This is a genomic window from Saccharothrix sp. S26 (genome assembly GCF_021390395.1).
Classification (GTDB): Bacteria; Actinomycetota; Actinomycetes; order Mycobacteriales; family Pseudonocardiaceae; genus Actinosynnema.
In genome coordinates this window covers 1-55,902 of the sequence record NZ_JAJUWT010000036.1, presented here as the reverse complement: position 1 = coordinate 55,902, position 55,902 = coordinate 1, and the positions used below count along the sequence as shown (strand labels likewise).

The following is a 55,902-nucleotide window of genomic DNA, read 5'->3' as shown; positions in this document are numbered from 1 at the left end:
CTGAACGCCGACCACCTCAAGGGCGCCCGCGACATCCACTGCTGACCCGCGCGCGTCGAACGCCCAGGTCCCGTCCTGGACGGTTCGACACGCGGGTCAGACCTCGCCGAAGCCGCATTCCACCAGGGCGGTGAACAGGGCGTCGGCGATGCCCGGCGCGGCGGCGAAGGTGGCGTCCGCGCCCAGTTCCGGAGCTTCACCCGGAAGGTGGACCACGGCACCCGCCTCACTCGCCAGCAACGCGCCCGCCGCCCAGTCCCACCGACCCAGCGTGTGCTCGGCGTAGGCGTCCAGGCGACCCGCCGCCACGGCGCACAGGTCCAGCGACGCCGCACCGGCCCGCCGCATGTCCCGCACCCTGGTCGCCAGGCCCGCCCACGCGTCCGCCTGCCGCTGCCGCCGCTCGGGCCGGTAGGCGAAGCCGTAACCCAACAGGGACAGGTCCAACCGGGTGGCGTTGGAGACCGCGAGCCGCCGGCCGTCCAGCCACGCCCCGCCGCCCCGCGCCGCCGTCCACACCCGGCCGCTGACCGGCTCCACCACGGCACCCGCCACCGACGCCCCGTCGACCTGCGCGGCCACGGACACGGCGTAGTGGGGGATGCCGTACAGGTAGTTCACGGTGCCGTCGATCGGGTCGACGACCCAGGTCAGTCCCTCCAGGGCGGCGCTGCCGCCCTCCTCCTCCCCGATCACGGGCTCACCGGGCCGCAGCTCGGCCAGCCTGCGCCGGACCAGCTGCTCGGACGCGCGGTCGGCCGCGGTCACCACGTCGGTGGCGCTGCTCTTGGTGTCGACGTCGGTCACGGCGGCTTCGCGCATGGTCACGGCCAGCTCGCCGGCCTCACGGGCCACGAGCACGGCCACGTCGACCAATGAGCTCGGATCGAAACGCAACTGTTCCTCCTGCGTCACTCTCACGGGACTATCGACAGACCGCAGGCTAATGTCTGCGGCCACGGTTACTGAATCGAGTAGGAAGGGCCACGGGGATGGGCATGACCCGCGGGTTCGGCGTGGACATCGGCGGTTCCGGCATCAAGGGCGGGCTCGTGGACCTCGAAGCGGGGGCGCTGGACGGTGAGCGCCTGCGCATCACCACGCCCCAGCCGTCGACCCCGGACGCGGTCGCCGACGTGGTCGCCGAGATCGTCGAGAAGTTCAACTGGGACGGTCCCGTCGGCGTCACCCTGCCGTGCGTGGTGAAGCACGGCGTCGCGCACTCCGCGGCCAACGTCGACAAGGCGTGGATCGGCACGGACGCCGCCGCGCTGTTCGCGCAGCGCCTCGGCAGGCCGACCGACCAGGTCGTGGTGCTCAACGACGCCGACGCCGCCGGCATCGCCGAGATGCGGTTCGGTTCCGGTGTCGACCGGGACGGCCTGGTGGTCCTGCTGACGTTCGGCACCGGCATCGGCAGCGCCCTGTTCCTGGACGGCAAGCTCGTCCCGAACACCGAGTTCGGTCACCTGGAGGTCGACGGCCACGACGCGGAGAAGCGCGCGGCGGCCTCGGTGAAGGAGGACAAGGGCCTGACCTGGGCGGAGTGGACGCCCCGCGTGTCCCGGTACATCAACGTGCTGGAGAACCTGATCTGGCCCGACCTGGTCATCGCGGGCGGCGGGGTCAGCAAGAAGGCGGAGAAGTGGCTGCCGCTGCTGGAGGTGCGCACCGAGGTGGTGGCCGCCGCGCTGAAGAACGACGCGGGCATCGTGGGCGCGGCCGTGGCCGCCGCGCAAGGTCTGCGGCACTGATTTCCGCCGCGTTCCACCTGCGAGAACGCGTGCCGGACCACCTCGGATGACGCCGGGGCGCAACGGCACGCGATTCTCGTCGTTACAATGGAACGGTGCCCCGCTGACGAACGATCCGGCGGGGGATCCCCCGTACTCAGGCGACCGAGGTTCGCGCCCTTCGGTCGACCTTGATCGACAGTCGCGAAAGGGCGTACGTGGCAGCCGCGAAGACGACTCAGGCAGCTAAGGCTGACGCCGAGGAGACGCCCAAGGCCACCTCGGCGAGGAAGGCCCCGGCGAAGAAGCCGGCGGCGAAGACCGCCGCGGCGGGGAAGACGGCCACGCGGGCGCCGCGCAAGACGGCGGCCAAGGCCGCCGCTGCCGCGCCTGGCAAGGTGAAGAAGGACGGCGAGGAACCCGACGACCTCGAGGGTGCTCCGGACGCCGAAGACCTGGTCGACGACGTCGAGCTGATCGACGAGCCGGTCGAGGAGGAGCCCGCCGAGGAGGAGGCCAAGCCCGGCGAGGGCGACTTCGTCTGGGACGAGGAGGAGTCGGAGGCCCTGCGGCAGGCCCGCAAGGACGCCGAGCTCACCGCCTCGGCCGACTCGGTCCGCGCCTACCTCAAGCAGATCGGCAAGGTCGCCCTGCTCAACGCGGAGGAGGAGGTCGAGCTCGCCAAGCGCATCGAGGCCGGCCTCTACGCCGCCGAGCGGGTGCGCCGCGCCGAGGACGAGCAGGAGAAGCTGACCCCGCAGATGCGCCGCGACCTGCGGTGGATCGTGCGGGACGGCGAGCGGGCCAAGAACCACCTGCTGGAGGCCAACCTCCGCCTGGTGGTGTCGCTGGCCAAGCGCTACACCGGTCGTGGCATGGCGTTCCTGGACCTGATCCAGGAGGGCAACCTCGGCCTGATCCGCGCGGTGGAGAAGTTCGACTACACCAAGGGCTACAAGTTCTCCACGTACGCGACGTGGTGGATCCGCCAGGCGATCACCCGCGCGATGGCCGACCAGGCCCGCACCATCCGCATCCCGGTGCACATGGTCGAGGTCATCAACAAGCTGGGTCGCATCCAGCGCGAACTGCTCCAGGACCTGGGCCGCGAGCCCACCCCGGAGGAGTTGGCCAAGGAAATGGACATCACCCCGGAGAAGGTGCTGGAGATCCAGCAGTACGCCCGGGAGCCCATCTCGCTGGACCAGACGATCGGTGACGAGGGCGACAGCCAGCTCGGTGACTTCATCGAGGACTCCGAGGCCGTGGTGGCGGTGGACGCGGTGTCGTTCACGCTGTTGCAGGACCAGCTCCAGTCGGTGCTGGCGACGTTGTCCGAGCGCGAGGCGGGCGTGGTGCGGCTGCGGTTCGGCCTCACCGACGGCCAGCCGCGCACGCTGGACGAGATCGGCCAGGTCTACGGAGTGACGCGGGAGCGGATCCGGCAGATCGAGTCGAAGACGATGTCGAAGCTCCGGCACCCCTCGCGGTCGCAGGTGCTGCGCGACTACCTGGACTGACGCCAGGACCGGCAGGTTCACCCAGGGCCCCTCGACCGCACGGTCGAGGGGCCCTGGGCTTTACCCGGACCATTCACTCGAACGGACGCTGCCGTCGGTCACGCTGCGTGGTGTCCTGGTAGTGGCGCGGCCGCCGGGGGGGCGGCGAGGGGCGCGCCGTCACAGGGGGAAGTCCGATGACCGAACGTCGCACTGAAGCACGCCTTTCGCGCCTGGCCTCGGCCGACGCGTTGGACCGGCTGCCGTGGCCGGAGCACGTCAACAACGGCGAGGAGGGCGACTACCCGTACGTCGCCAACTTCAGCAAGGGTCTGCCCCACGACGAGGTCGGCGAGGTGCGCCCGGAGGCGTACAACACGCTGCTGCGGGCGCTGGCCACCGGCCGGCCCGAGGACTTCGAGCGCATCCCGGTCGGACCGGGCGTGAAGCTGACCAACCCGCAGGCCGGCCTCGCGTTCGACCTGGAGGGCCCGGACCCGCAGGCGCTGGCGGTGCCGCCGGTGCCGCGGATCGACAGCGCGCGGCACTCCGCCGAGGCCGTCGAGCTGTACTGGATGGCCCTGACCAGGGACGTCCCGTTCGCCGAGTACGACGGGCACCCGTTGATCGCGCAGGCCGCGGCCGAGCTGTCGCGGCTGAGCGACTACCGCGCGCCGAAAGTCGACGGCCGCGTCACGCCGGCCACGATCTTCCGCGGTGGCACGCGGGGTGACCTGAGGGGGCCGTTCCTGTCGCAGTTCCTGCTGCGCGACATCCAGTACGGCACGCTGCGCATCCCGCAGCTGCACGACCGCGTGCGGCCCAACCGCGACTACCTGACCCGCTTCGACGCGTGGCGGGCGGTGCAGGAGGGCGCGAGCACCCCGCCGATCGAGCGGGACCACGTGGTGCGCCGGTACCTGCACAACGCGCGGGCCCTGACCAACTACGTGCACTTCGACGCGTTGTACGAGGCGTACCTCAACGCGGCGCTGATCCTGCTGGACCTGGGGGCGCCGGTCGACCCGGGCAACCCGTACCGGCACTCGGCCAACCAGGTGGGTTTCGGCACCTACGGCGCGCCGCACCTGCTGTCGCTGGTGACCGAGGTGGCGACGCGGGCGCTGAAGGCGATGTGGTTCCAGAAGTGGTTCGTGCACCGGCGGATGCGGCCGGAGGCGTTCGGCGGCCGGGTCCACGCGCACCTGTCCGGGCTGCGGGACTACGCCATGATCGACCGCGAGGTGCTGGACTCCGAGGCGGTCAAGCTCAGCCACGACAAGCACGGCTCGTACCTGCTGCCGCAGGCGTTCCCGGAGGGCTCGCCGGCGCACCCGTCGTACGGCTCGGGTCACGCCACCGTCGCCGGGGCCTGCGTCACGGTGCTGAAGGCGTGGTTCGACGAGTCGTGGGTGCTGCCCTCCCCGGTCGCGCCGGACGCCACCGGCACGGCCCTGGTGCCCTACACCGGCGGTGACGCGCTGACCGTGGGCGGCGAGCTGGACAAGGTGGCGGCGAACGTGGCGACCGGTCGGAACATGGCGGGCGTGCACTGGCGGTCGGACTTCACCGAGTCCGTGCTCCTGGGCGAGGCGGTCGGGATCGGGGTGCTGCGCGACCACGTGCGGGTCAACCACGAGGCCGCGTCGTTCGGCCTGACGCGGTTCGACGGGCGGCGGATCACCATCTGAACGGGCGGTCGAACGGCTCGTGAACCGGACGGATCATGTCCGGATCGTGGAACGAGGGGCCGTGTTCGCTCTGGGCTGACCAAAGTGTTACCCGTCACACCGGCGCCGGTCCAAGACCCACCTTCTGGAGCATCGGAGGTGCGTCGAACGCCGTATTCGCAGGTCGGAAATGCCTTGTCACGACAGCGGAACGTGAGCGCGGGCGGATCGAACCGGTGGAAGTGGCAGGTTCCGGGCGCCCGCGCGCCGGGTAAATGACGAGTGACGCGGGTCGCCACGGTCCGGGGAACACTGACTTACGCCCGCGCGTCTGCAAGAGTGGAAGCAGCGAACACGGCGCACCCGCCAGATGCGAAGTGGTCGCAGCTAGGTGTGAGGGCACCGATCCCCGGTGCCGGGACGGAGGGAGATTTCCATGACTACGACGCTCACCCGCCCCGCGTTGACCGCTGCCGACCGCTGCGACCGCTGCGGGGCTGCTGCCCAGGTTCGCGCCGTGCTCCCCTCCGGGGGCGAGTTGCTGTTCTGCGGGCACCACGCCCGTGAGCACAGCACCAAGCTGCGCGAGCTCGCTGCCGAGTTGCAGCAGGGCTGAACACCACGAGTCCCGGCAAAGGACTCGTAGCACCCTAGCCGTCCGGGGCGGGGATCCGAGAGGATCCCCGCCCCCCTCATTTTTCTCCGGCGGCCCGGGGCGTGCGGTCACGTCGGGAGCCCCGCCGCGAGCGGGTGTCGGACCTCAGACCTCGCCGAGCACGGGCTCGAAGGCGAGCTCGGCCGCGCCGATGAGCTTGGCGTCACGGCCGAGCGGCGACGAGACGATCTTGGTGCCGCCGACGGCGCGCGACACCAGTGACCGCTGCTGCACGGTGCGTCGCAGTTGGTCGACCAGCGTTTCGGGCAGCGCGGTGAACAAGTCGCCCAGCACCACCAGTTCCGGCCCCAGCATGTTGACCACGGTGATCAGGCCCATGGCCAGCCACTCGGTGAACTCGCCCAGCCGGTGGGCGACGCTGTCCGGCGACCCGGCCAGCGACCGCAGCTCGGCCACCACCGTGCCGCGCGGCGAGTCCTCGGGCAGCGCCAGGGCGCGGCACAGCGCCGCCTCGCCCACCTCGGTCTCCCAGCAGCCCTGGCAGCCGCAGTAGCAGCGGCGGCCGCCGGGCCGCACCACCATGTGCCCCAGCTCGCCGACGTAGCCGCCGGTGCCGCGCAGCGGTTGGCCGCTGGAGATCACGCCGCCGCCGATGCCGACGTCGGCGGAGATGTAGACCATGTCCGACGAACCGCGGGCCGCGCCGCGCACGTGCTCGGCCAAGGCGCCCAGCTCGGCGTCGTTGCCGACCTGGACGGGGAGCTTGAGCACCGACGACAGCCGTTCGCCCAGCGCCACGTCGGTCCAGTGCAGGTTCGGCGCCTCGTGCACGAGGCCGTCGGCGCGGCGGACCACGCCCGGCACGGAGACGCCCACGCCGACCGCCTGCACGTCGAGCTCGTCGGCCAGCAGCTTGGCCGAGTCGGCGATGTGCGTGATCACCTCGCCGGGGTCGCGGGACCGGTGGTGCAGGTTCCACGAGTCCCGGCCGAGGATGTCGCCGCCGAGGCCGACCATGGCCATCGCCACCTGCTCGACGCGGATGTCGATGGCCATCACCACGGCCGCGTGCGGTTGCGGCAGCACCAGCAGGGACGGGCGGCCGGCGCCGGAGCGCTGCGCCGGCACCCGTTCGGCCACCACGCCGGACTCGGCGAGGCCGTCCACCAGGGCTTTGATCGTGCTGCGGTTGAGGCCCAGCTCAGCCGCCAGCGACGCCCTGGTGGAAGGCCCGTCCACGTGCAGTCGGCGCAGCAGCGCCGTTCTGTTGTGCCTCCGCACCTCGTCGGGTCGGGCTCCCGCGGTAGGTGTGCTCACGTCAGCGGGCGGCGGACGCCGCCCGGCGGCGGGACAGCGCGTCGACGCTCGCGGCCAGCAGCAGCACCAGGCCGGTCACGATGAACACGACGGCGGCGGGCTGGTCGAGCAGGCCCATGCCGTTTTGGATGATCGCCAGCACCGCGCCACCGATCACGGCGTCACGCAGCTTGCCCTTGCCGCCGAACAGCGAGGTGCCGCCGATCACGGCCGCACCGACCGCCATCAGCAGCGTGTTGCCGCCACCGGCGTTCGGGTCGACCGAGCCGACCTTCGACGAGTAGACGATCGCGCCGACGGCCGCCAGGGACGAGGCGATCACGAACACGCTCATCCGGATCTGCGCCACGTTGATGCCGGCGCGGCGGGCGGCTTCCTTGTTGCCGCCGACGGCGTAGACGTGCCGGCCGTAGCTGGTGCGTTCGAGCACGAACGTGCCGATGACCAGCAGCACGAGCACGATCGGCACCACGAACGGCACGCCGGTGATCACCACGAGGTCGCTCTTCGAGCGGTTGAGGGTCAGGGCGTAGGTGGCCACCGCGCTGAGCACCAGCACCACGCCGACCTTGACCAGCACGATCGGGGTGGGCGAGGCGACCAGGCCGCGGCGCAGCCTGCTGAAGTGGCGGCCGAGCACGACCGCCGCGTAGCCGCCGGCGGCGACGACGAACAGCGCCCACGAGCCCGCGGTGTTCAGGTTCCCGTTGGCCACGTTGAAGATGACGTCGTCGCGCAGGCCGAGCGTGCCGCCCTCGCCGATGAACTGGAGGATGACGCCGCCCCAGGCCAGGAACAGGGCCAGGGTCACGACGAACGACGGGATGCCGACGCGGGCGACGAGGTAGCCGGTGATGCAGCCGATCGCGGTGCCGACGCAGACGGCCAGCAGCATCTCGACCCACGGGTTGGCGGGCACGCCGATCAGGGAGATGACCAGCGCCACCGCCGACAGCGCGGTGCCCGCCCAGATCCGCATGAGCGCGGCCAGCACGGCGGCCAGCGCCAGCAGGGCGCAGAAGAGGTAGAAGACGGTGTCGCCCATGCCGCCGAGCAGGTTGCCGCCGTTGATCAGGTGCAGCGCCATCACCGACGCGGTGACGCCGGACGCCGTGCCCGCCGACAGGTCGATCTCGCCCAGGAGCAGGACGAACACCAGGCCCATCGCGATGATCACGACGCTCGCGCCCTGCGCGAGCAGGTTGGCGATGTTGCCCAGCGTCAGGAACGTGTCGGCCAGCGAGCTGAACACGATGAGCAGCACGACGACGCCGAGCAGCGCGGGCAGGGAGCCCAGTTCGCCGCCGCGCAGTCGGGCCACGTAGTCGCGCACCGCCTCGCCGGTCGACTGGGAGGTGGTGTCGATGCCGAAGTCGGAGATCGCGCCCTGGGGCGAGTCCTTGGGCGACGTCTCGCTCGTGGTGTTGGTCATGCTGCGTTCCTCGTCGTGGGGGCTTGGCCGTGCCGGTACCGGAAGGGCAGGCAGCGATCCAGGGCGGGCATCAGATGGTGGCGGTCTCGGGACGGGCGATGCCCAGGTCACCGGACCGGCCCGCGGTGATCAGCTCGACCACCTGGCCGTGGGTGACGTCCTTGGTGTTGACCTCGGCCGCCATCCGGCCCAGGTACAGGCAGGCGATGCGGTCCGCGACCTCGAACACGTCGTTCATGTTGTGGCTGATCAGCACGACGCCCAGGCCCTGCTCGGCGAGCCGGCGCACGAGGTCGAGCACCTGGCGGGTCTGCGCGACGCCCAGCGCCGCGGTCGGCTCGTCCAGCAACACGACCTTGCTGTTCCACAGCACTGCCTTGGCGATCGCCACGGTCTGCCGCTGGCCGCCGGACAGCGACGCGACCTGCGTGCGCACCGACTTGACCGTGCGCACCGACAGCGAGGTCAGCGTCTTGCGGGCGGCCTGCTCCATGTCCGCCTCGTCGAGCATGCCGAACTTCCCGCGTTCCCGGCCCAGGAACATGTTCTGCACGATGTCGAGGTTGTCGCACAGCGCCAGATCCTGGTACACGACCTCGATGCCCAGGTGCGCGGCGTCGCGCGGCCCGTGGATGTGCACCTCCTGCCCGTCGAACAGGACCTGGCCGGAGTCGGTGGGGTGGATGCCCGCGATGCACTTGACCAACGTCGACTTGCCCGCGCCGTTGTCGCCGACGAGGGCGGTGACCTGGCCGGGGTGCACCTCGAAGTCGATGTCGTGCAGGACGTGCACCGGACCGAAACTCTTGTTGATGCCGCGCAGCTCGAGGATCGGCTCGCTCACTGGATTTCCTCCGTCTAACCCGTCTTGAGGGTCTAACCCGTTCGGGTGGTCGGCCCACACAGCGGTGGGCGCGCCGGAACGGGGTGCGTCTCCCACACCCCGCCCCGGCGCGAGCCTTGACTTACTTGATGCCGAGCTCGGTGCAGACGGTGGCGAGGTCGCCGCCGCAGATCTCCGTCGCCTTGACGAAGCCCGCGTCGACCACGGTCTTGACCTTGTCCTTGGTGATCAGCTGCGCGGGCAGCAGGACCGACTTGACGTCGCGGTTGCCCGTGGTGTCCTTGGTGACGCCGGTGGCCAGCTTGTCGGCGGCGGCGGTGTCGTTCTTCGCCAGCGCGGCGGCCAGCTTGGCGGTGGCCTCGGCCTGCTCGTTGATCGGCTTGAACACGGTCATGAACTGGTCGCCGCGCAGGATGGCCTGCAGGCCCTCCGGGGTGGCGTCCTGGCCGGTGACGGGCACCTTGCCGTTGAGGCCGTACTTCTTCAGCACCGTGATGACCGCACCCGCGAGGCCGTCGTTCGCGGCGACGACGCCGTCGACCTTCTGGCCGTTGCCGGTGAGGATCTGCTCGAAGGTGGTGCCGCCCTTCTGGTTGTCCCAGTTGTCGATGGGCTGCGAGCGCACCAGCTTCAGGTCACCCGAGTCGTACTTGGGCTTCAGCACGTTCTGCTGGCCGTTGTAGAACAGGGTGGCGTTGTTGTCCGTCGGCGCGCCCTCGATCTCGATGATCTCGGCGGGCTTCTTGCCGGGCGCGAGCGCCTCCAGGCCCTGGACCAGGCCCTGGCCCTGGAGCTCGCCGACCTTCACGTTGTCGAACGAGACGTAGTACTTCGAGCTGCCGCCCAGGTTGAGCCGGTCGTAGTCGATGACCGGGATGCCCTGCGCCTCGGCCTTCTTCGCGACCGTGGCGCCGATCTCGCTGTTGGGCGTGGCGATGATCAGCACCTTGACGCCGGCGTTGATCATGCCGTCGGCGAGCGTGGAGAACTTCTGCACGTCACCCTGGGCGTTCTGGATGTCGGCCTGGAGGCCCTCGGCTTCCAGCGCCTTCTTCAGCAGGGGCTTGTCGAAGCCCTCCCAGCGCGCGGAGCTGGCGGTCTCGGGGAGGATGACGCCGACCTTCGCGCCGCCCGAGCCGCTGTTCGTGTTGGTGTCCGAGGTGGTGCTGCCACCCGTGGACGTGTTGGCGCCACATGCCGTCATGGCCACGGCGAGGCCGGTGCCAAGGGCGATGAGAGCGAGGCTCTTGCTGCGCATCCGCCATCCCTTTCACGCAGGAGCGTAAATGTTGTGGCGCACAACGTATGCCGGGACAGGCGGTGACCGGAAGCACACTTGACCGGTAAAGTAGGCACGATGCGCTAACGGGCAGGTAACCGAACGGACATCTGACTACTCCCAATGCAGTAGCCGGTCACCTCAGGTCACAACAAACGGTTTCGCCGGGGTCACCACGAGCGCAGCGTGGCGATCCGCTCCTCGAGCTGTTCGATGCTGGCCATCGCGGTCGGCGGGCCCCCGCAGTACTCACGCAGCTGGTTGTGGATCTTGCCGTGCGGCTTCTTCGTGCGGTGGTGGTGCATGGCCACCAGGGTGTTGAGCTCCTTGCGCAGCTGGGCCAGCCGCTCCTGCACGCTCGCCGTGCGCACCGGCGCGGGCGGCGGCGGCGCGGCGACCTGGCGCTTGCTGGCCTCGACCAGCTGCTTCTCCTGCCGCTGCCGCAGCAGCGCGCGCACCTGGTCGGGCTCCAGCAGGCCGGGCAGGCCCAGGTACTCCTGCTCCTCGTCGCTGCCCGCGAACGCGGCCGTGCCGAACGAGGAACCGTCGTAGATCACCTGGTCCAGCTCGGCGGAGGCGCCCAGCGCGGTGAACGCCTTCTCCTCCTCGCCCGGCTCGTCCTTGACCTGGTTGGCCTGCGACAGCAGCTCGTCGTCCCAGCCGTCCTTCTCCCGGTGCGGCTTGCCCAGCACGTGGTCGCGCTGCTGCTCCAGCTCGCTGGCCAGCCCCAGCAGCACGGGCACGCTGGGCAGGAACACGCTGGCCGTCTCGCCCTTGGCGCGGGCGCGCACGAACCGGCCCACGGCCTGGGCGAAGAACAGCGGCGTCGAGGCGCTGGTCGCGTACACGCCGACGGCCAGCCGCGGCACGTCGACGCCCTCGGACACCATCCGCACCGCGATCAGCCAGCGGTCGGTCGAGGCGGAGAACTCGGCGATCCGGCCGGAAGCCTTCGGGTCGTCGGAGAGCACCAGGGTCGCGTCGTGGCCCGTGGTGCGCTTGAGGATCTCGGCGTAGGCCCTGGCCACGGTCTGGTCGGTGGCGATCACCAGGCCGCCCGCGTCCGGCATCCCGCCCTCGCGCAGCTGGGTCAGGCGCATGTCGGCGGCCTTGAGCACCGACGGCATCCACTCGCCGGTCGGGTCCAGCGCCACCCGCCACGCCCGCGCGGTCTGCTCCTGGGTCAGCGGCTCGCCGAGCCGGGCGGAGAACTCCTCCCCCGCGCTCGTGCGCCACTGCGCCTCGCCCGAGTAGGCCAGGAAGATCACCGGGCGGACGACGCCGTCGCGCAACGCGTCGGAGTAGCCGTAGGAGTGGTCCGCGCGGCTGCGCTGCACGCCGTCCGGGCCCGGCTCGTAGCTGACGAACGGGATCGGCGAGTCGTCCGAGCGGAACGGCGTGCCGGTCAGGCACAGCCGGCGCACGGCGGGCGTGAACGCCTCCCGGATCGCGTCACCCCACGACTTGGCGTCGCCGCCGTGGTGGATCTCGTCGAGCAGCACGAGCGTCTTGCGGTTCTCCGTGCGCACCCGGTGCAGCATCGGGTGGGCGGCGACCTGGGCGTACGTGAGCGCCACGCCGTGGTAGTCGCGGGAGGTCATGGCGTTGGTGTTGCGGAAGTTCGAGTCGATCGCGATGCCCGCCTCGGCCGCCGCCTTCGCCCACTGGTGCTTGAGGTGCTCGGTGGGCGTGACGATCGTGACGGCCTCGATCGTGCGATCGGCCAGCAGCTCGGCCGCCACGCGCAGGCCGAACGTCGTCTTGCCTGCGCCGGGCGTGGCGACGGCCAGGAAGTCCTTGGGCTTGGCGGCCAGGTACTTCGTCAGCGCGCGGCGCTGCCAGGCGCGGAGGGGGCGGGTCGTGGCGACTTGCGGTTGCGACAACCTCGAACCCTTTCTGCGCTGATCAGCGGTGGTGCCGCCGCGGTCGTGCGGTGGTGGACACGCAAATGCCCTCGGTGCGGGTGACCGTCGAGGGCATCGACAGCCTACCCGCTGCGGCCGGGGCCCACGGTCTCCGATGCCGCGAAATCACCCGCCATGCACCATGCTTGATGTTGCGATGGGTTCGCCGAGGGACGACACAGCACGCAGCGCGGGTCGCAAAGGGCCCCTGCGTCTGTTGGCGCGCACGCTGTCGAAGGCGTGGGACGGCAGCATCTTCTCCGAGGCGGCCGAGGCGGCGTTCTGGCAGGTCCTGTCGTTCCCCCCGCTGCTGCTGGGGTTGCTGGGCAGCCTCGGGTACCTGGGCGACTGGTTCGGGCCGGAGGTCGTGAGCGCGGTCAAGGACCGGATCATCTCCACCTGCCGGACGATCTTCAGCCAGGACGTGGTCAACGGGGTGATCGTGCCCACCGTCGACCAGATCCTCACCACCGGCAAGGGCGAGATCGTCTCGGTCGGCTTCCTGATCTCGCTGTGGGCCGGGTCGTCGGCGATGTCGTCGTTCGTGGACGCGATCACCGCCGCGCACGACCAGTACGGCGTGCGCAACGAGGTGTGGCAGCGGATCTTCGCGCTTCTGCTGTACATGGCGAGCCTGGTGCTGCTGATCATCGGCCTGCCGGTGGTGGCGCTGGGCCCCGATCTGCTGCCGCGGGTGTTCCCGGACTCGTGGGAGCCGACGATCGAGTCGTGGCTGAGCGGGTTCTACTACCCGGGCATGGCGGTGCTGCTGGTGCTGGCGCTGGCCACGCTGTACAAGCTGTCGCTGCCGAACAAGCTGCCGTGGCACCGGCTCGTGCCGGGGGCCGTGCTCGCGATGGCGGTGTTCCTGCTGTCGTCCATCGGGCTGCGGCTCTACATCCAGTGGATCACCACCACCGGGTACACCTACGGCGCGTTGGCGACGCCGATCGCGTTCCTGCTGTTCGCCTACCTGATCGGGTTGGCGATCACGTTGGGCGCGTACTTCAACAGCGCGTTGCAGGAGATGTGGCCGGCGCGGATGACCCGGCGGCAGCGGCGGCGCTGGCAGCGGCTGGAGATCGAGCGGGCCGCCGAGCGGATCAGGTCCGACGAGGGCAGGCAGGTCTCACCCGGCCCGGACCCCGGGCCGCCCGGCGAGCGCCCGCACACCGCGCCGTCACCCGCGGACACCAACCGCACCGTGCCGCTGCCGGTGGAACGCCGAGGGGCGCGGGAGACACCGGTGAGCGGGCACGGCTTGGGCCCCGGCGGGTCGACGCCGGGGCCGTCCTAGCGGGTGCTACTCGCCGCCCTTGGGCAGGCCGTCGTAGATCTTCTTGCACTCCGGGCAGACGGGCGAGCCGGGCTTGGGCGACTTCGTCACCGGGAACACCTCGCCGCACAGCGCCACGACGTGCGTGCCCATCACCGCGCTCTCCGCGATCTTGGCCTTGCGCACGTAGTGGAACATCTTCGGGGTGTCGTCCCCGGTGTGGTCCGTGCCTTCCGGCCGGGTCTCCACCTCGGGCAGAGTCTGCGTGCTCACGCGGACAGCGTACCTGGGATGATGGCCCCTCGTGAGCAAGCCGAGCGTCACCGAAGAGGTCCGATCCGCCCTGGCCGAGAACCGGCCGGTGGTCGCGTTGGAGAGCACGATCCTGTCCCACGGGCTGCCGCCCGGCCGCAACCGCGAGGTCGCCGAACGGCTCGAAGGCGTGGTGCGCGCCGCGGGCGCGGTGCCCGCCACGATCGCCGTGCTCGGCGGTGTGCCCAAGGTCGGGTTGACCCCCGCCGAGCTCGACTACGTCTGCGACCCGGCCAACGACCTGGTCAAGCTGTCGCGGCGCGACCTGGGCGCGGCCTACGCGCTCGGGCGCGACGGCGCGACGACGGTCGCGAGCACGGCCGCGCTGGCGCACGCGGCGGGTATCGGGGTGTTCGCCACCGGTGGGCTGGGCGGCGTGCACCGGGGCGCGCGCGAGACGTGGGACGTGTCCGCCGACCTCGACGTGCTGGCCACGACGCCGGTGCTGGTGGTGTGCTCGGGCGTGAAGTCGATCCTGGACATGGGGGCGACGCTGGAGCTGCTGGAGACCCGCTCGGTGCCCGTGATCGGGTTCGGCACGGACCGCTTCCCCGCGTTCTACCGGCGCGAGTCGGAGTTCGGCGTGCCGTGGCGGGTGGACTCGGCCCGGGACGCGGCCGCGGTCGTGGCGGCGCACCGGGGCGTGCCCGGTTCGGCGGGCGTGCTGCTGGCCAACCCGATCCCGGTCGAGTTCGAGATGGACGCCGACCTGCACGAACGGCTGCTCGCGGAGGGCTTGGAGCTGCTGCGCGAGCGCAACGTGCAGGGCAAGGAGGTGACGCCGGTGCTGCTGGAGCACTTCCACACCGCCAGCGGCGGGGTGAGCCTGGACGCCAACGAGGCGCTGGTCGTGTCGAACGCCTCCCTGGCCGCCGCGGTGGCCGTGGAACTCGCGTCGTGACCTCGATCGTGGTCGTCGGCGACGCCGGGCTGGACGTGGTGGCCCGGCACGCGGGCCCGATCGTGCACGGCGGCGACTCGCGGGCGTCGGTGACCATCGAGCCGGGTGGCGCGGGCGCGAACACGGCGGTGTGGCTGGCCGCGTGCGGCGCGTCGCCGGTGCTGGTGGCGCGGGTCGGCGCGGACTCGGCGGGACGGCAGGTGCACGCCGAGCTGACCTCGGCCGGGGTGCGGTGCGCGTTCGCCGTGGACACCGAGGCGGCGACGTGCTGCGTGGTCGTGCTGGTGGACGAGACCGGGCAGCGCAGCATGCTGCCCGACCGGGGCGCGAACGCCCGCTTCTCCCCCGGCGACCTGGACCAGGGGTTGCTGCGCGACGCCTCGCACCTGCACCTGTCGGGTTACGTGCTGCTGGACGCGTCGTCGCGGCCGGCCGGGTTGGCGGTGCTGCGCGCGGCCCGCGAGGCCGGGTTGACCACGTCGGTCGACCCTCAGTCCTCGGCGTTGATCTACGACGGGTTCCTGGACGACATCCGGGGCGTCGACCTGCTGCTGCCCAACACCGAGGAGCTGATCGCGCTCACCGGGTCCGCCGCTCCCGCGTCGGCCTCGGCGCTGCTGGACGTGGTGGGCGCGGTGGCGTTGACGTCCGGGGCGGACGGTGCGAGCTGGGTCGACGCCGAGGGCGTGGTGTCGGTGCCCGCGGAGGACGTCGAGTGCGTGGACTCGACGGGCGCCGGTGACGCGTTCGACGCCGGGCTGCTGGCGGCGTGGCTGTCCGGGGCGTCCCGGCGCGACGCGCTGCTCGGCGGCGTGCGCGCGGCGGCGCGGGCGGTGTCCGCGGTCGGCGCGCAGCCGTCGGCGGCTCAGCCCTCGATGACGTGATGCGGGCGTGACTCGATCGCCCGGTGCTCCTTGACGAAGCGGCTGGCCTTCTCCGCCTTGCGGGGAGGCCGGTCGTTCGCGACCAGCACGGCCATCCACGGCAGCGGGACCGACAGCACGAGGAAGGCCAGGGCCAGCCACCAGGTCTGGTAGAAGACCATCGCCAGGACGAGGCACGGGATGCGCGCCCCCATCATGATCGCGTACTTGCGTTTGCGCGCGGCGTGCTGCTCCTCGTAGGAGGGCGCCGCCTCGGTGATGAGCACCGGTGTGCCGTCGCGCTCGGGACTGACCATGCCTCCATCGTCCCACCACGCGGCCGTGACGGATACCGGCGGACTGTGTTTTTGCTTGCTGTGTTCCGGGCGTCACCGCGACCGGCCGCGCGGGCGTGCCGGTGACCTTAGGATCCCGATGTGGTCGCCCTTGATCGCCTCGTGGACGTGCTGGGGAGCCTCGGCACGCACCTGAGCTGCGCGCCCAGGGGGCGGGGCGTGGAGCTGCGCGGGGTGGCGCTGCACGACCCGGCGGAGCAGACGCCGGCCGCGGCGGACGACGTGCTGCTCGGGTTGGGCGTGCCCTCGCCCGCGGCGGCGGCCAGGTTGGTCGCGACGACGTCGGCGGCGGCGGTCGTGCTGCACGGCTCGCCGCCCTTGGACGAACGGGTGCTCGCGGCGGCGAAGAAGTCCGGCGCGGCCGTGCTGCTGGTGGACCCGTCGGTGCCGTGGGGGCAGTTGGCGAACGTCGCGCAGACCCTCGTGCTCGGCGGGCAGGGCTCCGGTGACCTGTTCGCGGTGGCGGACGCGATCGCGGCGGTGGTCGGCGGGCCCGTGACGATCGAGGACCAGCAGTCCCGCGTGCTGGCGTACTCGTACCGGCAGCAGGGGGTCGACCCGGTGCGGGTGCAGACGATCCTGGGCCGGCGGGTGCCCGAGGAGGCGTGGCAGGCGCTGGACGCCTACGGCGTGTTCACGCACCTGGCGCGGTCGGACGAGCCGCTGTTCGTGCCGAAGCTGACCGACCAGCTCGGCGGGCGGCTGGTGGCGGCCGTGCGGGCGGGGCGCGAGCTGCTGGGCTCGGTGTGGGTCGAGGTGGACGACCCGGTGGACGCGCTGCGCGCCGGTGCGCTGGTGGACGGGGCGCGGACGGCGGCGCTGCACCTGCTGCGGGCGCGGGCGTCGGCGGACCTGGAGCGGCAGGCCGAGGCGGACCTCGTGATCGAGGCGCTGGAGTCCGGGTCGCCCGCGAACCTGGCGCGGCTGGGGCTGCCGCCGACCGACCTGCGGGTGATCGCCGTGCAGGCGCACGCCGGCGAGGGCGAGCACGGGGCGGCGTTGCTCGCGTTCTCCCGGGCGACGGCGGGTTTCGGCTGGTCGCGGCCTGGCCGGTCGGCGTTGTTCGGCAACGTGCTCTACACCGTGCTGCCGTGCGGGGACGACCCGTCGGTGGCGGTGGAGTGGGTGCGTTCGCTGGGCCGTGAGCTGCCCGCGGAGGCGGTCGTGCAGGCCGGGATCGGTGGTCGGGCGGACGCCGGGTCGCTGCCCGCGTCCCGGGGTGAGGCCGACGAGTGCCTGGCGCTGTCGGAGGGCGAGCCCGTGGTGTACGACCAGGCGTGGGCGCGGGTGCTGTTGCGGCGGTTGGCGGCCGTGGCGGAGGCCGGCCGGTTGCCGTCACGGGGGCCGGTGGCGGACCTGGTGCGGCACGACGCCGAGCACGGCACGCAGTACGCGCTGACGTTGCGGGCGTGGTTGGCGGCCCAGGGGGATTCGCGCGAGGCGGCACGGGCGCTGTCGGTGCACCCGAACACGCTGCGGTACCGGATGCAGCGGATGGCGGTGGTGACGTCGTTGCCGTTGGACGACCCGGAGCAGCGGCTGGCGATGGCCATCGCCCTGGCGATCACGCCCTGAGCGGTGAACTCGGGGGTCCTGAACGTAGGACTCACCCAACCCGAACGTAGGACTCGCGCGAGAGTCCTACGTTCACGTCGCGTGTGTCCTACGTTCGGAACACCCGAGTTGAACGTTCAGGTGGGCTGCGCGGGCGCGGGGAGACCGGGCGCGAGACGATGGCGCGGTGCTCCCTGATCTTTCTGCCGACCTGACCGCACGGCTGCGCGAGGCGTTCCGGGCCGCCGACTACGACGCGGACGGGGTGGTCGAGGCGCTCGGGCCGCAGGCGCACGCCGCCCTCGGCCGCGGCGAGCCCGAGGCCGCCCGCCGGGCCACCCGGGACGCGGGCGCGCTCGGCACGCTGGTCCGCCTGTTCCTGCTCGGCGACACCGAGCCGGAGGCCGCCGTGCGCGCGGCCCTGCCGGACGTCGACCTCGACACCGCGGTGAAGGCCGAGGTGCTGCGCGGTGACGGCGACGGGCTGCGCGCCGGGCTCGACATCCGCCCCTACGGCGACGACGAGGGCTCCTGGTGGGTCATCGCCGACCAGGACGCCGACCAGCGCGGCGGCCCCGTGCCCGCCGACCACGTGCTCGGCGTCGGCCACGCCTCCATCAGCCTCGCCCGCGCCACGTCCCGCCGCCCCGTGGACACCCTGCTCGACCTGGGCACGGGCTGCGGCGTCCAGGCCCTGCACGCGAGCAGGCACGCCCGCCGCATCACCGCCACCGACCTGTCCGACCGGGCGCTGGCCCTGGCCGCGGGCACGTTCCGGATCAACGAGGTGGACGTCGAGCTGCGCCGGGGCGAGTGGTTCGGCCCCCTGCGCGGGCGGCGGTTCGACCAGGTCGTCTGCAACCCGCCGTTCGTGGTGGGCCCGCCCCGGGTCGACTACGTCTACCGCGACTCCGGCCTGGGCGGCGACGACGCCAGCGCCCTGGTCGTCCGCCAGATGCCGGCGTTCCTCAACGAGGGCGGCGTGGGCCAGCTCCTGGCCTCCTGGCTGCACCGCCGGGGCGAGGACTGGGCCGACCGGGTGTCGTCGTGGCTGCCGCGCGGCGGCGTGGACGCCTGGTTCGTCCAGCGCGACGTCGCCGACCCCGCCCTCTACGTCGGCACGTGGCTGCGCGACGCGGGCGTCGACCCCCGCAGCGACGAGGGTCGTGCCAAGGCCGCCGCGTGGCTGGACTGGTTCGCCGAGAACGACGTGGAGGGCATCGGCTTCGGCTTCGTCACGCTCCGCCGCACGGACACCGAGCACGCCGAGGTGGTGTGCGAAGACCTCCGCCACGCCTTCGACGACCCGCTGGGCCCGGAGTCCGCCGCCTGGCTGGACCGGGTCGCCTGGCTGCGCGCCACCGACCACGACCGGCTGCTGGCCACCCGGTTCACCGTGCCCGAGACCGTGCTGCTGGAGGAGGTCTCCGCGCCCACCGACGAGGGTTGGGAGGCCGTGGTGCGCCGCCTGCACCGCGTCGACGGCCCCGGCTGGCAGCACGAGCTGGACGAGACCGCGGCCAAGCTGCTGGCGGGCTTCCGGGGCGCGCTGCCGCTGGCGGACCTGGTCACGCTGCTCGCCTACGCCCACGACCTCGACGCCGACGCGCTCGCCGCGGCCGCCGTCCCGATCGTCCGCGACCTCGTCCGGCACGGCATGGTGGTGCCCGAGTGAGAGCTGTTGTGGCGCGCGTCACAGAGGCGTCGGTCACCGTGGACGACGAGGTCGTGGGCGCCATCGACGAACCGGGACTGCTGGTGCTGCTCGGCATCCACGTGGCCGACGACGTCGCCAAGGCCCACCTCATGGCGCGCAAGCTGCACGAGTTGCGGGTGCTGAGGGACGAGGAGTCGTGCGCCACGACCGGCGCGCCGCTGCTCGTGGTGAGCCAGTTCACGCTCTACGGGGAGACGCGGAAGGGGCGGCGGCCGTCGTGGACCGCCGCCGCCCGGCCCGAGCACGCCGAGCCGTTGGTCGACGAAGTGGTCGCGGAACTGCGCCGGAAGGGTGCACGAGTACAAACCGGACGGTTCGGCGCGATGATGTCCGTGCGCAGTGCGAACGACGGTCCGTTCACCGTGTTGGTCGAACTCTAGATCCTTCTCAGGCAATCCTCAGGATTCGCCGGGCAACCGCTGTGACCGCAGTGACGTCTTCAGGTCATGGGAAGCGGGAACCATTTCGCTCCGGTTCGCGTTTCCCCCAGTGTCAGACACCGAAAGGTGAGCCGCGCACCGCAGCGCGGAGTGTGCGACACGACCGCACTGCCAGCCCGCGACACAAGGGGGAGGGAGCTCCATGACCGTCCCGAAGCTCCTCGACCGTCAGGTCGGGAACGAGACGACCACCACGAGCGCCGAGTTGGACCTCGACGCCCAGGGACCGGCCGCAGACCTGGTTCGGGTGTACCTGAACGGGATCGGCAAGACAGCGCTGCTGACCGCGGCCGACGAAGTGGAACTCGCCAAGCGGATCGAGGCGGGCGTCTTCGCGCAGCACAAGCTGGAGACCCACCCGGACCTGCCGGATGAGCGCCAACGCGAACTCCGCGCGTTGATCCGTGACGGTCACGTGGCAAAGAACCACCTTCTCGAAGCGAATCTCCGGTTGGTCGTTTCGCTGGCGAAGCGATACACCGGGCGCGGAATGCCGCTGCTCGATCTGATCCAGGAGGGGAACCTGGGTCTGATCCGCGCGGTGGAGAAGTTCGACTACACCAAGGGCTTCAAGTTCTCGACCTACGCGACCTGGTGGATCCGCCAGGCGATCACGCGGGGAATGGCGGACCAGGGTCGCACGATCCGGCTGCCCGTCCACCTCGTGGAGCAGGTCAACAAGCTCGCCCGGATCAAGCGCGACCTGCACCAGCAGCTCGGCCGCGAGGCGACCAACGAGGAGCTGGCCAAGGAGTCGGGCCTGACCCCGGAGAAGGTCGTCGACCTGCTCGACCACGCCCGCGACCCGGTCAGCCTGGACATGCCGGTCGGCACCGAGGAGGACGCCCCGCTGGGCGACTTCATCGAGGACTCCGACGCCACCGACGCGGAGAGCGCGGTCATCTCCGGCCTGTTGCAGGACGACCTGCGCCGGGTGCTGGCCACGCTGGACGCGCGCGAGCAGGCCGTGATCCGGCTGCGCTACGGCCTGGAGGACGGCCAGCCGCGCACGCTGGACCAGATCGGCAAGCAGTTCGGCCTGTCGCGGGAGCGGGTGCGGCAGATCGAGCGCGAGGTCATGTCGAAGCTCCGGCAGGGCGAGCGGGCGGCCAAGCTGCGGGCCTACGCGAGCTGAGCTGACGCGATACAGCGTCCACCCAGCGGGAAGTCACCGCTGCGCGGGATTGACTTGTGACGCCAGTCACGGCACGGTCGTGCGTTACACGAGCCACGCGACCCCTCCGCCCCATCACGCGGAGGTGGTCGCACGCTGAGGAAGGTCGGGGCGGTCGGGGGCCGGCCCGGCCTTCCGCGTCTGCCTAGAGCCCCAGGTACTCCGCGAGCTTCTCGCGGAAGAACCGCACGTGCGCCTCGCGCTCCTCGCCCGCGTAACCGCGCGGCACGCCCTCCACGATCATCACCAGGCACAGGTACGCGCGGTAGAGCGCGATCCGGACCTCTTCGGCGTCGGTGAACCCCTCGACGCCGTATCCGGCCTTGTAGTCGTCGTCCAGTTCGGTGAACAGCGCCACGGTCGCGATCTCGGCCAGCGGGTCGCCGAACAACGCCCGCTCGGGGTCGATGATCCCCTCGACGTGGCCGTCGAGCAGGAAGATGTTCGCCTCCCACAGGTCGAAGTGCACGAGCACCGGCTCGGCGACGTCGTCCAGCAGGTGCGCGCGGGCCGCAAACGCCGGCCGCACGTCGGGCAGCTCCACGCCGAACCGGTCCGCGTCGGCCACCACCGCCTCCACCATCGCGGTGAACGCCTCACGCCACGTGCCCGCGTTGGGCCCCTGCACGTAGCCGAACACGTCACCGGTGATCCGGTGCAGGTCGCGGACGATCGTGCCCAGCTCACGACGCAGCGCACCGTGCTCGGCGTCGGTCAACCGGGGACGCGCGGTCGACCACGGCTCACCCTTGAGCGCCGTCATCAGCAGCAAGCCGTCCTCGTGCAGCAGGACTTCCGGCACCGGCAGGCCGCGCGCCGCCATCAGCTCGAACGCCAGCGCCTCGGTGCGCATGATGTCGTGCTCGTAGGTGAGCAGCGGCACGTCCGGCGGCGGCGCGACCTTCAGCACGGTCTCGCGGCCGTCCGCCGCGGTGAGCCGGTAGGCGGTGTTGAACATGCCGTCGGTCAGCTCGACGTGCGCGGCGAGCGGGACCCCCAGGGCGCGGCGGATCAGGGCGTCGAGTTCGGCCGCAGGGAGCCGGCGCTTGGTGAGGCTGTCGACCACGACGCGAATCACACCACGTCCGCTGGGACGCGACGGCGTGATCGGTATAAGTTCGGCGGAACCCGAAGCGCGCAAGGGAGCCCGCGACGTGACCTCGTCGAACCTGTTGGGACCGACGTTCCAGTACACCGACGTCCTTCCGCTGGCCAAGGACGACCACACCGACTACCGGCTCGTGACGCCGGACGGCGTGTCGGTGCTGGAGGCCGCGGGCCGGACGTTCCTCCAGGTCGAGCCCGCGGCGCTGACGCTGCTGGCCAAGGAGGCGATCCGGGACATCCAGCACCTGCTGCGCCCGTCGCACCTGGCCCAGCTGCGCGCGATCGTGGACGACCCCGAGGCCAGCGGCAACGACCGGTTCGTCGCGATGGACCTGCTGCGCAACGCGTGCATCTCCGCCGGCGGCGTGCTGCCCATGTGCCAGGACACCGGCACCGCGATCGTGATGGGCAAGCGCACGGAGTCCGTGCTGACCGGCGGCACCGACGAGGAAGCGTTGTCGCGCGGCATCTTCGAGGCCTACCAGGAATTGAACCTCCGGTACTCGCAGATGGCCCCGGTCACGTTCTGGGACGAGCGCAACACCGGCACCAACCTGCCCGCGCAGATCGACCTGTTCACCGCGCCGGGCGTGGAGCCGAAGTACGAGTTCCTGTTCATGGCCAAGGGCGGCGGCTCGGCCAACAAGACGTTCCTGTACCAGGAGACGAAGGCGCTGCTGAACCCCTCGCGGCTGGCTAAGTTCCTGGACGAGAAGCTGCGCTCACTGGGCACGGCCGCGTGCCCGCCCTACCACCTCGCCGTGGTCGTCGGCGGTCTGTCGGCCGAGCAGAACCTCAAGGTCGCCAAGCTCGCGTCCGCCCGCTACCTCGACGGCCTGCCCACCGGGGGTTCCGCCGCCGGGCACGCGTTCCGGGACGTCGACCTGGAGCAGCAGGTGCTGGAGCTGACCCGGAACTTCGGCATCGGCGCGCAGTTCGGCGGCAAGTACTTCTGCCACGACGTGCGCGTGATCCGGCTGCCCCGGCACGGCGCGTCCTGCCCGGTCGGCATCGCGGTGTCGTGCTCGGCGGACCGGCAGGCCAAGGCGAAGATCACCCCCGAGGGCATCTTCCTGGAGCAGCTGGAACGCGACCCGGCGCAGTTCCTGCCCGAGGTCACCGGCGAGGACCTGTCCGACGAGGTCGTGCGGATCGACCTGACCCGGCCGATGGCCGAGATCCGCGAGACCTTGTCGAAGCTGCCGGTGAAGACCCGCGTGTCGCTGACCGGGCCGTTGGTGGTGGCGCGGGACATCGCGCACGCCAAGATCAAGGAGCGGTTGGACGCGGGCGAGCCCATGCCGCAGTACCTCAAGGACCACCCGGTGTACTACGCCGGTCCGGCCAAGACCCCCGAGGGCTACGCCTCCGGGTCGTTCGGGCCGACGACGGCCGGCCGGATGGACTCCTACGTGGAGCAGTTCCAGGCCGCCGGCGGGTCGCTGGTGATGCTGGCCAAGGGCAACCGGTCCAAGCAGGTGACCAACGCCTGCCAGACCCACGGCGGGTTCTACCTGGGCTCGATCGGCGGCCCGGCCGCGCGACTGGCCCAGGACTGCATCCGCAAGGTCGAGGTGCTGGAGTACCCCGAGCTGGGCATGGAAGCGGTCTGGAAGATCGAGGTGGAGGACTTCCCGGCGTTCGTCGTCGTGGACGACAAGGGCAACGACTTCTTCGCCGAGACCTCCGCCCCGACCCTCCAGATCTCGTTCCGGAAGTAGCTCCTACAGGTCGAACACGCCGAGCTTCGCGCCGCGCGTGAAGAAGTCCCACTCGCTGTGAGTGAAGCGCTGTGGGACTTCTTCAGGCCGGTTGCTGTTGCGGACGAGCACCTCGTCGTCCGTGCGCATGACCTCGACGCAGTTCGAGCCGCCGCCGCTGAACTTGGTCCACTCGCCTGGCTTCAGGGTCATCGGGTCTCCTCCGTGATGCGGGTCAGGAGTTCGCGGCTCTCCTCCACTCCCAACGCCTTCGCACGGGTGTGGTCGAACCAGCGGCTCGTCCTCTCCACGTGGTTGACCCCGTCCTCGAAGTGGTCACCGAACGGCGTGTCGACGCTGACCAGCGATGGCATCTTTGCGGGCAGCCGGAACAAGGTCAGCGTAGTACCGCTCAACGCGTGGGCCCCGGCTCCTTGTGGCATCACCTGCACCACGACGTTCTCCAGCTCGGTCATGGCGAGCACGTGCTTGAGCTGGTCGCGCATGACCTCCGCACCGCCGATGTTGGCCCGGAACGCGGGCTCCGCGATCACCGCCCACAGCCGCAGCGGCGGTTCGCGGTCGGTCAGCAGCGCTCGCCGTTCCAGTCGCAGTTGCAGGTGCTTCTCCAAGACTTCGCCGCCGAGGCCGACCCCCGTCATCAGCGCCCGGGCGTAGTACTCGGTCTGGAGCACCGCCGGGATCAGCTCGAACGACGTGTAGAGGGCTTCGGTGGCGATGGCCTCCACGTCGAGGATGCGGCGCAGCCACGGCGGGATCGGGCCGCCGATCTTGCTCTTCGGCCTGCGGCGGTGCGCCTCGGAGTTGAGCGCGAACAGGTCCTCGCGGGTCGCGTCGTCCGCGCCGTAGAGGTCGAGCAGCTTCTCCAGCTCGGCCTGCTTGACGCCGCTGATCGCGTTCTCGATGTTGCTGATCTTGGTCATCGTGCAGCGCAGCACCTCGCCCACCCGTTCCCGGGGCACGCCTGCCTCTTCGCGCATGCGGCGCAGGGTGGTGCCGATCTGGATGCGGGCGGCACTGCGGTGTGGGCTGGTCATCGCTCTCCTCGATCATCACCCGATCGGGACTTGTGCACAGTCTGTACGTACGAGATAGTCGTCCCGAATTCGGAGAGTATACAACCAAGTGCGAGGAGTGAGTGCAATGGGGTCGCGTTTCCACCAGCTGAGCCTGATCGAGTCGTCGCCCGCGAAGGTCGCGCTGTTCCGGCTGATCGCCCGCGAACTCGTGGACGGGACGGAGGACCTGCACGCGTGGACGGTGCGCAAGCTGGACGAGCACCAGTGCGACCTGGGGCTCTACGTCGGCGAGACCGGGGTGATCGTGGCGGACGAGGACCAGGTCGAGGCCGACCTGTGGCTGGCGTGGGACGGCGCGGCGGCGTTCGCGACGGCCGAGTAGCGCGTCACCTGTGCGCCGTCGGCACCAGACCGGGCGCGACCTTGAAGGAGATGGCCTCCATGAGCGGCTTGCGCTTGGTGTTGTGGAACGCGGCGATCCGCCAGCGGCCGTCGGCTTCTCGAACCAGGAGGTAGGTCTGGACCTTGCTCAGCTTCGCGGGCCGGCGGCCCTTGTAGGTGTCGCCCCGCCCGGTGACCACGGCGGTGCCGGGGCCGGTGAAGCGGACGTCGAGCACCTCGTCGGCGAGCCGCGTGCCCCTGAGGAACTTGGCCCACAGCGTCCGGTGGCTCTCCACGATGTCGTGGCGGCCCCGGTAGCAGGTGCCGACGTAGGTGACGTAGGTGGCGTCCTCGGTGAACAGCGCGCCGTAGGCGTCGGCGTCGTGCCCGGCCCACGCTTCCACCAACTGCCCGATGACCTCGACGACGGCGGCCCGGTCGTCCCGTGACTGCATGATCCCTCCCGATAGCTATACTGACGAAGACGTTGCGTGGGTGCAATATCTGCACACATGCAGATATTAGGGAGAGGTCGGTCGCGATGGCAAGTGAGTCGCCGCAGGAACGTCACGTGGTCTTCCGGCGGTACCTCGACGCGGTCGGGCTGCACGGCATGGCGGGAGCGGAGGCGGCCGGGCTGCACGCGTCGGAGTGGTACGCGTTGAGCCTGATCAGCCTGGAGGGGCCGCTGACCTCGGGCGAGCTCTCCGCCCGCACCGGCCTGACCACCGGTGCGACGACGCGGCTGGTCGACCGCCTGGAGCGGGCGGGGTACGTCCGGCGCGTCGCGGACCCGGCCGACCGGCGCAAGGTCCTGATCGAGCCGGTCGCCGACGCGTTGTCCCGCATCGGGGACGTCGTGGCCCCCGCGCGCCGCCGGCTCGCCGAGGTTCTGGCCCATTACAGCCCGCAGGAGCAGGACGTCCTGTTCGACTACTTCGCCCGCGCCGCACCCGCTTACCGCGAGGCGACGCGGGAGATCCGTGAGGCCACGGCACGCGCGCGCAAGGCCGGCGAGTGAAATCCGGTGTCGTCGTCGGCGTCGCTGTAGCAGGTTGGGCGGCATGACGTTCGAGGACCTGGTGGCCGAAGGCGCGGCCGTGCCCGTCGAGGGGTGGGACTTCTCCTGGTTTTCCGGCCGGGCGACCGAGCAGCGGCCGTCGTGGGGCTACGCGAAGCTCCTCGCCGACCGGATGTCGAGGGCCGAGGCGGCGCTCGACGTGCAGACCGGCGGCGGCGAGGTGCTGGCGACGATCCCGCAGCCGCCGCCCGTGCTGGCCGCCACCGAGTCGTGGCCGCCGAACCTGGAGGTCGCGCGCCGCACCCTGGCCCCGCTGGGCGCGCGGGTGGTGCACGCCGAGGACGACGGGCCGCTGCCGTTCCCCGACGCCTCGTTCGACCTGGTGGTCAGCAGGCACCCGGTCACCACGCGCTGGGACGAGGTGGGCCGGGTGCTGAAGCCGGGCGGCACCTACCTGTCGCAGCAGGTCGGCATGGGCACCTTGCGGGAGCTGACCGACTTCATGATGGGCCCGCAGCCGGTCAGCGACGCGCGCGGCACCGACCGGGCCGTCGCCGGGTTGGCGGCGGCCGGCCTGACCGTCGTGGACCTGCGGTCGGAGTCGTTGCGGGTGGAGTTCTTCGACGTCGGGGCGGTGGTGCACTTCCTGCGCAAGGTGCTGTGGACGGTGCCCGGCTTCACCGTCGAGGCGTACCGCGACCGGCTGCGGGCGATGCACGAGCACATCGGGCGGGAGGGGTCGTTCGTGGCGAGTTCGGAGCGCTTCCTGGTCGAGGCGCGGAAGGGTCAGCTCCGGGTGTAGATCAGCCCGAGCTGGTCGACCTCCGAGCCGGAACGCCCGGTGAAGCCCGCGATGTGCCAGCCCGCCGGTGCGGTGGACGTGATCGCGTCGGCGGTGGGCGTGCCCGCGGAGATCGTGCGGCCGAGGTTGGTCGTGAGGTGGGCGGAGAAGATCCGGGTGCGGCCGTCGCGTTGGCCACGGGTCAGCGTGGCGGCCGTGAGGTGTTCGCCCGGCTGGAGGGTGAGCGTCGTCGGGGTGCCGCCCGTGCCGCCGTGGGTGCGGGTGGTGCCGTCGGCGAGCGTGACGCCGACCCGGTCGAGCCGTGCGCCGCCGCTGAGGGTGATCGAGCTGACCGCCGTGCCGGGGCGGACGGCGTCGACGTCGGTGAACGGGGTGCCACCGGTGCCGCCGAACGGGTCGGTCAGGCGCAGGTGGTCGGCGAGCCGCCAGGTGAAGCCCACGGCGTGCGGGTAGTGGTCGGACAGCGGTTCCCCGTCGGGGTCGAGGAACGCCGCGTGGTCGTTGCGGTAGGTGGTGGCGGTGAGGTCGATGAAGGCGTTGTCGCGGTAGAAGACCTTGTCGACCACCTCGCACGACGTGGTGACGTTCTGCGGGTCGCACACCAGCGCGGGCGCGCCCGCCGCCGGTTCCACGCCGCCCCGGACCAGCTCGACCCAGGCGTCGGTGAGGCCGTTGGGGTGGACCAGGTCGCGGATGTTGTCACCCGTGCGGGTGTACCGGGTGTTGGTGTCGCCCATGATGATCACGGCGTTGCCCGCCGAGTTCCGGGTGACGTACTGGGACAGCTGGGTGATGTTGGCGCGGCGCGCGGCCAGGTCGGCGTCCGTGCTGCCGGCGTTGGCGTGGACGTTGTAGAGGTCCACGTGCACGCCCTCGGCCAGGCGCAGGCGGGCGAACGTGAAGCCCTTGGGGGTCAGGCAGTCCGTGCCGTTGCACTGGTTCCACTTCACCCGCGTGAAGTCGCTGTACGGGTAGGCGGACAGCGTGTTGAGGCCGTCACCGAACGGCACTCCCCCGCTGGTCGGCGTGCGGTGCGGGTGGTTGTCGGCGGCGTAGAGGGCGGCGTGGTAGTTGAAGTCCTCTTGGACGTTCACCACGGCGTAGTCGCGGATGCGCGCGCCGATGAGCGGGGTGTTCTCCGCCGGGTTCGACCCCGACAGCGGTTCGGGCAGGCCGGCGACGTTGTAGGTCAGCACGGAGAACTGGCCCGTGACGTCGGCGGAAGCGGGCGCGGCGGTCAGGGCGGTGGTGGTCGCCGTCGCGAGCACGGCGGCGAGCAGCAGGCCGAGGTGTCGTCTCACGTCACCGGAGTGTGGCGGCTGCGACCGGCCCGCCGGAACGGGTGACGCGAAAGTTTCTCAGGTATTCACCCGGACGGCCCGCCGCGCCCGCCGCACGCCCGCCGCGAGGTGGTCGCGCACCTCGGTCAGCGCCCGGATCCGGTCGTCCAGCACCGCGAGCCTGCGTTCGGCGACCGCGACCAGCTCCGGTGCCGGCTCCGCGTTGGCCACGTCACCGTGCAGGCAGTGCCGGAAGTGGGTGACGTCCTCCAGCGTGAGGCCGTGGTCGAGCAGGTAGCGGATGGCGTGCACGCGGGCGACCGCGTCCGGGCCGTACACGCGGTAGCCGTTGGGCGCGCGGTCGGAGTCGAGCAGCCCTTGCTCCTCGTAGAACCGCAACGCCCGCGTCGAAGTACCGGTGGCCCTGGCCAACTCGCCGATCCGCACCCCTCGAACGTAGTACGCGGCCTCACCCGACCAGCGCGCCGCCGTCCACGGGCAGCACCACGCCGGTCGTGTACGCGGCTTCCGGGCGGGCGAGCTGGACCACCCAGAACGCGACCTCCTCCGGCTGCCCCACCCGCCCCAGCGGCACGTGGGCGACCAAGGCGTCACGCAGGGCGGCGGCCTCCTCGGGACCACGGTCCCGGTGCTCGTGCATGGGCGTGGCGATCGGGCCGGGCGCGACGGCCACCACCCGCACGCCGTGCGGCGCGTACTGCACGGCCCAGCTGCGGGTCAGGGAGTCCAACGCCGACTTCAGGGCCGCGTACAGCTCACCACCGGGCAGCGGCCAGCCGCGCTGACCGATGGCCGTGCTGACGTTGACCACGACGCCGCGGGACTGCTTGAGGTGCGGCAGGGCGGCTTCGACCAGGCGGGCGGGGGCGAACAGGTTCGTGACGGCCATCGAGTCGCCGGACCGGACGGCGGCGTTGTTGACCAGCACGTCGATCCGGCCGAACTCCGCCACGGCGGCGTCGACCACCCGGTGCGCGTCGGTGACGTCGCCGGTGAGGGTGCGGGTGCGGGGGTGGTCGGCGGCGGTCTCGGCCAGCGTCGCGGCGGTGCGCCCGACAGCGAGCACGGACGCGCCCTGCGCGGCGAACGCGCGGGCCGTGGCGCGACCGATGCCCGTGCCGGCACCCGTCACGACCACTGCTTTCCCGGTGAAGATCGTCATGGGGGCGAACGTAGGGCTTGACGTCCGCGTGAAGGTCAAGGCGCTTCTTCGCGGGCCTCCACGGTGATGCGGCGTGAGCCGAGGGGCGCGTCGAGCGTGACGTTGAGCGGGACGTTGCGGATGTCCGCGGTGCAGACGGTGGCCTTGTACTTGGTGGTGACCAGGGTGATCAGCACCTGGTCGCCGGACTGGGCGGTGATCTCGGCGCGGACGCGGTCGCAGCCGCCCTCGCTGCCGATGACGCGGATCGTGCGGCCGTCGGCCGACGTCCACGCCTGTTCCTGGAAGCCGAGCGCGCCGCTGTCGACCTGGGTGGGCGGGACCTCGGTCTGCCCGCCTTCCAGCGGTGCGGCGCTGATCGGGGGCGGAGGCGTCGGTTGCGACTCGCTGGGGGATGACAACGTTGTCGGGGCAGGCGACGACCCGATGGTGGTGGCCGAGGACGACTGGCTGCCGAACGGGGCGTTGGCGTTGCTGCCGGTGGTGCACCCGGCGAGCGCGAGGAGCGCGAGGACGGCGGCGGCGACGTTGACGGGTCTCATGGTTGCAGGACGGTAGTCGGGGCGGTGGAGGTTGCAAGGGCGGTGCCCGACCGACCGGGGGCAGGTCGGCCGGGCACCCGAGGGGTTACTTCTGGTCCTGGCGGGTGGTCAGCACGACCGTGCGGTCGCCGAGCGGCGCGTCCAGCTTCGCGGTCAGCGGCGGGTAGCGGATGTCCATCGTGCAGACCTGCTGGTCCAGCGGCGTGGTCTCGACCAGCACCACCTTCACCACCTGGGCGTTCTGCTCGGCGATCTCGACGCTGGCCTTGCCGCAGCCCGCTTCCTGGGCGATGACACCGAGCACGCTGCCGTCGCCCTCGGTCCACGTGGTGGTGGGGTTGCCCTCCGGGACGCTGCTCGCGTCGATCCGGTCCTTGGGCACTTCCTGGCCACCCGGCGGCACGGCGCTCTCGAACTCCGGCTCCTGGGTGGTGGGCGAGGTCGGTTCAGCCGACGTGGTCAACGTCGGTCCGCTGTTGCCCGGACCGACGGGCGTGGACGTTGCGCAGGCGGCGAGCACGACCAGCAGCACACCCGCGCCGATCGCGGTTCCTAGGCTTCTCATGCCCCAAGGACGGACCCCACCCCACCCGGGGTTGCCCACCCTTCTTCACAGTTACCCGTTCAGGTGACCGCGAGAGTCCTACGTTCACCGCGCGAGAGTCCTACGTTCGCGACCCCCGAATTCAACACTCGACCGACCGCGCGGTATGCCGAGTGTTGAACTCGAGGGGTCTGAACGTAGGACTCTCGCGGCGTGAACGTAGGACTCTCGCGGGGTTAGGGGTTGGTGAGAGAGGTGACGGCGTGGCGGAGGGCGGCGAGGCGGGTCGGGGAGGCCAGGCCCGCGTGGTACAGGTGGAACTCCTCGACGCCGGCCTCGCGGTAGGCCAGCCACTCCTTCAGCAGCTCGTCGCCGTCGGCCGGCTTCGGCGGCAGGGCCAGCACGTAGGCGGCCATGCGCACGTCGGCCTCCGAGCGCAGGGCGCGGATCGCGGGCAGTGACGCGTCCACGCCCGGCCAGCACGTCACGGTCAGCACGTCGACGTCGGCGTCGACGCCCCCGGCCACCGTGGCGAACGGTCCGGTGCCCCACGGGTCGGCCGTCGCGTGCGCCACGATCCGCGTGGACGGCGACGTCGACCTGATCAAGCCCACGAGCTCCCGCCGAAGCGAACGGGAGATGCCGGTCCGCACCTCACGGACGGACTCGACACGCTCCCCGAGGGCTTCCTCCACGCTGGTGACAGCGTTGTCGACCCCGGCCCGCACCAGCGCGCGCAGCCCTTCCGGGTCGTCATAACGCCGCACGCATGCACCGCAGAAGCACAGCGACAGCAGCTTCTGCTGCACGGCCGACCAGTCCGCCCCGTCGGTCTTCTCGTGGTGCCCGCCGTGGAAGAACCCGAGCGGCCCGCACGCCTCCAGCACGATCCCGTCCGGCCGACCCAGCTCCAGCACCTCGGACACCAGCGTCCGGGTGTACTCGACCACGTCGTCGTTCGACGGGCACAACGCGTACGGGTACACGTCCCCGAAAGCGTTACGCACCGCCACGTCCGGGTGAGCGTCACCGAGCCGGCTGCTGTGCGTCAGCACGGTCCACGCGTACACCGGCAGCCCGGCGGCCCGCAACGCGGCCGAAGCCTCGCCGTACGGGTCGTCACCGTCCATCCAGGACGGTTGCGCGGGCACCAGCCGCTTGTCCCGCCACACCTCCTCCCGAACCGGCAGGTAGAACGCCGCGTGCCGCGCGTCCACCATCCGGTGCGACGGGTGCAACGGCGTCGCGGCCCGCACGGTGTGGTACGACGAGGCCAAAGCGACCGCGTCCACACCCAGCGACGCGATCCGGTCGACGGCCGCGGGGTCGCCGACGACATCCCAGGGGTAAACGTGCGCGACGGTGGTCACCACCGGGGGCGTTTCCTCTCGTAAGACGGGTCGTGCTGCTGCATGTAACCGGTGTCGTCGCGCTGCACGAGGCCGCACGTCCGGTAGTTCTCGGCGAGCCGGGCCAGCGCGTCGCGGTCCAGCTCCACCCCCAGCCCCGGCGCGGTCGGCACGGGCACCGCGCCGTCCACGAACGTGAACGGCGTGGTGATCACGTCGTCGGCCGAGTTCCACGGGTAGTGCGTGTCGCACGCGTAGTTCAGGTTCGGCGTGGCCGCGGCCAGGTGGGTCATCGCGGCCAGGCTGATGCCCAGGTGCGAGTTGGAGTGCATGGACAGGCCGATGCCGAACGTCCGGCAGATCGCGGCCAGCTCCTTGGACCGCGACAGGCCGCCCCAGTAGTGGTGGTCGGACAGGATGACCTGCACCGCGTCCACCTCCACCGCCCGGGCGATGTGCTCGAACGCGATCACGCACATGTTCGTCGCCAACGGCATGGGCGCGCGGGCGGCGACCTCGGCCATCCCGTCGATGCCCGGCGCGGGGTCCTCCAGGTACTCGACCACCCCGTCGAGCTCCTCGGCGACCTTCAGCGACGTCTCCGGCGTCCACGCCGCGTTCGGGTCCAGCCGCAGCGGGTGGTCGGGGAACGCCTCGCGCAGCGCGTGGACCGCCTCGACCTCCTGCTCGGGCGGGTACACGCCGCCCTTGAGCTTGATCGAGCCGAACCCGTGCCGCTCGACGAGCACCCGGGCCTGCTCCACGACGCCCGCCGGGTCGAGTGCCTCGCCGAACTCGTCCGGCTCCGCGCCGGGGTGCCCGGCCCACTTGTAGAACAGGTACGCGCTGTACGGCACGGTGTCGCGCACCGCACCGCCGAGCAGGTCGCTCACCGGCCGGCCGAGCGCCTTGCCGCGGATGTCCCAGCACGCCACCTCGAACGGCGAGAACACGCGGTCCACAGTGGACTCGACGGTCAACGGCCCGGTGAGCCCGTGCCGGTCCGACCCGGCCTCGCCGCCCAACGCCGTCGCGATCCGGGCGTGCATCTCGTTCAGCGCGTGCACGTCCAGGCCCACCAGCGCGGGCGCGGCCGTGCGCATCCGGTTCAGGTGGCCGATGTCGCCGTAGCTCTCGCCGAGGCCCGAGACCCCCTCGTCGGTGTGCACCTCCACGATGGTGCGCAGGGCCCACGGCTCGTGCACGCCGACCGAGTTGAGCAGCGGCGGGTCGCGGAAGGCGACGGGGGTGATGGTGATGTCGGTGATCCTCATGCGGTGAGGCCCCGACCGGCGGCGACGATCTTCTCCAGCTCGGCCACGTGTTCCGGCGTCGGGTCCAGCAGCGGCGCGCGGACGCCGCCGACGTCGAGCCCGGTGGCCCGCACCGCCGCCTTCACCAGTGACACGGCGTAGCCGGGCACCCGGTCGCGCAACTCGACCAGGGGCTTGTAGAACTCCAACAGGTACCGGTTGACCAACGCGTCGTCACCGCTGTGCACGGCGTGGTAGAAGCCGAGGGAGATCTCGGGCGCGAAGCAGAACACCGCCGACGAGTACAGGTCGACGCCGATGCCCCGGTACGCGGGCACGGTCAGCTCCGCGGTCGGCAGGCCGTTGAAGAACTGGAACGGCTTCTCCACCGCCGAGCGCACCGCGAGCACGATGCGGTGCAGCAGGTCGATGTCGCCGAGCCCGTCCTTGAACCCGACCACGGTCGGCAGCGACGCGACCTCCACCGCCGTCTCCGGCGTGAAGATCGCGTTGTTGCGCTGGTAGACGATCAGCGCCAGGTCCGACGCGGCCGCCACCTCGGTCACGTACCGCACCAGGCCCTTGGCCGGGTTGGACACCAGGTACGGCGGCAGCAGCAGCAGACCGTCCGCGCCGACCCCTTGAACGGCACGGGCGATCCGCTTGGCCGTCGGCAGGGGGCCGCCGACGCCCGCGAACACCGGCACCCGCCCGGCCGTCGCCTCGACCGCGACGGCCACCGCGCGTTCGACCTCCGACGGCTCCAACGCGTGGAACTCGCCGGTGCCGCAGGCGACGAACACGCCGCCCGCGCCCGCCGCCACCCCTCGTTTCACGTGCTCGGCCAGCACGTCCTCCGCGAGCGCGCCGTCGGCGTCGAACGGCGTCACCGGGAAGAACAGCACCCCATCGAGTTGCATACCCAGACCTTCATCCCTTGATCGCTCCGGTGGTGATCCCACGCAGGAAGGACTTGTGCGTCTCCTCGCGCGGCAGCGCGCAGGCGGCGAGCGCACTGGCGGCGAAGTGGAGCAGCAGGGGCACCATCGGCGCTGATGAGCGAGTCCCCGCCGACGTGGCAGTGGTTCGGGTGCGGTTCCGCGGGGCGGCCTCGTCGTCGAGACCGCCCCGCGGCGCGGGCTGCGACGGCACCGCCGCCACTGGCCGTCGCACCCCCGTCTCTGGCCGTGCCGACCGGTGCCACCGGGTCACCCTGGGCGAATGGATCGTTCAAGTCCAGGACTTGCGCAACCCCGGCCGCGGGCGGGAGTCCACCGGTTCGGCGTAGCACCCCGCCGCGGCGGGGCATGTCGGGACGCACGGCCGTGCGCCCGGAGACTTGGTGTAGACCTGGGACGACCCCGTCGCGCGGCAGGTCCGGGCCGCGGGCGGCGCGTGGCGGCGCACCGGCGCGTTCGGCGACGCTCACCATGACGGGTACCCGCAGGTCGAGCGCGTGGCACGACCCGCGGCGGTCACCGCGGCGAGGGCCGAGGCGCACCGGCGGGTGGGTGTCATGGACGGCGACTCCTCTTCACGGCCATACTGTTCATATATATGAATCAGGGTCGTACTTGTGAACGTGTTGGGCGGACTGTAAGAATCGGCGCAGCGACGTGTCAAGTGCGTGTTGCCGGAACGTTTCCCGTGGAGGACTTGGTGACTGGACCCGCGTCACCCGCTCGGCCGAACGCGGTCAAGTCGGCCGATCGGACTGTGGAACTGCTCGAAGTGCTGTCGGCGTCGGACCGCCCGCTGACCCTGACCGAACTGCACCGCGAGCTGAGCTACCCGAAGTCGAGCCTCTACATGCTCTTGCAGACGCTCGTCGCCCGGGGCTGGGTGGAGCTCGACCCCACCCGCGGCACGTACGGCATCGGCGTGCGCGCCCTGCTCGTCGGCACGTCGTACCTCGACCACGACCCGGTGGTGCAGGTCGCCATCCGGGTGATGGAGCAGGTGCGCCGCGAGATCAACGAGACGGTCCACCTGGCCCGCCTCGACGGCGCGGACGTGGTCTACCTGGCCAGCCGCGAGTCCGAGCACCACCTGCGCGTGGTGTCCCGCGTCGGCAGGCGGCTGCCCGCGCACTCGACGTCGCTGGGCAAGGCGCTGCTGGCCGCACGCACGCCCGCCGAGGTCGACGCGATCCTTCCCGCCCGGCTGACGCCGTTGACCCCGAACACGGTCATCGAGCGCCCGGCGCTGCACGCGCAGCTCGCGGGGTTCCGCGCCGCCGGGTACGCACACGAGCGCGAGGAGAACACGCCCGGCCTGGGCTGCTTCGCCGTCGCCCTGCCCTACCGCAACCCCGTGCTCGACGCGATGAGCTGCTCGGTGCCGCTGGGCCGGCTCGACCCCGACCACGAGCGCCAGGTCGTCGAAGCGCTGCTGCACGCGGCCCGCACGATCACCGAACTGCTGCGCCAGTTCGGCCGCTGATTCCGTTTTCGCGAAAGGGCTCGATGTGACCGCACGAATCCTGATCACCGGCGCCGCCGGCATAGTCGGCACGCTCATGCGCACCCGACTGGCCGCGCCGGACCGGACCCTGCGCCTGCTCGACATCGCCCCGCTGCCGGCGGCCGCCGACGGCGAGCGCGTCGAGCTGGTCACGGCCTCGGTGACCGACCAGGCCGCGATGGACGAGGCGTGCGCGGGAGTGGACGCGGTGATCCACCTCGGCGGGCACAGCCTCGAGCGGCCGTGGGCGGAGATCCTCGACGTCAACATCAACGGCACGCACGTGGTGCTGGAGGCGGCGCGGCGGGCCGGGGTGCCGCGGGTGGTGCTGGCCAGCTCCAACCACGCCGTCGGGTACTACGAGCGCTCCGCCGGCGAGGCGGGCGACTACCTGTTCCCCAAGCCGGACACGTACTACGGCGTGAGCAAGGTGGCGTTGGAGGCGTTGGGCAGCCTCTACGCGTCGCGGTACGGGATGGACGTGATCGCGGTCCGGATCGGGTCGTGCTTCGAGAAGCCGCGTGACGCGCGGATGCTGTCGACGTGGCTGTCGCCGGACGACGGCGCGCGGCTGTTCGAGGCGTGCCTGTCCGCGCCGTCGCCCGGTTTCCGGGTGGTGTGGGGCGTTTCGGACAACACGCGCCGGTGGTTCTCGCTCAGCGAGGCCGAGGCGTTGGGGTACAAGTCCGAGGACGACTCCGAGGTGTTCGCGTCGGAGGTGCTCGCGGGCGGTTCGCCGGATCCCGGCTCGCCGGCCATGACGTACCTGGGTGGCGCGTGGTGCACGCCCGAGTTCGACACCGCGGTGAAGGAGGCCGGTCGATGAGCGACGGCGTGCAGGGGTACGACCCGCGGACCGGTGAGCCGGTCGGCGAGGCGGTGCCGGAGACGTCGGCGGTGTCGGTCGACGAGCTGGCCCGTGCGGGTGAGGCGGCGTTCCCGGCCTGGTCGTCGTTGCCGGCGGTCGAGCGGGCTTCGGTGCTGGACGCCGTGGCGGACGCGCTGGACGCCTCGTCGGAGACGCTGGTGGCGTTGGCCGACGCGGAGACGGCGTTGGGCCTGCCGCGGTTGACGACGGAGCTGAAGCGGACCACGAACCAGCTGCGGCTGTTCGGGGACGTGCTGCGGGAGGGCAGTTACGTCGAGGCGACGTTGGACTCGGCGAACCCCGACATCATCCCGCCGCGACCGGTTTTGCGGCGCATGCTCCGTCCACTCGGGACGGTCGGGGTGTTCGCGGCGTCGAACTTCCCGTTCGCGTTCTCGGTGGCGGGCGGCGACACGGCCTCCGCGCTGGCCGCCGGCTGCCCGGTGATCGTGAAGGCGCACCCCTCGCACCCGCGGACCTCGCACGAGACCGCGCGGGTCGTGGCGTCGGTCGTGCCGGCGGGCGTGTTCGGCATCGTGCACGGGCAGGAGGCCGGCGTGGCGCTGGTCAAGCACCCCGCGGTCAAGGCGGTGGGCTTCACCGGCTCCACCGCGGGCGGCCGGGCCCTGTTCGACCTGGCCAACGCCCGCCCCGACCCGATCCCGTTCTACGGCGAGCTGGGCAGCGTCAACCCGACCGTGGTCCTGCCCGACGCCGCCGCCGCGCGCCCGGAGGGTTTCGCGGCCGAGTTCGTCGGCTCCCTGACCCTCGGCGTGGGCCAGTTCTGCACCAACCCCGGCCTGCTGTTCGCGCCGGACTCCCTCGTGCCCGCCCTCGCCGACGCCGTCTCGTCCGCCGCGGGCGGCCCGATGCTGAACGAGCGCATGTGCGACTCGTACCGCTCGGGCACCGACGGCCTGGCCGCGTCGGGCCTGGCCGCGCTGGTCGCCGAGGGCACCGCGCCCACCGAGGGCTGGAGCGTCCCCCCGCGCCTGTTCCAGGTGCCGCTGGCGACGTTCGCGGACAACCTCGAGAAGCTGACCGAGGAGCACTTCGGCCCGGCCGCGATCGTGGTCACCTACACCGATCCCGCCGAGCTGGACGCCGTCCTGCCGCGACTGCCCGGCACGCTCACCGGCACCGTGCACGCCGCCGAGTCCGAGCACGAGCCCGCCGGCCGCGTCGCGGAGGCGCTGCGCCCGGTGGTGGGGCGGCTGATCTTCAACGGCTGGCCGACGGGCGTCGCCGTGGCGTGGGGCATGCACCACGGCGGCCCGTGGCCGGCGACCACCAATCCGCTCCACACGTCCGTGGGCTCCACCTCCATCCGCCGCTGGCTGGCCCCGGTCACGTACCAGTCGTGGCCGGACGCCCTGCTGCCCGCCGAACTGCGCGAGGGCAACCCACTGGGCATCCCGCGGCGGGTGGACGGGGTGCTCGGCGTCCACTGAGCGCCCGGCAGCCCGCTGAGCGCCCGGCAGCCCGCCGGGCGCCCGGCAGCCCGTTGAGCGCCCGGCGGATCGCTGAGCCCTGGCGGCGTGGTCCACGGTGCCCGGCCCGATCTGCGGGCTGCGATTCGCAGTCCACGGGCCGGTCCGCGATCGGCGCTGCGGGGCCTGATCCTGCGGTCCGCGGTTTCCGGCCGAGTCTGCGATTACCGGCCGGGTCCGCAGTCTGCCGCCTGCGGCCCGGTCCACGGGCACCAAGCACGCGGCACCAAGCACCGGGCACCGTCTCCGGTTCTGGCCCGGTTTGCGGTCCCGGCCCGGTCTGCGGCCGCGGTGCAGCGGTCCCGGGTTCAGGGGCCGGTTCGCGATCCGGGCGGCGGTGCGCGGTTCGGGTCGGCGTGCCGATCCCTGCCCGACCCCGAGCCGTCGCCGGCTCGTGGCGGTCGGGGTTGGGGCAGGGGTGGTTGCTCGGGTCTCCTCTTCGTTTCAACCGACGTTCGAGGCGATTGGTAACAGCGTTTCGGTTGATACCCGAGTTCAGATTCACCCGTTAGTGAATACCGACGCACCTGTGACCTGCGACTTTAATACGTCCCCGCCTTTCCCGCCGTTGCTTTGCCGGGTGGGTCAGATCGCCTTTTGCATACGAAAATCTGTATGCTCAAGTCCGGGCATTTCCGACACCCGCCCGAGGAGGCGACCGTGAGCCAGCCCAACGCGCCGCTGATCGGCGCGGGGACCACCCGTCGCGCGACCCGCGAGTCGCTGAGCAGCGCCGCCGCCCGCAAGGTCGAGCGCCCGGCCCCGCTGCGGCAGGCGGTCTACGAGGCCCTGCTCGACCTCATCGTGAACCGCACCCTCAAGCCCGGCCAGCACCTCGTCGAGGTCGAGCTCGCCGAGCACCTGGGCGTGAGCCGCCAGCCGGTGCGCGAGGCGTTGCAGCGCTTGCAGACCGAGGGCTGGGTCGACCTCCGCCCGGCACAGGGCGCGTTCGTGCACACGCCCACCGACGAAGAGGCCGACCAGCTCCTGGCCGTGCGCAACGTCCTGGAGACGTACTCCGCCCGGCTCGCCGCCGAGCACGCCACGGAAGAGGACGTCGAGCAGCTGCGGAAGTTGCAGGGCGAGGGCGTCGCCGCGCTCAAGGCGAAGGACGCGGAGCGGGTCGTGGCCGCCAACGCCGCGCTGCACTCGTTCATCACCCGGCTGTCGGGCAACACCGTGCTGGCCGAGATGATCGCCACGGTCGACCGCCGCGTCCGCTGGTACTACGCGCCGCTCGCGCTGACCCGGGGCAAGGACGCCTGGACCGAGCACGCCGAGATCATCGACGCCATCGTCGAGGGCCGGCCCGACGAGGCGGCCCGGCTGATGGACGCGCACACCGAACGCACGCGTGCCGCCTACCACGAGCACTTGGACGCCACGCGGGTGAAGTGATCGGGACCGGCCCGGCGATGCGCGGGTCAGGTCCAGGCTCGGCTTCACCCCGATGAACGCGAGGATCACCGCGAGGCCCTTGCCGCGTGGGGCAGGACGATGGGGCACGCGGGCGCGATGGTGTCCCGCCGCTCAAGCCAAGCGCCGTTCGGCGGCCGTGGCCCGGTTTCGGATCGCGTTGCTGACGCCCGGGTCCTCGGCGAGCGCCCGGAGCTTGGTGGCGGCCGTGTCGCGGTCGAGCGCACCCAGGGCGATCGCGGCGGCCAGGCGTGCTTCGTCGGTTTCGGCCATGCTGTCGGCGATCGTGCCGAGCACGGCGATCCGGTCCGCGGTGCGCAGCTCCTTGATCAGGCGTTCCCGCAGCGAGTACGCCACGGAAGGTGTCGCGGCGAGGGTTCGGAGGTAGCGCCGGTCGTCGGCGGTGCCTGTGGAGGAGGCTTTCCGCGCTGCCGCGATCCTCATGGCGTCCTCCTCGCCGGGATCCCTCGCGAACTCCCGGAGGAGTTCGAGCGCCCGGGAGCGCCCGGTCCGGTCGGCGAAGCGCAGGCGGTCCTCGACCCGCAGGTCGCGGCGGCGCGCGAGGTCTTCGCAGAGCTTGCGGCCCTCGGCCTGGTCGATTCGCGAGATCGCGGCAACGGCGGACTCGCGCTGCTCCGCGGTGGAGTCGGGTTCGGTGGCCAACTGCCGGTAGAGGCCGGACTTGACCTGCGAGGACAGCGGGCCGGCGGCTTCGGTGACCGCGCTCATCCGGTTGCGGAACGGGATGGCGCGGTTGGTGACGACCTCGCGGAGGTGGATGAACGCGGAGTCGGGGTTGAGGGTCGCCTCGAAGGCGATGGCGCGCACCTTGGCCTGGCTGTACGCGGGGAAGCTCTCCACGATGTTCGCGACGATCTTCGGGGTGGCGACGGACCGGTCGATGTCGAGGCCCTCGAACCGGATGTCGGCAGGAAAAGCCTCGTTCGAGGCGAGGTCGACCACGATCTGCCGGTCGCGACCGTAGTGCTCGTGGAGGAACTTGGTGCTCTGGAGGGCGGTGCGGGGTCGACCGGTCTGGCGGCGGAGCTGGTCCAGGGAGGTCTTCAGGCGCTTCGGGTCCTCGCGGTGCAGCACCTTCATCACGTCGTCGCGGACGTGGTCGGAGGAGGCGTTCAGCAGGAGGTCGAAGAGCAGGTCGACGCCCCGGTGCCGGTCGCGGGCGAGGACGCGGCGGCACGCGGCCAGTCGGACGGCGTCGTCCTGCGCCTCGTCGGCGGCGGTCTCGGCGAACCGGTCGAGCGCCTTGCCCGGGGCGAGGGGTTCGAGGAACCCGGCCGCCTGGTTGCGGATCGCACCCGCGGTCGACCGGCGGGCGACCTGGTCGAACACCGCGACGGTGGCGGAGGGGTCGCGGGCGGTGAGCGTTTCGGCGATGGCGGCACGGGTGGCGTCGGGCAGGCGGGGGTCGCAGGCCAGTTCCACGGCGACCCAGCACGAGTCGTCCGGGAAGTTCGCGTCGATGAAGGCCCAGGCGCGGTAGCGCTCGTGCTCCGGGCGGGTGGTCGCCAGCGCCTGCCGTTGCAGGACGGTCACGGCCAGGTCGGGGGTGAGGTGGGTGAACCACTCGGCGTAGCGCTGCCAGGCCTGGCCGTCGGCGTGACCCTCCAGCAGCTTGCGCACGGCGGTGCTCGCGGACGTGACGACGTCCGGGGGGACGGGGATCCGGCGCTGCACCAAGGCCGCGATGAAGCCGATGTTGTGGCGGCGGATCACCGGCCACGTCAGGCGGCGCAGTGGAGCGCGCAGGTCGATGCCCGCGGTGGTCCAGCGTTCGGCTGAGGCGATCGTGTCGTCGAGATCCGGCCACGGCCACGTGCGGCGGGGGCGCAGCGCGTGGCGGATCGTGCGGGTGGTGGGGGTGTGGGGATCGGTCACGCTCGTACTCCTCCCAGAGCAGGTCACAGGCAACCACAAGGGAGGGGAAGGTGGACCGTAAAAGTGCGATCAAGCGGAGTGGCGAGATGTGGGGAGAAAGAAGCCCGTGGTGCAGCTGGGGATACCCAGCCGGACCGTGCTGACGACGTGCGTACTTCGATTTCGGACTGCTCGTTGAAGGCCGAGCTGCGCGGTGACTGGCTGGTGCGGATGGTGCCGCACGACATCCCTACACGCACGCACGCACGCGAGATCATGGACGAGATCGCCGCACTGGGGCAGCCGGGCTGCTCCACCCCTGACCCGCGCGGGACGAGGCTGGTCACCCTCCTAAGGCGGACAGCCTCTCCCGCGCCTGCACCGTGTCCGGTGGTCGGCACCCGGAACCCGCGTCCGCGCCTCCACCACAGCCCGGTACTCGGCCACGGCCTCGTCCCGCCGCCCGAGGTCGGCCGGCAGCTTGGCCAAGCGGGACCGCGCCGCCAGAACCCTGCGGTGTTCCACCTCGGCCGCGCTCACGTCCCCTCGACGGTGGTAGAGGTGCGCCAGTTGGTGCCGCACCGCCGTCGTGGCCGGGTGGTCGGAACCCAGGATCCGCTCGCGGGTGTCGAGCACCCACAACGTCGCTGTCTCGGCTTCCTCGAAACGAAGAGGACGGTCCACTGTGGACGAGCCGGCGCGCGGAAGGCGGGCTGCGGCAGTGTGTTCGACACCACGCGGGAAATCACTCTGGGGAGTGATCCATCAGTGGGCGACAATCACCCTGATACGAGTGAACCTCACATTGCGGGAAACGGGGTAGAGCGTCACCGCCGCCGCCCGGCGGTGCCACGGTGATCGCGACACCGGGGACGGACGGCGGGTCGGCGGTAACGGTCAGGCTTGTCGGAGCGCGGTGAGGAACGCCCGGAATGGACGCTCCCCAAAGGTCAATCTGGATCCCGGTCGTTTGCTGTCCCGGATGCTGGTCGTGCTCCGTCCCACGGCCAGCTCGACGCAGTTGTTGCCCGCGCCGGAGTAGGTGCTCTTGCGCCACGCCTTGTCGTTGTTCATGTGTCCTTCAGTGCGGTTGCCAGTTTTCTGATCAACGAGGCCGACTCCTTGGGCGACAGGGCGACCTCGTTCACCATTTCCTCGAAGTGCAACAGGTACTTCTGCACGTCGGCGCGATTGTCCACCCACTTGCCACCACCCGCGTACTCCAGGTACACGGCCGAAGGATCACTGTCCTCGAAGCGGAGAGCGGTCGCACCACCGCCCGACATGGTTCCGTGAGCACCGGCGCCGAACGGAACCACTTGGATGGTGATGTTGTCCTGCTTCCCCTTCTCGAGCAAATGCGACAACTGCTCGCGCATGACGGCCGGGCCGCCGACGATTCGGTGCAGGGCGGCCTCGTCGATCACCGCGTGCAGCAGCAACCCGGGCAGCCGGCGCTGCCGGTTCGCCAGGGCCGCCGTCACCTGTTCCACCGAGACCGACGGGTCCATGAACCGCTGCCCCGCGAGCCGGATCGCGGCCGCGTAGGCGGGCGTCTGGAGCAGGCCCGGTATGACGATCATCTCGATGGTGCGCACCTCGGTCGCGTCGGCCTCCTGCCGGGCGTACGTCCGCGCCTCCGGGGTGAACGCGGCGGCGTAGACCAGGCGGGTCCCGTCCTGCTTCGCGTCCTCCCACAACGCTTCCGCCTCCCGCCGTTCGGCGTCGGTCGCCCCGTACAGCGCCAGCAGGGCGCTCAGCTCGGTCCAACTCGGACTGATGTAACCGTTCTCCATCCGCGACAGCGTCGACTGCGTCTTCCTCGTCAGCGCGTGGTAGTCGATCTCGGTCTTGCCCGCTCGCTTGCGCAGGACGTTGAGGAACTGCCCCAGCTTGCGCTTGCGTCGGGTTTGGACGGCTGCCATGCGGATCTCTCCTCGCTGGAAAAGAACTGCGAACACCCTAGTGCGGTTCCGCAGCCCGCTCGCTTTCACTCGATCGAGCGCTAAAAAGGTGCATATTCACCCTTTCACTCGTCGACTGCCGTCGGTCGCCCCCCGGCGGCGGCGGGCACCAGCGGGACGTGCCCGACGAACTGGACGAGTGGTCAGCGCTTGCTGAAGTCCGGTCACCTGTACATCTCGCAGGTCCGACCGCGGCACGTCAAGGGGTTCCGCGATGGTGGCCGGACGAATCCCGACCTCACCGCGACCGGGGACCGGCTGTGCGGAAGCCGGGATCCGACCGCGGCGGACAACCCGACCGGGTGATTTCGGACGTTTCACCGACCGGCGGGCGACATGGGGGCGGCACCCGGTGTGGCCGAACTCGCGCGCACGCGGGCACACAAAGTGTTTGCGGCGTCAACAGAACCGCGCGGTCCGCCGGACGACGGTTCGTGTACGCGGCCGTGCTGCGGGACGACGAACCGACCAGCCGAATGACGCGCCCAGGGGCACTGTTCGCGCCCCGGCCGTGCGCGAGTCGCGAAATCCGACTGAAATTGTCGGACCCCGGGTCCATCATGGCGCGCATGGCAGACGCAATCGTGGCCGAAGGACTGGTCAAGCGCTACGGGAAGGTGGTCGCCCTCGACGGCCTGGACCTCGTGGTGCCGGAGGGGACCGTCATGGGCCTGCTCGGCCCGAACGGCGCGGGCAAGACCACGACCGTGCGCGTGCTCACCACGCTGCTGGAGCACGACGAGGGCAAGGCGACCGTCACCGGCCTGGACGTCATCGCCGACGCCAAGGAGCTGCGTCGCCGGATCGGCCTGTCCGGGCAGTACGCGGCGGTGGACGAGAACCTGACCGGGTTCGAGAACCTCGACATGGTCGGCAGGCTCTACCACCTCGGCCGCAAGCGCAGCCGGGAACGCGCGCGCGAGCTGCTGGAGCGGTTCGACCTCGTGGAGGCCGCCGACCGGCCGGTGAAGGGCTACTCGGGCGGGATGCGCCGCCGGCTCGACCTGGCGGGCGCGCTGGTGGCCACACCGAGGGTGCTGTTCCTCGACGAACCGACCACGGGCCTGGACCCGCGCAGCCGGCTCGGCATGTGGGACGTGATCTCCGAGCTGGTGGCGGGCGGCACGACCCTGCTGCTCACCACCCAGTACCTGGAGGAGGCCGACCGGCTCGCGGACAAGATCGCGGTCATCGACCACGGCCGCGTGATCGCGCTGGGCACCGCGAACGAGCTGAAGGACCAGGTCGGCGGTCAGCGGCTGGAGCTGACCGTCGGCTCGGCCCAGGACGCGCAGACCGCGAGGGCGGCGCTCGCGCCGCTGGCCATCGCCGAGATCGCGCTGGACGAGCGCGGCCACCGGCTGACCGTGCCGGTGTCGGGCGGGGCCGACGTGCTGGTGGACGGCGTGCGCCGGCTGGACGCCGAGTCGGTCAAGGTGCTCGACATCGGCCTGCGCAGGCCGACGTTGGACGACGTGTTCCTCACGTTGACCGGGCACGCGACCGGCACCAACGGCACCGAGGACGAGCAGGGGGAACAGGGAGAATGAGCGCGTTCACGCAGGCGTTGGGCGACGGCGCGGTGGTCGCCAAGCGCAACCTCATCAAGATCAAGCGGGTTCCGGACCTGCTCGTGTTCTCGACGTTGTCGCCGATCATGTTCGTGCTGTTGTTCGCGTACGTGTTCGGCGGCTCGATCGCCATCCCGGGCATGGACTACCGCGAGTTCCTGATGGCCGGCATCTTCGCGCAGACCGTGGTGTTCGGGGCGACGATCACCGGCAGCGGGCTGGCCGAGGACATCCAGAAGGGTGTGATCGACCGGTTCCGGTCGCTGCCGATGGCGCGGTCGGCGGTGCTGATCGGGCGCACCACGAGCGACCTGGCGAACAACGTGATCGTCATCCTGGTGATGTCGGTGACGGGCCTGATCGTCGGCTGGCGGATCCACTCCTCGCCGCTGGAGGCGCTGTCCGGGTTCGCCCTGCTGTTGCTGTTCGCCTACGCGGTGTCGTGGGGCATGGCGATCGTCGGGCTGATGGTGCGCAGCCCCGAGGTGTTCAACAACGCCTCGTTCATCGCGATCTTCCCGCTGACGTTCATCGCGAACACGTTCGTGCAGGAGAGCAACCTGCCCGGACCGCTGAAGACGTTCGCGGAGTGGAACCCGGTGTCGGCGGTGACGGCCGCGGCGCGCGAGCTGTTCGGCAACACCAACGAAATGGTCCCCCCGGCGGACGTTTGGCCGTTGCAGCACCCCGTGCTGATGACGTTGATCTGGGTGGCGGTCTTCCTGCTGATCTTCGTGCCGTTGGCGATCCGGCAGTACCGCAAGGCGGTGGCGCGCTAGCCCAGGCGCAGTAAGACCGGTTTGTCAAGAGCCGAACAGGTTTCGGATCGGTCGGACGACGGGTAGCCGGTGGACAACAGAGCCCGAGGAGGCGCAGATGTCCACCGGTACCACCATCGGCGTGATCGTCGTCGTGCTGGTCGTACTGGCCGCGATCGCGGTGTTGCTGAAGTTCCTCATGCAGCGCAAGAGGTTGCGCTCGAAGTTCGGTCCCGAGTACGACCGCGCGTTGGAGCGCAACGGCAGCCGCATGGCGGCCGAACGCGAGCTGGCGGAACGGGAGCGGGAGCACGCCAAGCTCGAGCTCCGCCCGCTCGACCCCACGACGCGCGACAACTACGCCCGCACGTGGACCCAGGTCCAGGAGCAGTTCGTCGACGAGCCGACCCAGGCCGTCGGCCAGGCGGACCACCTGGTCACCGACCTGATGGCCGCACGGGGTTACCCCACCGACGACTACGAGCGCCGCGAGAAGCTGCTGTCCGTCGAGCACGCCCGCACGCTCGACCACTACCGCCAGGCGCACTCGATCATCGAGCGCCAGGACCGCGGCGAGGCGTCGACCGAGGACCTGCGCACCGCGATGGTCCACTACCGCACCGTGTTCGAGGACCTGCTGGGCGACCACCGGGAAGGGGCGCGTTCATGACCGAGCACCGTCAGCACCTCACCACCGAGGACTTCGCCGAGCGCACGCCGGCCGACCGGACGCTGACCGACCGTGACCCGGCCGACCGTGACCCGGCCGACCGCGACCTGGCCGACCGCGAGCCGGTCGAGCAGACCCCGGCCGACCGCGACGTGGCGGAACCGGACCTGACCGACCAGGAGCGCTTCGACCGCGAGCCGACGCAGGCCGACGAGCGCACCGCGCACGAGCAGCCCGACGGCTATCCACAGGACGCGGGGTACCACGACTCCGGGTACCACGACTCCGGTTTCGGGGCGCCCGCGCGGGACGAGCACACCGCACAGGCCGAGCCGGCCGTGAACGACGAGCCGGTGGAGCCGTCCTCGGTCGACACGACGGCGGGCGACGCCCCGCTGTTCACCACCGAGGACGCGGCCGACTACCAGGCGGAGTGGCGCGCGTTGCAGGCCGACTTCGTCGACGACCCGCGCGAGGCCGTGCAGCGGGCCGACGAGCTGGTCGCCCAGGTGATGCAGACGCTGGCCACCACGTTCAACGAGCACAAGCACGCGCTCGAGGAGCAGTGGCAGCGAGGCGACGAGGTGCAGACCGAGGAGCTGCGGCAGGCCCTCAAGCGCTACCGCACCTTCTTCGACCGACTGCTGTCCGTCTGACCTCCGACGAGTGGGGACTCCCCGTTGTGCGTCTGGCGACCCAGGTGCACAACGGGTGAACCACGTCCGCGCCGGAGGTCATCCGGGCAGCTCCCGGATCTCCATCTCCAGCACGTCGATCTCGTCGCTGATCGCCTCGTCCAACATCCGGTCGAGCAGCTCGGAGCAGTCCGACGAGCCGACCCCGAACTGCGGCACCTGCTCCCACCACACCGCCGGGTTGTTCCAGAACGAGCCGGAACCCTGGTCGACGCCTTCGAGGCAGCGCAGCCGCGAATCGTCGTCCGGCAGTCGGCGGACGTAGTCGATGAACCGGGCCAGCGCGTCCGGGTCGGCCACCGGCACCGCCCCGTACCCGCGCAGGCAGTCCTCGAGCTCCGTCAGGAACTCCTCTTTGAACGTCACGGCGCCACCCCCGCTTCCCCCGCGGCAGCGCGGGTGAGGAGGACTCACGTCCCAGGCGACAACGGTACCTCCGCCGGGGCGCGCAGAACTTGCTGCCAATGGGCGGTTCCAGGGCAAGATTCGCTAACGGTTCACGCCCGGACGCCCCGAAATCCCGCCGAATGTCCTCAGTGGACCGTGAAATTCCGGCTCACGGGTGCGGCGGTTACCGTCGCGTGACCTTCACTCCGCGCGCAGCCTCGCCCGGAAGCTGAACCGGTCGCCCCGGTAGAGCGAGCGGACGCGTTCGATCGGCTCGCCAACGTTGTCATGGGACACGCGGTGCAGCAGCAGCATCGGCAGCGCCGGGTTCGTGCCGATCAACAACGCCTCGCGCGGCGTCGCCAGCACCGTCTCCACCCGTTCGTCGGCCTCGGCGAACACCACGCCCAACCGGTCGGTCAGGCACGCGTACAGCGACGTGGTCGGGTCGAACACCTCCAGCAGCGTGGGGAACCGGGCCGCGGACAGGTACGTGGACTCCAGCCCGACCCGCTCGCCGTCGGCCAGCAGCACTCGTTCCAGGTGGACGACCGGGTCGCCCCGCCCGACCCGCAGATCCCGTGCCAGCACGTCGTCCGCGGGCAGGTGCTCGACGGTGATCACGCCGCGTGCCGGTACGACCCCTTGGCGTCGCATGCCCTCGGTGTAGCTGAGCAGCGACAGGGGCTGCTCCAGCTTCGGCGGCGCGACGTAGGTGCCGCTGCCCTGGCGGCGCTGGAGCTTGCCCTCCAGCACCAGCTCGCCGACGGCCTGCCGCAGCGTCACCCGCGACACCGAGAACCGCTCGGCCAGCTCCCGCTCCGACGGCAGCACCGCGCCCTCGCCGAGCGCGTCGACGAGCCACAGCAGTTCGGTCTTGACCGCGTAGTAGCGGGGGATGCGGCCGTGTTCGGGGATGCCGGCGCGGACCGGCCCGTCCGCGCGGTACTGGGGCACGTAATGCGAGGCATGCACGCGACGAGCCTACGGGCCGGTCCGGGCCGGTCAGACCGCTGACGGAGTGGGTCGCAGATCACCCCGCGAGCTTCGGCGGATCCGGGATGGCGTAACCGGACGCCCCCACGTTGGCCTCCAGCGACTTGCGCCACTCGCCGGTGTCGATCATCTTCCGGACGGCCGCGGTCACCTTCGCCTTGCTGGTCGCATCACCCTTGCGCAGGCCGATGCCGTACTCCTCCTTGCTGAACGGCCTGTTGACCACGCGCAGCAGCTCGGGGTTCTGCGCGGCGTAGCCGGCGAGGATCACGTCGTCGGTCGTCATGGCGTCCACCTGCTCGGCCAGCAGCGCGGTGACGCAGTCGCTGAAGTTGGGGTATTCCACGAGCTGCACCGACTGAGCGAACTGGTCCTTCACGTGCTGCGCCGAGGTGGTGTTGGCCACCGAGCACAGCTTGAGGTTGCCGGAGTTGAGCGATTCGGGGCCGGTGATCCGCTCGTCGGTCAACCGGACCAGCAGGTCCTGCCCGGCCACGAAGTACGGGCCGACGAAGTCGATGACCTCCTTGCGCTTGTCGGTGATCGAGTAGCTGGACACGACCAGGTCCACCGCGCCGCTGGTGAGCAGCTTCTCGCGTTCCGACGGCGTCGCCTCGGTGAACGTGATGCCGGGCTCCTCGACGCCCAGCTCCTTCGCGACGTAACGGGCCACGTCGACGTCGAAGCCGCGGTAGGTGCCGTCCAGGCGGCGCACACCCAGCCCCGGTTGGTCGTACGCCACGGCGATGGTCAGCTCGTTGGAGCTGCCCGCCTTGCCGGCGACGGTCGTGTCGTCACCGGTGGAGCACGACGCGAGGACGAGCGCGGCGCAACACGCCGCACCAAGGGCGCGCAACGGTGCCAGAGCCATTCTTCCCCTTTTCGGGAGGTTCCTCGGGTTGCCGGAAACCTAAGCGGCCCAAAGGACTTAATCCAGAGCCGCGGGGAAGATGGGGACACCTGATCGGTCAAGGGTGACGGTCCGGTCTCGGGACGTCGACCGCGCTAACGGCCGCCGCCGGGCGAGCGCAGCCGCCTGGGACCGGTGTCATGCCGTGACGGCGGCGGCCCCAGCGTGACCCGGGCGCTGCTGACGTACGCGCCGGCGGCGCTGGCCAGCACGGGCTCCAACGCCAGCTCCCGCACCTCGGGCAGGTCCTCGGCGAGCGCGGCCAGCCGCAGCACCAGGTCCTGCAACGCGGCCAGGTCCGCGGCCTCGTCGCCGCGGTAGCCCGCCAGCAACGGCGCGGCCTTCGGCGCGCGCACCAGCGCCGCCGCGTCCGCGTCGGTCAGCGGGACCGCCCGGTAGGCCCGGTCCCCCAGCAGGTCGCTGACCAGACCCGAGAGCCCGAACGACACCAGCGTGCCGAACGACGGGTCGTCCTGGAGGCCGAGCACGCAGGAGATCCCCTTGGGCGCCATGCGTTGCACGTACACGTCCGGCCGTTCGGACATCCCGGCCAGCATCGAGTACGCCGTGCGCACGGCCTCCTCGCCGGCCAGGTCCAGCCGCACGCCCACCAGGTCGGTGCGGTGCCGCAACCGGTCATCGGTGGACTTCATCGCCACCGGGTAGCCCAACTCCCCCGCCGCGCGCACCGCCTCGTCCGCCGACGTCACCACCCGGAACGGCACGACGTGCACTCCATAGCACGCGAGCAGCCGCACGGTGGTGTCGTCGTCCAGCAGCCGTTCGCCGTCCAGCTCCTGCGCCCGCACGATCGCCTGCGCGGCGTCGGGGTCGATGCCCTCCGGTCGGACGAACGTGCCCTGGGGCGCGGATCGCCACCGCGCGTAACGGGTCACCCGCGCCAACGCCAGCACAGCGCGCTCAGGGCTGGGATAAGAAGGAACGGACCCCCGTCCGGGCGCGCCGCCGGGACCGGGCACCGCCAGCTCGGCCGGCACGCCCTCCACGGCCAGGAACGTCGACGCGATCGGCTTGGTCCGCCCGCCCTGCTCCACGACCTCGCGCAACGCGCGGGCGAACGACGTGCCGGGCACCGCCAGCGGCGGCACGAACACGACCACCAGCGCGTCCGCGCCGGGGTTCTCCAACGCCTCCTTCACCGCCGCCGCGAACGCCTCGGGCCCGGCCTGCGCGCCCACGTCCACCGGCTCCCCGGCCAGCTCCAGGCCCTGGGCCAGCGCGGTGTCCGCGGCCAGCAGCCCGATCGCGGTCGAGTTGCCCACCACGGCGACGCGCGGACCGGCGGGCAGCGGCTGGTGCGCGAGCAGCAGCGCGGTGTCGAACAGCTGCGCCAGCGACTCCACCCGGATCACGCCCGCCTGCTCGAACAACGCCTGCACGCTCGACTCGTCCACCGGCACCGACGTCGCCGCCAACGCGGGCGTCACCGCGTGCCGGCCCGACTTCACCGCCACGATCGGCTTGCTGCGGCCGAGCCTGCGGGCCAGCCGGGCGAACTTGCGCGGGTTGCCGAACGACTCCAGGTACAGCAGCACCACGTCGGTGGCCGGGTCGGTCTCCCAGTACTGGAGCAGGTCGTTGCCGGAGACGTCCGAGCGGTTGCCCGCGGAGACGAAGGTGGACAGGCCGAGGCCGCGTTCGGCGGCGGTGGCCAGGATCGCGGTGCCCAGCGCGCCGGACTGGCAGAAGAACCCGGTGCGGCCGCGGGCGGGCAGCCGCGGCGCGAGGGTGGCGTTGAGGCGCACGCCCGCGTCCGTGTTCAGCACGCCCAGCGCGTTCGGGCCGACGACCCGCATCCCGTGCGCGCGGGCCTCGGCGGCCAGCCTGCGTTCCGCGCTCAGCCCGCCCGGACCGGTCTCGCCGAACCCGGACGTGACCACGACCAGCGCTTTCACGCCCTTGGCCAGGCAGGCGTCCATCACCTCGTCCACCCCGGCGGCGGGCACCGCGACCACGGCGAGGTCCACGTCGTCCGGGATCTCCAGCACCGACGGGTACGCGCGCACGCCGCGCACGGACCGGTGCTCGGCGTTGACCGGGTACACCGGCCCGGCGAAGTCGGCCGCCAGCAGGTGCGTCAGCACCGCGTGCCCGATCTTGGTCTGGTCGGTGGACGCGCCGATCACCGCGACCGACCTCGGGTGCAGCAGGTTGTGCACGCTGCGCGCCTCGGCGGCCTGCTCGCGGGCGCGGGCGACCTCCACCGACTCCTCGGTCGGGTCGATGTCGAACTCCAGGTGCACCACGCCCTCCTCGAACGCGCGGCTCACGCCGTAGCCCGCGTCCCGGAAGATCCGCACCATCTGGCCGTTCTCGGCCAGCACCTCGGCGGTGAACCGGCTCAGCCCGCGTTCCCGGGCGGCGGCGGCGAGGTGCTCCAGCAGGATCGAGCCGAGGCCGCGGCCCTGGTGGGCGTCCTCGACCACGAACGCGACCTCGGCCGAGCCGCTCTCCCCCAGGCGGTCGTAGCGGCCGACGGCCACGATGTCGTCGCCGAGCAGCGCGGTGAACGCGACCCGGTCGACGTGGTCGACGGTGCTGAAGCGTTCGAGGTCGCGCTTGGGCATGCGCGGGTAGGGGCCGAAGTAGCGGTAGTAGCGGGTCCGTTCGGAGAGCCTGCCGTGGAAGGCGAGCAGCTTGTCCGCGTCGTCGGGCGTGATCGGGCGCAGGTGGACCGTGCCGCCGTCGCTGAGCACGACGTCGGCCTCCCAGTGCCGCGGGTAGTCGAACGGGTCCACCGCCTCGTCCACCGTCCTTCAGTCCCTCGGGTCGTCGGGGTCCAGGCCGTGCAGCGGGAACACCGCGCGGCGGGTCTGGTTGATCGCCAGGTCGGCCGGGGTGTCGAGCTGGCCGCCCCACGGCTCGAACGCGGTGTCGGAGTCGTCGGTCATCGACGACGGCAGCGGCCAGTTCGGCGCGAGGGTGGAGGCGTGCGTGACCCAGTCGGCGGGCAGCGTCGAGTTCGGGTCCACGTCCCGGTCCAGCACGGTGGCCAGCAGGTGCGTCCAGCTGCGCGGCACCACGCGCAGCAGCTCGTACCCGCCGCCGCCCAGCGCGAGCCAGCGGCCGTGCGCGGTCTGCTCGGCCAGTTCGCGCAGGCGGCGGTAGATCGCCCGGTGGCCGTCCACGGTGAGGGCGAGGTCGGCCAGCGGGTCCTCGCGGTGGGTGTCCACGCCGCACTGGGTGACCAGCAACTGAGGCCGGAACGCCCGCAGCAGGGACGGCACGGTGGCCTCGAACGCGCGCAGCCACTGCTGGTCGCCGGTGCCGGGCGGCAGGGCCAGGTTGACGCTCGTGCCCTCCGCGCCCCGGCCGCCCACCTCGGCGGGCCGGCCGGTGCCGGGCCACAGGCTCAGCGGGTTCTGGTGGACCGAGATCGTGAGCACGCGCGGGTCGTCGTAGAACGCGGCCTGCACGCCGTCGCCGTGGTGGACGTCGGTGTCGACGTAGGCGATCCGGTCGAAACCGTGGTCGAGCAGCCACGAGATCGCCACGGCGCAGTCGTTGTAGACGCAGAACCCGGCCGCGTGGTCGCGCATGGCGTGGTGCAGGCCGCCCGCGATGTTCACCGCCCGGTCCGCCTCGCCCGAGGCGATCCGCCGCGCCGCCGCCAGCGAACCGCCCACGACCAGCGCGGACGCTTCGTGCATGCGGGCGAACACCGGGTTGTCGGCGGTGCCGAGGCCGTGACCGACGTCCCAGCCCGCCATGGGCGCGGCCCGCACGGCGTTGAGGTAGGACGGCTCGTGGACGCGTTCGATCTCCTCGTCCGTCGCCGGCTCGGAGGCGATGAGCTCCACGCCGTCCAGCACGCCCAGCGCGTTCGCCAGCCGGACGGTCAAGTCCAGCCGGACCGGGTTGAGCGGGTGGTCCCCGCCCAGGTCGTAGCCGAGGAAGGACTCGTCCCAGACGACGGCGGCTGCCTTACCCATGTCGGCAACCTAACCCACCCGGGTGCCGGTGGTGTGATCACAGGTTGGTCGACCCCGGCGTGCGCGGGTCCGGGGTGGACTTAGAGTCTGCCGTGACGGGGCGGGTCGGGTTGCGGCCATCGAGGATGGAACCCCGCACGTCGGAACGGGGTCAGAGAAGACATGCAGCTGCGACGAGTCCCCGCCCTGACCACTGCGCTGGCCTTGGCCCTCACGCTCGGCCTGTCGGCCTGCGCCACGAAGGTCGTGGGCAGCCCGATCGCCGCGGCGGGCGGGCCGACCGGCGAGCAGACCGCCTCCGGCAAGCCGTCGTCGACCAAGACCTCCTCCCCCAAGGCGTCGACCAAGGAAAGCGCGCCGAAGACGACCGAGGGCGACAAGCCGGCGGGCAACGTCAAGATCACCACGAAGAAGAAGACCGAGGGCTACGAGGACTGCGACATCCTCACGCCCGAGGAGGTGGCGGCGGCCGTCGGCGCGTCGAAGGGCGGCGAGAAGGGCTGCGTGCAGAGCACCGAGAACCCGTTCTCGGTGGTGCTGTTCATGGTCACGTTCGCCGAGTACGAGGGTGAGGCCAGGACCATCGAGGTCGGCGGCAACACCGCGTACGAGGTGAAGGAGAAGGGCGGCGACTGCACGGTGCTGGTCATGCTGACCGACGACCCGGACGAGATCACGCCCGCGTTCCAGGCCACCGTGACGCCGATCGACGACATCAACCCGTGCGAGATCGCGCTGAAGCTCGCCACCAAGGCGTTCGAGAAGATCCCCAACGCCTGATCGACGGTCGGAACGGCCGGTCGCCGGCGCCTCCCGACCGGCCGTTCCGCGTGGTCAGCCCGCTTCCGGGCCGGTCGCGGCGGGACGTGAGGGGTCCGACGACCACTGGGACCAGGAGCCCGCGTAGAGCGGGGCGGGCCGCTCCGGGCTGGTGATGCCGGCCACTTCCAGGGCCAGGACCACCGAGGACGCCGTGACGCCGGACCCGCAGTAGGCCGCCACCGGGCGGTCCGGGGAGACGCCGATGGCCTCGAAGCGCTCGGCCAGCGCCGCGGCGGGCAGCCAGCGGCCGTCGGAGGTGTGGCCCGAGGTCGGCGCGTTCAGCGCGCCCGGGATGTGGCCCGCACGCGGGTCCACCGGCTCCGTCTCGCCCCGGTAGCGCTCCGGCGCGCGGGCGTCGAGCAGGACGCCGGACGTGGTGAACGCGGCGGCTCCGTCGGCGTCCAGCACCGGCATGGAACCGGGCCTCACCTCGACGTCGCCGGGCGCGGGCGTCGGCGTGCCCGCGTCGACCGGGCGACCTTCCGCGGTCCACGCCGCGTAGCCGCCGTCCAGGACCGCCACCTCCGGGTGACCGGCCCACCTCAGCAGCCACCACGCGCGGGCCGCGACCGAGCCGTCACCCCCGTCGTACGCCACGACCGGGTGATCCCGGCGGACGCCCGCGGCGCGCAGCACGGCCTGCAACGCCGCCGGGTCGGGCAGCGGGTGGCGGCCGCCGGCACCGGGCGGCGAGGAGAGCTCGGTGTCCAGGTCGACGTAGACGGCACCGGGAACGTGCCCGACCTCGTAGTCTTGACGTCCCGGCGGTCCGCCCAGTCGCCAGCGGACGTCGAGCACGACCGGTGGTTCGGCCCCGTTCAGCGCGGCGGCCAGGGCTTCGGTGCTGATCAGTGGATGCACGGCACCATCCTGCACCCGTGACCGGCCGACTAGCATTGGCGCCATACGAAGGGGAGCGGGTGTGAACGAGCTCATCGACACTACCGAGATGTACCTCCGCACGATCTACGAGCTCGAAGAAGAGGGCGTAGTGCCTCTGCGCGCGCGGATCGCCGAGCGGCTGGCGCAGAGCGGGCCGACGGTCAGCCAGACCGTCGGGCGGATGGAACGCGACGGTCTCGTCATCGTGGCGGACGACCGGCACCTGGAGCTGACCGAGCAGGGACGCAACCTGGCCATCGCGGTCATGCGCAAGCACCGGCTGGCCGAGCGCCTCCTGGTCGACATCATCGGCCTGGAGTGGGAGCACGTGCACAGCGAGGCGTGCCGCTGGGAGCACGTCATGAGCGAGGCCGTCGAGCGCAAGCTGGTCAAGCTCCTCGGCAACCCCACCACCTCGCCCTACGGCAACCCCATCCCCGGCCTGGACAAGCTGGGCGACGGCGAGCCCGCCCCGGCGGCCGAGGCGGACCTGGTGCGCGTGGACGAGGTGGCCCGGCGCGGCGGCGGTCGCGTCGAGGTGCGCCGGATCGCCGAGCACGTGCAGCTCGACCCGGACCTGATGGCCGAGCTGAAGGCGGCCGGCGTGGTCCCGGGCGGCACGGTCGAGGTCGACTCGATGGGCGGCGCGAAGGTCGTCCAGGTGCGCGGCAACGGCACGGTCGCCGAGCTGGACCCGGCGGTGGCGCACGCCGTCCTGGTGCAGGCCCGGTGACCCCGGCGCGGCGCGCGATCGCCGCGTTCACCCGGCTGCACGGGGCCGCGCCGAAGGGCGTGTGGTCGGCTCCCGGCCGGGTGAACCTGATCGGGGAGCACACGGACTACAACGACGGTTTCGTGCTGCCGTTCGCGTTGCCGTACCGGACCGCGGTGGCCGCGTCACCGCGTGACGACGGTCGGTTGCTGGTCGCCACGGTGGGTGACGACGGTGCCGTGCAACAAGCTTCGCCGGTGGTGGTGGCGGAGTTGGAGCCGGGTGTGGTGGCTGGTTGGGCGGCGTACCCGTCGGGTGTGGCGTGGGTGTTGCGGGGTGAGGGTGTGGTGGGTGGTGCGGATCTGGTGATCGCGGGTGATG

General features: G+C 71.5%; 57 protein-coding genes (1 of these 57 only partly in view). 27 read left to right on the top strand and 30 right to left on the bottom strand.

Annotated features, from left to right (window positions below):
- Positions 1 to 45, top strand: the final stretch of a protein-coding gene (gene cei, locus LZG04_RS39795) for an envelope integrity protein Cei (protein ID WP_233827132.1). 675 nt of this gene lie to the left of the window's left edge; only the last 45 of its 720 coding nucleotides appear in the window; the start codon falls outside the window, past its left edge; it ends in the stop codon at positions 43 to 45.
- Between the two features lie 51 nt (positions 46 to 96).
- Here cei and LZG04_RS39790 read toward each other — a convergent pair whose 3' ends face one another.
- Complete coding sequence (locus LZG04_RS39790) at positions 97 to 897, bottom strand: inositol monophosphatase family protein (protein WP_233827131.1); 801 nt, start codon at positions 895 to 897, stop codon at positions 97 to 99.
- A 95-nt stretch (positions 898 to 992) separates the two neighbouring features.
- Here LZG04_RS39790 and ppgK point away from each other — a divergent pair, with 95 nt between their 5' ends.
- From ppgK to LZG04_RS39770, 4 genes are all read left to right on the top strand, one after another.
- Entirely contained in the window at positions 993 to 1,754 is a 762-nt protein-coding gene (ppgK, locus tag LZG04_RS39785) for a polyphosphate--glucose phosphotransferase (protein WP_308199678.1), read from the top strand.
- A gap of 197 nt (positions 1,755 to 1,951) precedes the next feature.
- A complete protein-coding gene (locus tag LZG04_RS39780) occupies positions 1,952 to 3,253 on the top strand; it encodes an RNA polymerase sigma factor (RefSeq protein WP_233827129.1) in 1,302 nt (433 codons plus the stop codon).
- A gap of 176 nt (positions 3,254 to 3,429) precedes the next feature.
- On the top strand, positions 3,430 to 4,923 hold the full coding sequence (locus tag LZG04_RS39775) for a vanadium-dependent haloperoxidase (RefSeq protein WP_233827128.1): 1,494 nt from the start codon (positions 3,430 to 3,432) through the stop codon (positions 4,921 to 4,923).
- A gap of 415 nt (positions 4,924 to 5,338) precedes the next feature.
- Positions 5,339 to 5,518: a hypothetical protein gene (locus tag LZG04_RS39770; protein WP_015800348.1), complete on the top strand. Its 180-nt coding sequence runs from the start codon at positions 5,339 to 5,341 to the stop codon at positions 5,516 to 5,518.
- A gap of 144 nt (positions 5,519 to 5,662) precedes the next feature.
- On the opposite strand, the gene LZG04_RS39765 is transcribed toward LZG04_RS39770, so the two are convergent.
- The 5 genes from LZG04_RS39765 to LZG04_RS39745 all read right to left on the bottom strand — a co-directional run bounded on the left by LZG04_RS39765 (position 5,663) and on the right by LZG04_RS39745 (position 12,273).
- Positions 5,663 to 6,835 (bottom strand): ROK family transcriptional regulator, encoded by a 1,173-nt coding sequence (locus LZG04_RS39765; protein WP_233827127.1) that lies wholly within the window; start codon positions 6,833 to 6,835, stop codon positions 5,663 to 5,665.
- Between the two features lies 1 nt (position 6,836).
- Positions 6,837 to 8,267, bottom strand: coding sequence for a sugar ABC transporter permease (locus LZG04_RS39760; protein ID WP_233827126.1), 1,431 nt, complete (start codon positions 8,265 to 8,267; stop codon positions 6,837 to 6,839).
- 70 nt (positions 8,268 to 8,337) lie between these two features.
- Positions 8,338 to 9,111 carry an ATP-binding cassette domain-containing protein gene (locus LZG04_RS39755; protein WP_233827125.1) on the bottom strand — a complete coding sequence of 258 codons (774 nt, stop codon included), beginning with the start codon at positions 9,109 to 9,111 and terminating at the stop codon, positions 8,338 to 8,340.
- Between the two features lie 121 nt (positions 9,112 to 9,232).
- Positions 9,233 to 10,369: a sugar ABC transporter substrate-binding protein gene (locus tag LZG04_RS39750; protein WP_233827124.1), complete on the bottom strand. Its 1,137-nt coding sequence runs from the start codon at positions 10,367 to 10,369 to the stop codon at positions 9,233 to 9,235.
- 191 nt (positions 10,370 to 10,560) lie between these two features.
- Positions 10,561 to 12,273, bottom strand: a complete 1,713-nt coding sequence (locus LZG04_RS39745; protein ID WP_233827123.1) for a DEAD/DEAH box helicase — start codon at positions 12,271 to 12,273, stop codon at positions 10,561 to 10,563.
- A gap of 163 nt (positions 12,274 to 12,436) precedes the next feature.
- On the opposite strand from LZG04_RS39745, the gene LZG04_RS39740 reads away from it, so the two are divergent.
- Positions 12,437 to 13,591, top strand: a complete 1,155-nt coding sequence (locus tag LZG04_RS39740; protein ID WP_233827122.1) for a YihY/virulence factor BrkB family protein — start codon at positions 12,437 to 12,439, stop codon at positions 13,589 to 13,591.
- Between the two features lie 6 nt (positions 13,592 to 13,597).
- On the opposite strand, the gene LZG04_RS39735 is transcribed toward LZG04_RS39740, so the two are convergent.
- Positions 13,598 to 13,843: a DUF3039 domain-containing protein gene (locus LZG04_RS39735; protein ID WP_233827121.1), complete on the bottom strand. Its 246-nt coding sequence runs from the start codon at positions 13,841 to 13,843 to the stop codon at positions 13,598 to 13,600.
- A 31-nt stretch (positions 13,844 to 13,874) separates the two neighbouring features.
- On the opposite strand from LZG04_RS39735, the gene LZG04_RS39730 reads away from it, so the two are divergent.
- Both LZG04_RS39730 and LZG04_RS39725 read left to right on the top strand, forming a co-directional pair.
- Positions 13,875 to 14,783: a pseudouridine-5'-phosphate glycosidase gene (locus tag LZG04_RS39730; protein ID WP_233827120.1), complete on the top strand. Its 909-nt coding sequence runs from the start codon at positions 13,875 to 13,877 to the stop codon at positions 14,781 to 14,783.
- Positions 14,780 to 15,667: a carbohydrate kinase family protein gene (locus tag LZG04_RS39725; RefSeq protein ID WP_233827119.1), complete on the top strand. Its 888-nt coding sequence runs from the start codon at positions 14,780 to 14,782 to the stop codon at positions 15,665 to 15,667. Before LZG04_RS39730 ends, LZG04_RS39725 begins: the two co-directional genes overlap by 4 nt.
- Here the strand turns inward: LZG04_RS39725 and LZG04_RS39720 are convergent.
- The gene (locus LZG04_RS39720) at positions 15,649 to 15,963 is read right to left on the bottom strand and encodes a DUF3099 domain-containing protein (protein ID WP_233827118.1); all 315 of its coding nucleotides are present in this window, start codon (positions 15,961 to 15,963) and stop codon (positions 15,649 to 15,651) included. The two genes, LZG04_RS39725 and LZG04_RS39720, sit on opposite strands and share 19 nt — an antisense overlap.
- Positions 15,964 to 16,083: 120 nt before the next feature.
- On the opposite strand from LZG04_RS39720, the gene LZG04_RS39715 reads away from it, so the two are divergent.
- From LZG04_RS39715 to LZG04_RS39700, 4 genes are all read left to right on the top strand, one after another.
- Entirely contained in the window at positions 16,084 to 17,577 is a 1,494-nt protein-coding gene (locus LZG04_RS39715; protein WP_233827117.1) for a CdaR family transcriptional regulator, read from the top strand.
- 166 nt (positions 17,578 to 17,743) lie between these two features.
- Entirely contained in the window at positions 17,744 to 19,231 is a 1,488-nt protein-coding gene (locus LZG04_RS39710; RefSeq protein WP_233827116.1) for a methyltransferase, read from the top strand.
- Positions 19,228 to 19,653 (top strand): D-aminoacyl-tRNA deacylase, encoded by a 426-nt coding sequence (dtd, locus tag LZG04_RS39705; RefSeq protein WP_233827115.1) that lies wholly within the window; start codon positions 19,228 to 19,230, stop codon positions 19,651 to 19,653. Before LZG04_RS39710 ends, dtd begins: the two co-directional genes overlap by 4 nt.
- A 202-nt stretch (positions 19,654 to 19,855) precedes the next feature.
- On the top strand, positions 19,856 to 20,848 hold the full coding sequence (locus LZG04_RS39700) for a sigma-70 family RNA polymerase sigma factor (protein ID WP_233827114.1): 993 nt from the start codon (positions 19,856 to 19,858) through the stop codon (positions 20,846 to 20,848).
- 184 nt (positions 20,849 to 21,032) lie between these two features.
- Here the strand turns inward: LZG04_RS39700 and LZG04_RS39695 are convergent, their stop codons facing one another.
- Positions 21,033 to 21,953, bottom strand: a complete 921-nt coding sequence (locus LZG04_RS39695; protein ID WP_233827113.1) for a phosphotransferase family protein — start codon at positions 21,951 to 21,953, stop codon at positions 21,033 to 21,035.
- 88 nt (positions 21,954 to 22,041) lie between these two features.
- On the opposite strand from LZG04_RS39695, the gene LZG04_RS39690 reads away from it, so the two are divergent.
- Positions 22,042 to 23,715, top strand: coding sequence for a fumarate hydratase (locus LZG04_RS39690; protein ID WP_374202983.1), 1,674 nt, complete (start codon positions 22,042 to 22,044; stop codon positions 23,713 to 23,715).
- Positions 23,716 to 23,718: 3 nt separating this feature from the next.
- On the opposite strand, the gene LZG04_RS39685 is transcribed toward LZG04_RS39690, so the two are convergent.
- On the bottom strand, positions 23,719 to 23,907 hold the full coding sequence (locus LZG04_RS39685; RefSeq protein ID WP_233827112.1) for a DUF397 domain-containing protein: 189 nt from the start codon (positions 23,905 to 23,907) through the stop codon (positions 23,719 to 23,721).
- Positions 23,904 to 24,752 carry a helix-turn-helix transcriptional regulator gene (locus LZG04_RS39680; protein WP_233827111.1) on the bottom strand — a complete coding sequence of 283 codons (849 nt, stop codon included), beginning with the start codon at positions 24,750 to 24,752 and terminating at the stop codon, positions 23,904 to 23,906. The genes LZG04_RS39685 and LZG04_RS39680 overlap by 4 nt, the downstream gene beginning before the upstream one ends.
- A gap of 106 nt (positions 24,753 to 24,858) precedes the next feature.
- On the opposite strand from LZG04_RS39680, the gene LZG04_RS39675 reads away from it, so the two are divergent.
- Entirely contained in the window at positions 24,859 to 25,116 is a 258-nt protein-coding gene (locus LZG04_RS39675) for a hypothetical protein (protein WP_233827110.1), read from the top strand.
- A gap of 4 nt (positions 25,117 to 25,120) precedes the next feature.
- Here the strand turns inward: LZG04_RS39675 and LZG04_RS39670 are convergent, their stop codons facing one another.
- Complete coding sequence (locus LZG04_RS39670) at positions 25,121 to 25,570, bottom strand: SgcJ/EcaC family oxidoreductase (RefSeq protein ID WP_233827109.1); 450 nt, start codon at positions 25,568 to 25,570, stop codon at positions 25,121 to 25,123.
- An 86-nt stretch (positions 25,571 to 25,656) separates the two neighbouring features.
- Here LZG04_RS39670 and LZG04_RS39665 point away from each other — a divergent pair, with 86 nt between their 5' ends.
- Entirely contained in the window at positions 25,657 to 26,136 is a 480-nt protein-coding gene (locus LZG04_RS39665; protein WP_233827108.1) for a MarR family winged helix-turn-helix transcriptional regulator, read from the top strand.
- 43 nt (positions 26,137 to 26,179) lie between these two features.
- A complete protein-coding gene (locus LZG04_RS39660; protein WP_233827107.1) occupies positions 26,180 to 26,938 on the top strand; it encodes a class I SAM-dependent methyltransferase in 759 nt (252 codons plus the stop codon).
- Here LZG04_RS39660 and LZG04_RS39655 read toward each other — a convergent pair.
- The 8 genes from LZG04_RS39655 to LZG04_RS39620 form a co-directional block, all read right to left on the bottom strand.
- A complete protein-coding gene (locus LZG04_RS39655; protein ID WP_233827106.1) occupies positions 26,923 to 28,239 on the bottom strand; it encodes a jacalin-like lectin in 1,317 nt (438 codons plus the stop codon). The genes LZG04_RS39660 and LZG04_RS39655 overlap by 16 nt on opposite strands.
- 57 nt (positions 28,240 to 28,296) lie before the next feature.
- Complete coding sequence (locus LZG04_RS39650) at positions 28,297 to 28,665, bottom strand: MerR family transcriptional regulator (RefSeq protein WP_233827105.1); 369 nt, start codon at positions 28,663 to 28,665, stop codon at positions 28,297 to 28,299.
- Positions 28,666 to 28,687: 22 nt separating this feature from the next.
- Positions 28,688 to 29,401 (bottom strand): SDR family NAD(P)-dependent oxidoreductase, encoded by a 714-nt coding sequence (locus LZG04_RS39645; protein ID WP_233827104.1) that lies wholly within the window; start codon positions 29,399 to 29,401, stop codon positions 28,688 to 28,690.
- Between the two features lie 35 nt (positions 29,402 to 29,436).
- Positions 29,437 to 29,943, bottom strand: coding sequence for a hypothetical protein (locus LZG04_RS39640; RefSeq protein ID WP_233827103.1), 507 nt, complete (start codon positions 29,941 to 29,943; stop codon positions 29,437 to 29,439).
- An 85-nt stretch (positions 29,944 to 30,028) separates the two neighbouring features.
- Entirely contained in the window at positions 30,029 to 30,508 is a 480-nt protein-coding gene (locus LZG04_RS39635; RefSeq protein WP_233827102.1) for a hypothetical protein, read from the bottom strand.
- A gap of 215 nt (positions 30,509 to 30,723) precedes the next feature.
- Positions 30,724 to 31,860 (bottom strand): hypothetical protein, encoded by a 1,137-nt coding sequence (locus tag LZG04_RS39630; protein ID WP_233827101.1) that lies wholly within the window; start codon positions 31,858 to 31,860, stop codon positions 30,724 to 30,726.
- On the bottom strand, positions 31,854 to 33,110 hold the full coding sequence (locus tag LZG04_RS39625) for a glucarate dehydratase family protein (protein ID WP_233827100.1): 1,257 nt from the start codon (positions 33,108 to 33,110) through the stop codon (positions 31,854 to 31,856). Before LZG04_RS39625 ends, LZG04_RS39630 begins: the two co-directional genes overlap by 7 nt.
- Positions 33,107 to 34,009, bottom strand: a complete 903-nt coding sequence (locus LZG04_RS39620; protein WP_233827099.1) for a 5-dehydro-4-deoxyglucarate dehydratase — start codon at positions 34,007 to 34,009, stop codon at positions 33,107 to 33,109. Before LZG04_RS39620 ends, LZG04_RS39625 begins: the two co-directional genes overlap by 4 nt.
- Positions 34,010 to 34,748: 739 nt before the next feature.
- Between LZG04_RS39620 and LZG04_RS39615 the strand changes: the two genes are divergently transcribed.
- The 4 genes from LZG04_RS39615 (at position 34,749) to LZG04_RS39600 (ending at position 39,308) form a co-directional block, all read left to right on the top strand.
- Positions 34,749 to 35,531, top strand: coding sequence for an IclR family transcriptional regulator (locus tag LZG04_RS39615; protein WP_233827098.1), 783 nt, complete (start codon positions 34,749 to 34,751; stop codon positions 35,529 to 35,531).
- A 25-nt stretch (positions 35,532 to 35,556) separates the two neighbouring features.
- Positions 35,557 to 36,378, top strand: a complete 822-nt coding sequence (locus LZG04_RS39610) for an NAD(P)-dependent oxidoreductase (protein WP_308199676.1) — start codon at positions 35,557 to 35,559, stop codon at positions 36,376 to 36,378.
- Entirely contained in the window at positions 36,375 to 37,871 is a 1,497-nt protein-coding gene (locus LZG04_RS39605; RefSeq protein ID WP_233827097.1) for an aldehyde dehydrogenase (NADP(+)), read from the top strand. The genes LZG04_RS39610 and LZG04_RS39605 overlap by 4 nt, the downstream gene beginning before the upstream one ends.
- A gap of 699 nt (positions 37,872 to 38,570) precedes the next feature.
- Entirely contained in the window at positions 38,571 to 39,308 is a 738-nt protein-coding gene (locus LZG04_RS39600; protein ID WP_233827096.1) for a GntR family transcriptional regulator, read from the top strand.
- A gap of 132 nt (positions 39,309 to 39,440) precedes the next feature.
- On the opposite strand, the gene LZG04_RS39595 is transcribed toward LZG04_RS39600, so the two are convergent.
- The 4 genes from LZG04_RS39595 to LZG04_RS39585 form a co-directional block, all read right to left on the bottom strand.
- Entirely contained in the window at positions 39,441 to 41,222 is a 1,782-nt protein-coding gene (locus LZG04_RS39595; RefSeq protein WP_233827095.1) for a hypothetical protein, read from the bottom strand.
- Between the two features lie 330 nt (positions 41,223 to 41,552).
- The gene (locus tag LZG04_RS43230; protein WP_374202985.1) at positions 41,553 to 41,783 is read right to left on the bottom strand and encodes a tetratricopeptide repeat protein; all 231 of its coding nucleotides are present in this window, start codon (positions 41,781 to 41,783) and stop codon (positions 41,553 to 41,555) included.
- A gap of 315 nt (positions 41,784 to 42,098) precedes the next feature.
- Positions 42,099 to 42,275, bottom strand: coding sequence for a DUF397 domain-containing protein (locus LZG04_RS39590; protein ID WP_233827094.1), 177 nt, complete (start codon positions 42,273 to 42,275; stop codon positions 42,099 to 42,101).
- Complete coding sequence (locus LZG04_RS39585; protein ID WP_233827093.1) at positions 42,272 to 43,195, bottom strand: helix-turn-helix transcriptional regulator; 924 nt, start codon at positions 43,193 to 43,195, stop codon at positions 42,272 to 42,274. The genes LZG04_RS39590 and LZG04_RS39585 overlap by 4 nt, the downstream gene beginning before the upstream one ends.
- Positions 43,196 to 43,734: 539 nt before the next feature.
- Here LZG04_RS39585 and LZG04_RS39580 point away from each other — a divergent pair.
- The 4 genes from LZG04_RS39580 (at position 43,735) to LZG04_RS39565 (ending at position 46,820) form a co-directional block, all read left to right on the top strand.
- Positions 43,735 to 44,715 carry an ATP-binding cassette domain-containing protein gene (locus LZG04_RS39580; protein WP_233827092.1) on the top strand — a complete coding sequence of 327 codons (981 nt, stop codon included), beginning with the start codon at positions 43,735 to 43,737 and terminating at the stop codon, positions 44,713 to 44,715.
- Positions 44,712 to 45,515, top strand: coding sequence for an ABC transporter permease (locus LZG04_RS39575; protein ID WP_233827091.1), 804 nt, complete (start codon positions 44,712 to 44,714; stop codon positions 45,513 to 45,515). Before LZG04_RS39580 ends, LZG04_RS39575 begins: the two co-directional genes overlap by 4 nt.
- 97 nt (positions 45,516 to 45,612) lie before the next feature.
- The gene (locus LZG04_RS39570) at positions 45,613 to 46,164 is read left to right on the top strand and encodes a hypothetical protein (RefSeq protein WP_233827090.1); all 552 of its coding nucleotides are present in this window, start codon (positions 45,613 to 45,615) and stop codon (positions 46,162 to 46,164) included.
- Complete coding sequence (locus LZG04_RS39565; RefSeq protein WP_233827089.1) at positions 46,161 to 46,820, top strand: hypothetical protein; 660 nt, start codon at positions 46,161 to 46,163, stop codon at positions 46,818 to 46,820. The genes LZG04_RS39570 and LZG04_RS39565 overlap by 4 nt, the downstream gene beginning before the upstream one ends.
- A 78-nt stretch (positions 46,821 to 46,898) precedes the next feature.
- On the opposite strand, the gene LZG04_RS39560 is transcribed toward LZG04_RS39565, so the two are convergent.
- The 5 genes from LZG04_RS39560 to LZG04_RS39540 all read right to left on the bottom strand — a co-directional run bounded on the left by LZG04_RS39560 (position 46,899) and on the right by LZG04_RS39540 (position 53,105).
- Entirely contained in the window at positions 46,899 to 47,225 is a 327-nt protein-coding gene (locus tag LZG04_RS39560) for a hypothetical protein (protein WP_233827088.1), read from the bottom strand.
- A gap of 222 nt (positions 47,226 to 47,447) precedes the next feature.
- Positions 47,448 to 48,221: a GntR family transcriptional regulator gene (locus tag LZG04_RS39555; protein ID WP_233827087.1), complete on the bottom strand. Its 774-nt coding sequence runs from the start codon at positions 48,219 to 48,221 to the stop codon at positions 47,448 to 47,450.
- A 58-nt stretch (positions 48,222 to 48,279) separates the two neighbouring features.
- Positions 48,280 to 49,113, bottom strand: a complete 834-nt coding sequence (locus tag LZG04_RS39550; RefSeq protein ID WP_233827086.1) for a glutamate ABC transporter substrate-binding protein — start codon at positions 49,111 to 49,113, stop codon at positions 48,280 to 48,282.
- 134 nt (positions 49,114 to 49,247) lie between these two features.
- On the bottom strand, positions 49,248 to 51,923 hold the full coding sequence (locus LZG04_RS39545) for a bifunctional GNAT family N-acetyltransferase/acetate--CoA ligase family protein (RefSeq protein WP_233827085.1): 2,676 nt from the start codon (positions 51,921 to 51,923) through the stop codon (positions 49,248 to 49,250).
- 6 nt (positions 51,924 to 51,929) lie between these two features.
- On the bottom strand, positions 51,930 to 53,105 hold the full coding sequence (locus LZG04_RS39540; protein ID WP_233827084.1) for an acetoin utilization protein AcuC: 1,176 nt from the start codon (positions 53,103 to 53,105) through the stop codon (positions 51,930 to 51,932).
- A gap of 162 nt (positions 53,106 to 53,267) precedes the next feature.
- Between LZG04_RS39540 and LZG04_RS39535 the strand changes: the two genes are divergently transcribed.
- Positions 53,268 to 53,885 carry a DUF3558 domain-containing protein gene (locus LZG04_RS39535; RefSeq protein WP_233827083.1) on the top strand — a complete coding sequence of 206 codons (618 nt, stop codon included), beginning with the start codon at positions 53,268 to 53,270 and terminating at the stop codon, positions 53,883 to 53,885.
- Between the two features lie 54 nt (positions 53,886 to 53,939).
- Here LZG04_RS39535 and LZG04_RS39530 read toward each other — a convergent pair whose 3' ends face one another.
- Positions 53,940 to 54,788: a sulfurtransferase gene (locus tag LZG04_RS39530; RefSeq protein WP_233827082.1), complete on the bottom strand. Its 849-nt coding sequence runs from the start codon at positions 54,786 to 54,788 to the stop codon at positions 53,940 to 53,942.
- A gap of 61 nt (positions 54,789 to 54,849) precedes the next feature.
- Between LZG04_RS39530 and LZG04_RS39525 the strand changes: the two genes are divergently transcribed.
- Together LZG04_RS39525 and LZG04_RS39520 are read left to right on the top strand one after the other, a co-directional pair.
- On the top strand, positions 54,850 to 55,542 hold the full coding sequence (locus LZG04_RS39525) for a metal-dependent transcriptional regulator (protein WP_233827081.1): 693 nt from the start codon (positions 54,850 to 54,852) through the stop codon (positions 55,540 to 55,542).
- On the top strand, positions 55,539 to 55,902 hold a 364-nt coding region (locus LZG04_RS39520), incomplete at its 3' end, for a galactokinase family protein (RefSeq protein ID WP_308199673.1). The genes LZG04_RS39525 and LZG04_RS39520, both read left to right, overlap by 4 nt.

Excerpts from the sequence above, each read along its gene's own strand:
- LZG04_RS39550 (WP_233827086.1), bottom strand. The coding sequence starts at position 49,113 with ATGGCTCTGGCACCGTTGCGCGCCCTTGGTGCGGCGTGTTGCGCCGCG.
- LZG04_RS39685 (WP_233827112.1), bottom strand. The coding sequence starts at position 23,907 with ATGACCCTGAAGCCAGGCGAGTGGACCAAGTTCAGCGGCGGCGGCTCG.
- LZG04_RS39580 (WP_233827092.1), top strand. The coding sequence starts at position 43,735 with ATGGCAGACGCAATCGTGGCCGAAGGACTGGTCAAGCGCTACGGGAAG.
- LZG04_RS39645 (WP_233827104.1), bottom strand. The coding sequence starts at position 29,401 with ATGACGATCTTCACCGGGAAAGCAGTGGTCGTGACGGGTGCCGGCACG.
- LZG04_RS39540 (WP_233827084.1), bottom strand. The coding sequence starts at position 53,105 with ATGGGTAAGGCAGCCGCCGTCGTCTGGGACGAGTCCTTCCTCGGCTAC.
- LZG04_RS39625 (WP_233827100.1), bottom strand. The coding sequence starts at position 33,110 with ATGAGGATCACCGACATCACCATCACCCCCGTCGCCTTCCGCGACCCG.
- LZG04_RS39635 (WP_233827102.1), bottom strand. The coding sequence starts at position 30,508 with ATGAGAAGCCTAGGAACCGCGATCGGCGCGGGTGTGCTGCTGGTCGTG.
- LZG04_RS39620 (WP_233827099.1), bottom strand. The coding sequence starts at position 34,009 with ATGCAACTCGATGGGGTGCTGTTCTTCCCGGTGACGCCGTTCGACGCC.
- LZG04_RS39740 (WP_233827122.1), top strand. The coding sequence starts at position 12,437 with ATGCTTGATGTTGCGATGGGTTCGCCGAGGGACGACACAGCACGCAGC.
- LZG04_RS39640 (WP_233827103.1), bottom strand. The coding sequence starts at position 29,943 with ATGAGACCCGTCAACGTCGCCGCCGCCGTCCTCGCGCTCCTCGCGCTC.
- LZG04_RS39720 (WP_233827118.1), bottom strand. The coding sequence starts at position 15,963 with ATGGTCAGTCCCGAGCGCGACGGCACACCGGTGCTCATCACCGAGGCG.
- LZG04_RS39535 (WP_233827083.1), top strand. The coding sequence starts at position 53,268 with ATGCAGCTGCGACGAGTCCCCGCCCTGACCACTGCGCTGGCCTTGGCC.
- LZG04_RS39700 (WP_233827114.1), top strand. The coding sequence starts at position 19,856 with ATGACCGTCCCGAAGCTCCTCGACCGTCAGGTCGGGAACGAGACGACC.
- LZG04_RS39680 (WP_233827111.1), bottom strand. The coding sequence starts at position 24,752 with ATGACCAGCCCACACCGCAGTGCCGCCCGCATCCAGATCGGCACCACC.
- LZG04_RS39760 (WP_233827126.1), bottom strand. The coding sequence starts at position 8,267 with ATGACCAACACCACGAGCGAGACGTCGCCCAAGGACTCGCCCCAGGGC.
- LZG04_RS39575 (WP_233827091.1), top strand. The coding sequence starts at position 44,712 with ATGAGCGCGTTCACGCAGGCGTTGGGCGACGGCGCGGTGGTCGCCAAG.
- LZG04_RS39590 (WP_233827094.1), bottom strand. The coding sequence starts at position 42,275 with ATGAACAACGACAAGGCGTGGCGCAAGAGCACCTACTCCGGCGCGGGC.
- LZG04_RS39750 (WP_233827124.1), bottom strand. The coding sequence starts at position 10,369 with ATGCGCAGCAAGAGCCTCGCTCTCATCGCCCTTGGCACCGGCCTCGCC.
- LZG04_RS39570 (WP_233827090.1), top strand. The coding sequence starts at position 45,613 with ATGTCCACCGGTACCACCATCGGCGTGATCGTCGTCGTGCTGGTCGTA.
- LZG04_RS39660 (WP_233827107.1), top strand. The coding sequence starts at position 26,180 with ATGACGTTCGAGGACCTGGTGGCCGAAGGCGCGGCCGTGCCCGTCGAG.
- ppgK (WP_308199678.1), top strand. The coding sequence starts at position 993 with ATGGGCATGACCCGCGGGTTCGGCGTGGACATCGGCGGTTCCGGCATC.
- LZG04_RS39775 (WP_233827128.1), top strand. The coding sequence starts at position 3,430 with ATGACCGAACGTCGCACTGAAGCACGCCTTTCGCGCCTGGCCTCGGCC.
- LZG04_RS39670 (WP_233827109.1), bottom strand. The coding sequence starts at position 25,570 with ATGCAGTCACGGGACGACCGGGCCGCCGTCGTCGAGGTCATCGGGCAG.
- LZG04_RS39675 (WP_233827110.1), top strand. The coding sequence starts at position 24,859 with ATGGGGTCGCGTTTCCACCAGCTGAGCCTGATCGAGTCGTCGCCCGCG.
- LZG04_RS39605 (WP_233827097.1), top strand. The coding sequence starts at position 36,375 with ATGAGCGACGGCGTGCAGGGGTACGACCCGCGGACCGGTGAGCCGGTC.
- LZG04_RS39565 (WP_233827089.1), top strand. The coding sequence starts at position 46,161 with ATGACCGAGCACCGTCAGCACCTCACCACCGAGGACTTCGCCGAGCGC.
- LZG04_RS39770 (WP_015800348.1), top strand. The coding sequence starts at position 5,339 with ATGACTACGACGCTCACCCGCCCCGCGTTGACCGCTGCCGACCGCTGC.
- LZG04_RS39665 (WP_233827108.1), top strand. The coding sequence starts at position 25,657 with ATGGCAAGTGAGTCGCCGCAGGAACGTCACGTGGTCTTCCGGCGGTAC.